The organism is Vescimonas coprocola (assembly GCF_018408575.1).
Classification (GTDB): domain Bacteria; phylum Bacillota; class Clostridia; order Oscillospirales; family Oscillospiraceae; genus Vescimonas; species Vescimonas coprocola.
Genome location: NZ_AP023418.1, coordinates 1,026,736 through 1,084,406, shown reverse-complemented (window position 1 = coordinate 1,084,406; position 57,671 = coordinate 1,026,736). Strand labels below are relative to the sequence as shown.

The following is a 57,671-nucleotide window of genomic DNA, read 5'->3' as shown; positions in this document are numbered from 1 at the left end:
CAAAAAGCAGGAGGGGATGCAGAGCGTCCCCTCCTGCTTTTTGCGGAGAAAGTGGGGCCTGCCGGGATAAAGGCAGGTCCCTTTTTTCATAATATGCAGTAGGAGGTGAGGCGGATGACGGATGCTAAGCGAGGAGCGATGCTACTTCTTTTGGGGCTATTCACGGCGGTTCTCCTGTACCCGGCGCTCCATGAGGGCGGACACATTCTGGTGACGCTGCTGCTGGGCGGCCGGATAAGGGAGGTACGGCTGGGAGCCGCCGCCAGCGTCCTTTGCGGCGGACTGCGCCATGGGGAGCTGGCGGCCGTGGCCTTTGGCGGGGTAGGGCTGCCGCTGGCGCTGGCGATGCTGCTTCGACCGAAGCACTTTCCGCTGTGGTATGTGGTGCAGTTGGTGAAGGGAATCTCGGTGCTGGCAATACTGCTGTCCCTTATTTCGCTTATAGGATGCAAATATGGCGTTATCGTGGAAAATGATGATATAATGAACGCAGTACGGCTGTGGCCGGAGGGGAGAGGGGTTTGTCTTGTTCTTCTGTGTGCCGGACTTTTGCTGTCAGTGGGCAGCATCTGCGCCGCAAGGCCGGTGCAGCGGGTGGGAGAATACTTCGGCATAGCAAAAAAATAGGAGCACAATGGCCCCTTGAACCCTCATCTTGCGTAGAACGGTTGGTTCTTAACATCGACGAGATTTTGCTTTCTTCTACATTATAGCGATGAGCGAGTGTCTTGTCAATGAAAAACGTTCACGGATCGTTAATAAAATTGTCATTTTTCTGACTTACAGAACGGGCAGAAGCGTTCACATTTCCGGCATTTGCCAAAAATGCCAAAATATGGAAATCTCTACCAGAGAAAAGGGGCTGCATCATGTCGAAAAAGAGAGCGTACATACGCAAACGAAGAAACGTTCATCTTCGCTGCCGGCAAAAGGCGGAGAACGCCCGAAAGGTACGAAGTCGGCAGAAGCTTGTCCAGTCCCCGGAGCCTGCGTCTGTGACCTTTCAGGCGGCGGCAACCCTGTGGCACCGGACAAATGTGGCCCGTTACAAGGGTGCCACCGCTGTAAAATATGAAAATCTGCTGCGGAGCCACATCCTGCCGGAGTTGGGGGCTCGGCAGCTGGAGGAGATAAACACGCTGCTGCTGGCGGATTTTATGAATGCCAAGCTGCACTGCGGGCGACTGGACCATAGCGGCGGCCTGTCGTCCTCCTATGTCCGCAGCATGATGCTGCTGGTGCTGGACATTATGGAATTTGCCGCCGCGGAGGGCCTGTGTCCGCCCGTGAAAACCACGCTCCAGACACCGGCGGCGAATCGACAGGAGGTGGTGATCCTGGACACCGATGCCCTCCGGAGGCTGGAGACGTACCTTCTGGCTAAGCCGGACATCACCGGCACAGGGATCCTCATTTCACTGCATACGGGCCTTCGCATTAGTGAGGTCTGCGCCCTGCGGTGGGAGGATATCGACTTTCGGAAGGCCGTTCTTCATGTCCGCTCCACCGTGGCCCGTGTCAGGGGAACCGATGGCGGAACCGCCACCAGACTCATCATCGACACCCCGAAAACCAAGTCGTCCCTACGGGATATCCCCCTGTCCCGACAACTGATGGCGGTGCTCCTGCCCCTGTATGAAAAACGCCGTTCGGAGTACGTCATCTCCGACAAGAGCGGGTTTGTGAGCCCACGGACCTACGAATATCGGTTTCATCGGGTACTGGATCAGTGTGGCCTGCCGTCCATCAACTACCATGCTCTGCGCCATACCTTTGCCACCCGTTGCATTGAACTGGGAGTGGACGTCAAGACACTGAGCGAGATTTTAGGCCATGCCAACGTTTCTACCACGCTGAACACCTACGTCCACTCCTCCGTGGAGCGGAAACGGGAACAGCTGGAAAAGCTTTTTGTAGAATCATACTGACTGCATAACAAACGGCCAAAGGACGGTTTCAAGCCCATCTTTTGGCCGTTTTGCGTTAAGAACCAACCGTTCTACGCAAGATGAGGGTTTATTTTTGCCCTCTCACTAAACGTTCGTTTGATTGCGTGGACAAGGACTCCGGAAACAGGAAAAGGAATGTAAACGATGGAAAACGCCCAGCGGAAACGGGAGATCCTTGACGTCTGCCTTGCGACATTCATCCGTCGGGGGCTGTATGAGACCAGTGTGAGAGACCTGAGCAGAGCACTGGCTCTGCAATCAGGAGGGATCTACTATTGGTTCAAGGACAAGGACGATGTGGTGGTGACCTGTGCCGAGGAGGCGGCTCTGCGGCTGGAGGAGCATTTGATCGCCCCGGCCCTGCAGGATATCCGGGAGCCGGATCGGATGATGGAACGGCTGCGGCTGCGGGCAGATGAGCTGCGGCCGATGATGAAGTTCTTTGCCAGCGTGTGCGCCTGCAGCCGGTACGAAGAACGGCTGCGCCCGGTGCTGGGACGCCTTGCAGAGAGATATGAAAAATATGCCGCACGCTTTGCGTCGGAGCTTCACTGCGAGCTTCAGGAGATTGCTCCCTATGTGTATTTTGCCATCACCACGGTGACGGACTACATGATCTTCGGGGAGGCAAGCTATATCGAACCCCAGATCCGGCTGATCAAGTCGGCTATCAGGAGTATTTTGGAAAAAGACGATACGGAGAGGACAATATGAAGATCAAATTAGCGCTATTGGACAGTGACCAGAATTATTTGAATCGGATTGTGACGGCGTTCAACATCAAGTACGCCGACAAACTGGAGATATACTCCTTCACCAAGCTGGAGAGCGCCATGGCGGCGCTGGAGCCGTCCCGCATCGATGTGCTGGTGGCCAGCGATACCTTTGTCGTGGAGAGCAGTGCGCTGCCGAAGCGGTGTCAGCTGGCCTATTTTGTGGAGTCGGCGGACGTGGACTCGGTCAACGACCAGCGGGCCATCTGCAAATTCCAGAAGGCGGACCTGATCTACCGGCAGATCCTCAGCATCTATTCCGAGTACGCCGGGAGCGCCTCCGGGCTGAAGCTGGGGGATGATTCCTGCAAGGTCATCGCTTTCACGTCTCCCTGCGGAGGTGTTGGCAGCTCCACCATGGCGGCGGCCTGCGCCCTGCACTATGCCGCCCGTGGAAAGCGGACGCTGTATCTGAATTTTGAGCGCTTCGGCTCGTCGGATGCCTTCTTCGCTGCGGAGGGGCAGTTTGACATGAGCGGCATTATTTTTGCGCTGAAGAGTAAAAAAACAAACCTCTCCATGAAAATGGAGAGCTGTGTCAAGCAAGACCCAAGAGGTGTGTATTTCTATTCCCAGTCCAAGGTGGCGCTGGATATGCTGGAGCTGGGAGCCGACGAGATCGGACGGCTGATTTCCGAGGCCAGACTGTCCGGGAACTACGAGTATGTCATCGCTGATCTGGAATTTGGCATGGATCGGGCGTCACTTCAAATTTTGCGGCAGGCCGGTGCCATCGTCTGGACCGGCGATGGCTCGGAGATATCCAACCGGAAGCTGGCACGGGCCTATCAGGCGTTGGCAATCTTAGAGCAGAACGCAGAGGTGCCGCTGACGGCACGGATCGCATTGATCTACAATAAATTCAGCAACAAGTCCGGCACGGCCGTGACCGGCACGGAGCTTCGGAGCATCGGCGGTGCGCCACGGTATGAGCACGCATCCACGGCGCAGGTTCTGGAGCAGCTGGCTCCCAAGGAACTGTTTGATAAGATCCAGTAAGGCGGTATAGACGATGAACTATGAGCAGGAACAGCAATTTGCGGCCGAGGTAAAACGGTATGTGACGGAGCAGCTGCCTCTCAGCCAGATCAGCGACAGCGAGCTGCAGCAGCAGATCGAGGATATCGTGGAGCAGCGTATCGGAGCGGGGTACTGCTCCATCGAGCAGCGGGTCTCCATCGTGGAGCAGGTGTATAGCTCCATCCGTGGCTTTGGCCTGCTGGACTCCATCATCAAGGATGACACCATCACGGAAGTGATGATCAACGGGCCTGAAAACGTATTCATCGAGCAGAATGGACGGCTGTTCAAGCTGGACAAGCAGTTCGAGAGCCAGCGGAAGCTGGAGGATATCATCCAGAGGATCGTGGGCCTTGCGGGCCGTGAGGTCAATCAGGCCAACCCTATCTGCGACACCCGGCTTCCCGACGGCTCCCGTGTCAATGTGGTGCTGCCGCCCATTGCCCTGTGCGGCCCCACGGTCACCATCCGAAAGTTCTCCAAGACCCCTATGACCATTGCCAAGCTCATTGAGTACGGGTCGCTGACGCAGGAGATCACAGACAAGCTGCAAATGCTGGTGGAGGCCAAGTATAACATCTTCATCAGCGGAGGTACCGGCTCCGGCAAGACCACCTTTCTGAATGCGCTGTCGAACTATATCCCCAAGGATGAGCGTGTCATCACCATCGAGGACTCGGCGGAGCTGCAGATCGAGGGCATCGAGAATCTGGTCAGTCTGGAGACTCGCAACGCCAATGCCTCTGGTGCAGGACAGATCACCATTCGGGACCTGATCAAATCGTCGCTGCGTATGCGCCCGGAGCGCATCATCGTGGGTGAGGTCCGTGGCGGCGAGGCGCTGGATATGCTGCAGGCCATGAACACCGGCCACGACGGCTCACTCTCCACCGGCCATGCAAACTCCACCGAGGATATGCTGAGCCGCTTGGAGACCATGGTCCTTCAGGGTGCGGCAGGCCTTCCGCTGGAGGCCATCCGCCAGCAGATCGCATCGGCGGTAGATATCATTATACATCTTTCCAGGCTGCGTGACAAATCCAGAAAAACCATGGAGATCACCGAGGTGGTGGGCTATGAGGACGGCCGGATCGTGCTCAACCCGCTCTATGTGTTTGAGGAGGATGAGAACAGCACCCTGACGAAGGTGTCCGGTCGGCTGAAACGGACGGAATATGCAATGAAGAACGACCACAAGCTGCGGCTGGCCGGATTTCAGGAAACGATATAGGTGATTTTATGGGGAAGAGCAAGAAAAAAGAAAAGTATGTCCCGCTGACCGGCCTGACCGGTATCGGAGAGGACTATAACATCTACATCATGGATCCACGGGAGAAGATCATCGGGTATCTGATCGGCTTCGCGGCGGGATTTCTGGCGGCGCAGATCATGTTTGGCGTTGTCATTGCCAGCATTGTGATCGGTGCGGCGGTGGGCTTCTACGCCATCCCCGTGTACCGGCGGTACCTGCAGGAAAGGCGCCGGAAGGCGATCCTGCTGCAATTCCGGGATATGCTGGACTCGCTGAGCAACTCCTTCTCTGCCGGTAAAAACACCCCGGATGCCTTCACGGATGCTTACAGCGACCTGAAGCTGGCCTACGGTGAGCAGGCTCCCATCGTGAAGGAGATGGCCATCATCGTCAGCGGACTGCACAATAACTTCGTCATCGAGGATCTGCTGCGGGATATGTCCGCCCGCTGCGGCATCGACGATATCAACAGCTTTGCCGAGACCTTCGCCGTCTGCAACCGGCTGGGCGGCAACCTGAAGAAGGTGGTGGTGGACAGCCGGGATATCATCAGCGATAAGATCGAGATCGAGATGGAGATCCAGACCACCGTGGCTGCCAACAAGAATGAGATCAACATCATGTGCGTCATGCCCTTTGTCATCATCGCCATGATGGGGACGCTGGGACAGGCATCCATCACGGCCAATACGCCGCTGAACGTTCTGGTGAAGCTGATCGCCATCTTCATGTTTGTCATTGCGTATAAGCTGGGCCGGAAGATCACGGATATCAAGGTGTAAAGGGGTGGAGAAATGAGCTTTGTTGTTGCCTACGCTTTGGCAGGAGCGGGAACGCTGCTGGTGGTGCTATGGGTCATGCTGTACCTCCGGTACAGCAGCCAGTACGACGTCATGATCGCCGCCATCGATAAAAAGCAGTTTTTCCTCCCGGAGATCTTCTTCATCGGCTTCGGGTTCATGGATATGTTCAAGGTGAACCTAAAAACGGAGGCCGGGCGAAAAAAGGAAAAGAAGATCGCTGAGATCTACGGCGAGAAGTACGCCGAGTACTACCACAACTGCATCGTCGGCGGACAGATCACCTATGCGCTGACGGTTGCGCCGTTAGGTCTGTTCATCGGGGCCATGACCAACGACATGACCTTTGCCATTCTGGCGGTGGCTGCGGCTGCGGCGCTGATCGTCTATCTGGATATGGAGGTCAGCGGCGCCGTGGAGAGGAAGCACGACGAGATACTCTCCGACTATCCGGAGATCCTCTCCAAGCTGACGCTGCTGGTGAATGCGGGCATGGTGATCCGTGAGGCGTGGATCAAGGTAGCCTATACCTGCGACCGGGCCATGTATAAGGAGATGCAGCTGACCAGCGAGGAGATGAACAACGGCGTCTCGGAGCTGGACGCTCTGCACAACTTTGCCCAGCGCTGCTCCGTGAAGGAGATCCGGAAGTTCGCCTCCATCCTGTCACAGAACATCCAAAAGGGCGGCTCGGAGCTGACCATGAGCCTGCGCTATATGAATGAGGAGAGCTGGGAGGAGAAGAAGCACCGGGCCAAGCGCAAGGGCGAGACGGCCGGAACGAAGCTGATGATTCCCCTGATGATCATGTTTGTGGGCATCCTGTTTATGATCATCGTACCGATTTTTTCCAATATGCTGTGATGTTCCGCAGAGGGTGCTCTGTTGAATATAAATAGAAAATACATAAGGAGGAACGACTTAATGAAAATGAAGTTGTTGCGGGGTTATTTCCGTGCAAAGGGTCTGCTGGAGGACTTTGCCAAGGAGGAGAGAGGTGCGGCCGACATCATCGCCATCATTCTGATCATTGCTGTGGTCGTGACGCTGGCTGGAATTTTTAGAAAGCAAATAACAGAAATTGTTGAGAGCCTTATGGATCGAATCAAAGGAGAAACGTTGAACTCCTAAGTCGATGTATATCTATCCGTACACCGCAGAAATGCGGTGTACGGATAGCGCCCCGAAGAAGCGGAAGGAGTGGAGAAATGAAAGGCATTTTGCGGGAAAAGTGGAATAGTGAGAGCGGCTCGGCGCAGATCATCGAAATGACTCTGATTTTTCCAATCGTTCTGTTTGTGCTGGGCTTTCTGATCTATGTGGGCAGCTATGTGCTGCAAAGCACCGCCATGTATACCGAGGCGCAGAAGATCGCCGTGATAGCGGCCAGAGAGGGGCAGATGCCCGGCTATGAGAACTTCTTCGCCGGCACGGGGATCACCACAAAGACGGATTTTGACTGGAGCGACGGCTATATGCCCGGCAAGGATATCATCAATGAGGTCATGAAGGTACATGACCCGTATCGGTACTGGGGAAAGGGCTTTTTGAAGAGCGAGAATAAAACGACGATGGAAAAGGCCCTGCGGCAGCTCATTGCCGAGAACTCATTTCTGGCTGGGACCAATGTGGACTGCACCATCAGCGCCTCCGCCGACCCACTGGCGCCAGCCATCAAGGTGAACGTGGTGAAGCACCTGAGCGCACCGGGCTTCCTCCGGCAGCTGGGGCTGACGTCGTCGCTGGATATCAGTGTTACGGCGGTGGCGGTGGTCAACGACACGTCGGAGTTTATCCGCAATACGGATATGGTCTATGATCTGGGGACCTATCTCTGGGAGAATCTGAAGTTCGGCGACAGCAACCAGACCATGAGTCAGCGGGTGGCGATCTTCAAGCAGAAATTCACGGATGCACGGGCGAAGTGGGGGTTATGACAGCATGATCGACTTTTTTGAAAAAACCAAGGGCAGTATCAGCCTGTTTCTGGCGCTGATCATGCTGCCCATGATGACGGTGGCGGGCCTGATCGTGGACGGAGCCAGGATCTCTGCGGCCAAGGCATCCCTGTCCGGCGCCGGTGATCTGGCTATGAATGCCGCTCTGTCGGAGTATGACCAGATCTTGTACGATGTGTACGGCATCTTCGCCGTCTCGGAGAACATGGAGGAGCTGCAGAACAACGTCTCCCGATATTTTGCCAACTCCATCGACAACACCGGGATCCTCAACGACAGCGACTCCTATACACGAGAGTTTATCAACAGCATCTTCTCCTCCTTTTCCGGGGATGAAATGGAGTTCAACAACATCGTTGACTTGAAAGCGGACCGGTTCACGCTGCAGGGCGTGGAGTCGTCAGCCATCGGCAATCCCAAGGTTCTGGAGCGCCAGATCGTCGATTATATGAAGTATCGGGGCCCCATCAACATCGGCAAGGGCCTGTTGACCAAGCTGGGATGCATCGGTGAGACCTCTAAGCAGACAAAGGCCATCGAAGCCAAGGTGAATTACGATCAGAAGCTGGACACAGTCCAGGATGCCTGCAAGAAGGCCTATGAGGCCATCAACGAATACAATGATCTGATCGGCGGTAATTCGAAGTTTGCCTCCAACGAGTATCTCAATCAGCTTTCGCAGGATATCGACAGTGCGAAAAAAGATGTGGCGGACATGGTGAAGTATCTGGTGGCCTACAACAGCTCGGAGCTGAACGTACCGCCGCTTATCAATGAAAGGCCCAGCAGCCTTGATTCCCTGAAAGTCATTATTTTGAAGGACCAATGGGCAATCTTCAAGGTGGATTCCGCAACACGCAAGGAGGTGGAGTCCTACTATGAAAAGTCGAAAGCAGCAAATAGAGAGCTGGATACCATGGCCTATATTGAAGGGAAGCTGGCAGAGAGAGGCATCAAGGTCGTGCCGGTGGAAAATGGAGACTATGGGATTGACTTTGGAATAAACTATGACGAAAAGATGCTCAAGCTGGAGATCACACAGTCCACAGACTTGGGCAAAGAGATCGGCTATGTAAAAATCTACAAGGAGCTCCCAAATGTAAAGAGCAGCTTTACATATGCGCTGATGTACGGAATGTATGCCGAGAAGCTTCCCGATGAAATGAAGGTGCCTGATAAAAAAACGGAGGCATACACAGAACTCGCTATGTTCCTTGGCGAGGGAGGAAGCTGGGCAGAGCTGTGGGGTGAAAACGCCACAGAGAAGGGCCGGTCGGCTGCATCCAAGCTGTACGCTTGGGACAAGGACATCAGTGCCATAACCGGTGCGCTGGAAAAGGCGGACACGGCGCTGGCGGCGGTGCTGAAGAATGTAGATGAGTTGGACGAGGCCCGGACCAACTGGGCCAATAAGGTGGATAACCTTTCGGAGGGCGACGTCAAGACCTCCATGCAGGGCGAATATGAGAATGCCGCCAAGGACATCAATAAGGATGCCATCAACAGCCTGCGGGCGCTGGTGGATACCTACAAGAAACATTTTGACTCCGTCAAGTCTGTCGTCGAGGGCATCAAGCTGTACGACAAGCCCATCTGCCGGGAGGACTATGGCTCAGTAGATTATAAGGACGAGTTCAGTTCCTCCATCGGCAAGAATGATTTCACGGAGCTGGGGCAGATCGAGTCCCAGGCGACGCAGATCATGAACAGCAAATATACCGGCCAGAGCGTCAGCAGCGTGACACCCGGAAACGCCAAGAAGGTCACGGAGGAGGAGCAGTTCTACGCCTACCTGTGCCGGGTCTGCGCCTCTGCCAATGCAAAGAAGAATAAGACCAGCAAGGATAGTGCAGAGAGCCTGAAAAAGAACCTGATCTCTGCCGGCAATTCCGGGGCCAATTCGACGCAGTCTACGGCCGGCCTGCCGGCGGACATCCCCGGCACCATCAGCGCCTCTGTGGACGAGAGCGTGCGCAAGGCCATCGACCAGCTGTGCTCCGACGAAGGCGGTGAAGAGGGCAAGAGTACCTTCCATGCAGAAAAGGTAGACTCCGGCAGTGACAAAGAGGCCGCCAAAAACAACAAGAACAATCTCACCAAGATATCCGAGCTGCTGAAGCTGCTGGGACAGGTTGCTGAGGCCGGGCGAGACAAGCTGTACCTTCAGGAGTACATGACGGAGATGTTCAGCTGCTACACCGACACCTTGAAAAAGGATGGTGACGGCAATCTGGTAGCCAAGGCCATGAACGGCAAGGATATGACCAACAACCCCTACTTTGGGGCTGAGGCGGAATATATCCTCTGGGGCAACGACAGCGTGACGAAGAACCTGCAGAGCACCCGTGCCATGATCTTCGGCATCCGCTTTGCCCTGAACGCCGTGTACGCCTTCACCAGCACCGATACCACCGTGCCGGCGCTGACGGCGGCCACAGCCATCGCAGGCTGGACGGGCTTCGGCGTGCCCATCGTAAAGACGGTGATCCTGCTGGCGTGGGCCATGGCGGAGTCCTTCGTGGACGTCAAGGCCCTCTGCGACGAGGGAAAGGACGTGGCACTGTATAAAACTTCCAACACATGGGCTTTGGGCTATGATGGATTGAAAAATAAAATTAAAGAAGGAGCAACCAATCTCATCCAAAATGTTGCCAATGCAGTAGTGTATGACATCTTTGACAGATTGGAAAATGCCGCTGTGGATGCGAGTGGGAAGCTTGTGGACTTTGGGGTGGATGAAACTGAACGATACGTAGATGACACACTCGACGGTGTTTATGAGAAAGTTCAGAGTGCAATCGCCGGTCCTATCTCACAGTTGGCTCTGCAGATCACGGGAGCCTCGCAGACCTTAAGTCAGGCGGATATCATAAACAAGGTGGAGGAGACCTTGAAGGGATTGAAGAACAGTGGTTCAGGGCTGGTAAACGAGTGCATGGATCTGGCCATTGATAAGTTGCTATCTGATGAGGTGGGGAATATCGCTGAGCAGCTATATGAGATGTATAATGCTGCAAAGAATGGGAATGCCATTGAAGAAATCAATAAAATGCTATATGGAACGGATAATACCGGTGGGTTAATTGGAGGACTCAAAACGAAGATTAGCGAAGCTATTCGGAGTAAAATCAACGCATATGGTGATAAATTTAAAGTATCGCTGGAGGAGAAAATCACCGAGGGCGGCAATCAGGCAAAAGAGAAGATCAAGGATGAGATCAGCAGCTTTACGGCGGGGATCGCCGGGGATTCCGCTGGTTCCTCCGGCAGTACGGCGGCGGCCAGCGGCCTCACCATGAACTACAAGGAGTACGTCAAGACCTTTATCATGATCCACCTGCTGATGGGAGACGGCAGCAAGAACGCCATGCTGACCCGGACGGCCCAGTTGATTCAGGCCAATGTCCAGCAGCAGAGCAGGGGCTTTGATGTCACCAAGGCCTTTACCGTGGTCACGGCTACGGCGGAGGTATCCGTTCGCACCACCTTTTTCCAGGTCCCGGTGACTACCGTGAATGTAGACGACGAGACGTCCTATGAGCTGGATTTCAGCAGGATCGGCACCGGATATCAGAAGCTCAAGTATTCCAGTGTATTAGGCTATTAAACAGGAGGAATTTATGAAAAGATTTTTAGCTTTTATTTTGGCGGCCCTGATGCTGCTGACCTTGGCGGCCTGCGGCTCCAATGGAGGGAACACGGATCCCCAGCCGGACAATGATCAGAATCAGACGGATGAACCGTCTAAGGATGATCCCGCAAAGGATATGGAGCACCGAGTAGAGGAAGTGCTTGGCTATAGCTTTACCTTTGATGGAGATGTAGATGAAAGAACGGTTACTGACGGCCTTATTGCTGAAACGGAAGAGTACTCCCTTGTTATTTACTGTTTTGATGATATTGATTTTGATACTTGGGATAATGTGACAGATTCAGCGTTTAAACACGTAAGAAGTACGATGCGTGCGGCATTTAGATTTCAACCTAGCGAGCAAACCAACAGCACCAGTAGCAAAATCGAGAACGATTATGGCGAGACCATCCTGAAGGTCAGCGGCACCATGGAGGGTGACCAGACTGGTGAAGGAACAATGAATCGCCAGTTCATCGCATTCTATTATGTGACCGATGAAAATGTTGTCCGTTTCTGTGTTGGCGTTCCCAAGGACGATTCCTCTGCCAGCTATGCTGCACTGGATGCTGCCATGGACACGCTGATCGAGAATCTCAAAAAGGCGGCGTAATTAAGAAACCATGAGAGGGTGAGACTGTGAAAGACAAAGGGGAAAAGGGCTCGTTTACCGTAGAGGCCATCCTGTCGCTGTCGATCTTCATGTTTGCCTTTGTGACCATCGTTTCGCTGGCCACCGTTGCAAAGATCGAGAGTACCACCCAGTATGCCATCGACCAGGCGGCCAAGGAGATCTCCAAGTATACATACATCGCCAGCCGGGCCAACCTGCTGGTGCATCCCAAGGACTCCGCCGAGGCCACGGTGGACAGCATCGACGAGGCGGTGCAGTCCATGTACGACTTCTCCGACGTGCTCAGCAGCTCCACCGGCGGCAACGGCGTGCCCCTGAACTCCGAGGGCCTGAGCGATATGCTCAGCGGCATGAGCGGCGATGATTTCAAATCCATCACCGCTTCGGCACAGAATGTGTACAACAGCTTTGCCCCGCTGATGAGCGACCCCAAGGGTGCCATCACGGCGCTGGCACAGGTGGTGGCGCAGAAGGGCGGCTCCGCTCTGGTGAGCCGGGTCATCGCCCAGCCGCTGTGCAAGGCGCTCCTGCCCAAGTACATCACCCAGCAGGATGACGCTTCGGCGGTGCTGGAGAAAATGGGCGTGGTCAACGGATTGGACGGACTGGACTTCAGCCTGTCCACATTCCTGATGGACCAGCGGACCATCAATGTGGTGCTGGTGTACGAGATCGACGTGAAGGGCTTCGGCATCTTCGACCAGAAGCTGATCGTCAAGCAGACGGCCAGCACGGCGGCATGGCTGGCGGACACCGAGGGCGTGAAGCTCAGCGACGTGGCTTCGAAAACGTCGGCGTGGCAGAAGAGCGACATGGAGCGTGGCAAGGACTACGTCAGTGAGCTGCAGGGGGAGAACCCCCATCAGGGTGTAAAGAACGGCGTGGGCGTGGATCTCTATGATCAGGACAGCAACACCTTTACGGCGGTCCACTCCATGAACGTGTTTGCCGCCTCCTACTCGGATTATGTGCGCTCCGGCGACGGCACCAAGGCCAGCGACTACATCCTGAAGCGGGAGAAGATCAAGGCGGCGCTGAAGGCCTACGCCAATGCACTGAACCGTGCGGTGGACAGCATCAGCGAGAGCATCGAGATGTCGGACGGCACGGACTGCCAGACGGCGCTGGAAAAGACCATGCACCGGGAGAAGGTCCTGATTATAGTGGTGCCGGAGGAGGCGACGGAGTTTGCCTCGCTGCTGCAGGAGATCGCCAATGAGATCGAGCAGGAGACCGGTGTCAAGGTCAATATCACATACAGAGACGAGGCATTGGGAGGTTAAGCATGGTCTGCGGCATCATCATAACGATTTATACGCTTTTGCTGCTCGTTGCCTCACTCCTGTATGTGAAGAAGCGTTACAGCATTGAAAAAGGGGCGCTGACCCGGACGGCGTTCAAGGCGCATTGGGTGCTTCTGGCCATTACCGCAGCGGTCCTGCTGCTGTTTGTGACGCTGAGTATCCAATACTCCCTGCGAAATGAGCTGCTGAAGCTTCCGGTGCTGATGCGGTGGACGACCCTTCTGTGGGGCCTGTATCTCTTGGCCTATATCGACTACCGGGAACGGCTGATCCCCAATTTCCTGATTTGCGTCCTGCTGATCGCCAGAGTGGCCTTTCTGGGCTGCAATCTGATCTCCGATCCGGAGTACTGGCGCAGCATCCTGCTCTATCCGCTGATTGGCGCCGGCATCGGCGGCGTGATCTTGGCGGTGGCGATGCTCCTCTCCCGGAAGGGTGTGGGCATGGGCGATGTGAAGCTGTTCATCACCATCGGTGCATATGTGGGCAGTATGGAGATTATTGCGACACTGTTCTATACGTTTGTGGTGTCAGCCGTTGTCGGGATCGTTTTGCTGCTGATGAAAAAGGTCAAGCTGCGGGACTCGGTCCCCATGGCGCCCTTTGCGTTCGCCGGAGTGGCGATAGAATATGCGTTTATGCTGATAGGAGGATAACGGCGGATGAAGAAGGGAACTGCAAAGCTGGTACTGATCGGCCTGCTCGCATTCACGGCACTGGCGTGGCTGGGGCTTCTGAAAAATCAGATCGATAGCAGCAGTGCATATAGAAAATATCTGGAGCAGGGGCAAAGGTACGAGGAGAAGGGCATCTACATCGATGCGCTGGAGAGCTACGAAAAGGCTCTGGAGCTGAATAGCGGCAGCTACGATATCACCATGAAGCTGGCGGATATGTACTATCAGGTGGGGGATTATAAGGGCTTTCTTGCTTGCTGCGACAAGGCCATTGAGCTGGCTCCCAAGGATCCGCAGGCCTATCTGAAAAAAGCAGATTATTACATGGAGAAGGCGGATTACAGCGAGGCCATGGAGGTGGTAAAGAGCGCCGCTAAGGTCAAGGACAACGAGGATATTCAGGCGCTTTCCAAGAAGCTGTCTACCACGTGCATCGAGAAGTACTCCTCCTACGAGACGGTAGGAGACTGGCACGTCCAGCCGGACCGCAACTATGTGACGGTGTCCGAGGAGGGCCGGTACGGGATGGCCGCCAAGGACGGGACCAGAAAGATCAAGTGTACCTATGAGTACCTGGGGGCCTATGACAAGGATACCGGCGTGATCCCCTGCTGTCTGGAGGGATCGTACTACTATATCGACGTCAAGGGCAACAAGAAGCTGGTAGGCGACAATACCTATCAGTATTTGGGTTCCTTTGGCGACGGTTTGGCTCCGGCTCAGCGGGACGGCAAGTACGGCTACATCGACACGGAATTTCATGAGCAGATGTTTGAACTTGACTACGCCGGCGCCTTTGCCAATGGTGTAGCGGCGGTGAAAAAGGGCGATAAATGGGCCCTGATAAACTGCAAGCTGAAAAACATCACGGATTTTACCTATGATGAGATCCTGGTGGACTCCTACGGCTACTGCTCCATGTTTGACCGTATTACGGTCCGTACCGGAGATAAGTACTTCTTCGTGGATCACGACGGCAAGCAGATCGGTGCCGCCTATGACGGTGCGGCAATGGTCGCAGCCAACGACGGCTATGCGGCGGTGAAGGTGGGTTCGCAATGGGGCTTTGCGGATGCCAAGGGCGAGTTGGTCATCCAGCCGCAATATGAAAACGCCAGATCCTTCTCGCTGGGCTTAGCCCCGGTAGAGGAAAATGATCGGTGGGGCTATATCAACACCGACGGTGAGCTGGTGGTAGAGGAGAAGTATTTTGACGCAGGCGTTTTCTCCCCGGACGGAGCAGCCTGTGTGAAGAGCGTTGCCGCATGGAGCTTTCTGGTCCTGTGCGAATACGACAGTTGAGGTGGATCATCATGGATTTTTCTTACGAAAATCAAGGGGCAAATACCTATCTTGTCTATGAGATAAAAGAGGGGGACTCCATCGACACGTTGAGCCTGGGGATGCTCACCAATAACAGCATACCGGGACTCACCAGAGCCCTGTTTACGCAGATGGATGAGAAGAGGTATATTAAGTACAATGTTTCCTCCAAGGTGTCCATGCAGCAGTTTTTCGGCGGCGTTGTGAACCGTAAGCGGCTGCTGGGCGTTTTCAACGGGATCACGGAGGGCTTTCTGTCGGCGGAGGATTATATGATCGACACGTCCAGCATCGTGCTGGACCCGGAGTACATCTTTGCAGATGTCACGACCTGTGCCGCTGCACTGATCTGCCTGCCCATCGCCAGTGCAGAGGGGAAGGAGCCGGATCTGGGTGCCTTCTTCAAAAGTGTCGTGGTCAATGCGCAGACGGACCCCGCGGAGGACTCGGACCATGTGGCGAAGATCCTGAACTTCCTGAACAGCTCGTCGGTATTCTCTCTGCCGGGCTTCAAAAAGCTGCTGGATGATTTGCGCAATGAGCCTTCGGCGCCCACAGTGACGGTGGAGGTGAAGAAGATACCCAATGGGCAGCCCTCTGTAGGTGCGCCTGCGGTCCCTCCTGTACAAAAGACTGCTCCCGTCCATGTACCGCCCGCACAGCCGATCATCACACCGGCCGTACCGCCCGCTGTACCTCAGCCGCCGCAGCAGCAGACGCAGGAGTCCCCGAAGGAGGAAATGTCGCTGCTGCACCTGCTGACCCATTACAGTAAGGAGAATAAGGCCCTGTACGATCAGCAGAAGGCGGCGCAGAAGGGTAAGCCCAAGCAGGCGGTCTCTAAACCAAGCAAGCCCGCAAAGACCGAAAGGCCCGCCAATCAGTCGGCAAAAAGCCAGAGCTTTGCGGTTCCGGGTGTGGAGCAAAAAGGCAGCGCACCGAGCTTTGCGATCCCCGGACAGTCGGCCCCGGCCGTGCAGCCGGTGATACAGACACCTCCGCAGCCCAAGCCACAGATACCTGTGACCCCGGTCGTGCAGCAGCCTGCTGCAGTCCAGCCGGTGCAGATACCGGTCCAGCCGCCGGTTCAGACGATCCCGATGGTGCAGACCGGTGAAAAAATGGATTTCGGCAATACAACGATCCTCAACGGCGGCGGCCGGGTCGGGGAGACCACGGTGCTCAACAATGCCTCCCAGCAGTCCCGGCGCATTGCGCCATACCTGATCCGCAGCAGAAACCACGAGGAGATCGCCGTCAATAAGCCCCAGTTCCGCATCGGGAAGGAGCGGAGCTATGTGGACTACTTCATTGGGGACAATCCGGCCATCAGCAGAAGCCACGCCACCATCATCACCCGTGAGAATACATACTTCATCGTGGATACCAATTCCACCAATCACACCTACGTGGACGGCAAAATGATCCAGCCCAACACGGAGGTGCCAATCCAGCAGGGAACCAAGATCCGTCTCGGCAACGAGGACTTTGAATTTAAGCTTCGCTGAGATGCGCTATTTTTGCCAAGAGAGGATGTATAGCAATGAATTTCATCATCTCCACAGCCACAGATATCGGGACCACCAAGGCTACCAATCAGGATAGCTTTAACGCCCGTGTGGTGACGACGCCGCTGGGCCGGATGGCCTTTGCCGTGGTCTGCGACGGAATGGGTGGTCTGGACAAGGGCGAGGTAGCCAGTGCATCCGTGGTCAATGCATTCTGCAAGTGGGCGGAGCAGCGGCTTCCCGATCTGTGCGAAAGCGGCTTGACCGATTCGGCCATCCGGGCGGACTGGGTGGGCATCGCCACCGAGTACAACGAGAAGATCAAGCTGTACGGAAAGCGGTGCGGCCTTGCCAGTGGCCTTGGCACCACGGTGACGGCACTGCTCCTGACGGAGCAGCGGTACTATATCATCAACGTCGGTGATACCCGTGCCTACGAGATAGGCGACCATGTGGTCCTTTTGACCAAGGACCAGACCGTGGTGGCCAGAGAGGTGGAGCTGGGGAACCTGACGCAGGTCGAGGCGGAGACCGATCCCCGGCGCAGTGTGCTGCTGCAATGCGTGGGTGCATCCGACGAGGTCTATCCGGATATGTTTTTTGGTGATACGGCGCTGAATGCCACCTATATGCTGTGCAGCGACGGATTCCGCCACGAGATCACGGAGGGGGAGATATATGCCTATCTGAACCCGACGGTGATGACCGATGCCGATGGGATGCAGCGCAATATGGAGGCGCTGATCGAGCTGAACAAGCAGCGCCGGGAGCGTGACAACATTTCGGTGGTGACCATCAGAACATTTTGAAATATGGAGGGAACGGGATGCTGGAGATAGGATCCCTCATTGACGGAAAATATAAGATCCTCAACAAGGTCGGACAAGGGTCAATGGGCGTCGTATATATGGCCATCAATGAGAAGGCGAACAAGACCTGGGCAGTGAAGGAGGTCCGCAAGGACGGTGTACTGAATTTTGAAGCCGTGAAGCAGGGTCTGGTGGCGGAGACGAGTATCCTCAAGAAGCTGAGCCACCCGAGTCTGCCGAGTATCATCGACGTGATTGATACGGAGGATACGTTCCTCATCATCATGGACTACGTGCAGGGCAATTCCCTGAACAAGGCACTGGAGGAGTACGGCGCCCAGCCGCAGGAGTACGTCATTGAGTGGGCCAAGCAGTTGTGCGATGTGTTGGGGTACCTCCACTCCCGGCAGCCGCCCATCATTTACCGGGACATGAAGCCCGCCAATATCATGCTCAAGCCGGATGGCAACGTGACCCTCATCGACTTCGGCACGGCCAGAGAGTTCAAGGAGAAGAATCTTGCGGATACCACCTGTCTCGGCACTGTGGGCTATGCGGCCCCGGAGCAGTTCGGTGGCATGGGTCAGACGGATGCCCGCACGGATATCTACTGTCTGGGTGCTACGCTGTACCATTTGGTCACCGGCTGCAACCCCAGCGAACCGCCCTATGAGATGAAGCCCATCCGGGAGATCAACCCCAGTCTCTCCGGCGGTCTGGAGCGCATCATCCTGAAGTGTACCCAGCGCAACCCGGAGGACCGCTACCAGTCAGCGGCGGAGCTGATGTATGCGCTGGACCACTACAAGGAGATCGACGAGGACTACAAGAAGAAGCAGAAGCGCAAGCTGGCAAAATTCATTGTCCCGACGGCCCTTGCAGTGGTATTCGCCGTGGCGGGCTTTGCACTGAGCCATGTGGCGGCCCAACAGGCCACGGATACCTATCGGGATATCCTGTATGAGGCGTCCAAGACGGCGGATTACGGGGAGAAGGTGGCACTCTATGGCGAGGCCATCGCCGTTCCCGATAAGGCCGGGGAAAAGGATGCCTATCTGGCGCTGATCCAGACCTACAAGAATAACGACTCCCGGTTCTCCGTGGAGGAGGCCAATCAGCTGACCAAGTACATCAAGAGCAACAAAGCGGCGCTGCAGGCGGATCCCGCCAACTATACGGAGATCTGCTTCGAGACCGGAAAGCTCTACTGGTATTATTACGATTACGGCGACGGGACTGACAATCAGGTCACACGGGCCAAGAGCGCCGTGGAGTGGTTCCAGGACGTGCTGGACAACGCCCCGGAGGGCTATGCAAACCTGAATATGGCGAGGGTCTATGTGAACATCGGCTCGTTCTACCGGGATATCACCACCGATATCACCGAGGCCAGCGATAAGGGAAAGTATAAGCCCTTCTTTGACAACATTCGTGAGCTGCTGGATACGGTGGCCACCGATGAAAATGAGAGCGAGATCGTGCGGCTGGAGCTGCTGGAGCTCTCCCGCAGTGCGCTCCAGCAGTATGCCACCAAGTTTAAGGGTGACGGCATCAGCCAGGCGGATATGATGCAGATGTATGATCAGGTGGAGCGAACGGTGACAGGCATCTCTGCCACTGCCGACACCACGGAGCATAAGAAGGAGGCCACCGTTTCGCTGCTGGCGGATACGAAAAAGGCCGTTGAGACGGCATATGCCACGAAGGGAGGGGAGCAGGCATGACGGTTGAAACGCTGCAAATGCTCTCGACGGTGGCCTATGTGTTGGCGGGTATTTTCCTACTGGCGGCCATTGCGATTTTCTTCCTGCTGGATATCCGCAGCGTCATCGGTGACGTAACAGGAGCTACGGCCCGCAAGGCCATCCGGGATATCCGGGCCCAGAACGAGGCCAGCGGCAATAAGGCATATAAGCCCAGCCCCGTAAATGCTGCCCGTGGCAAGCTCACGGCGAAGATATCGCCCTCCGGCAGACTGGAGCCACAAATGGCGGGAATGGGCGGCTCTCCGGGTACGGAGAAACTCTCCACCATGGAGCTGACAGCGGCGGCAGAGGCTACCACCGTGCTCACCGAGACTGCGGCGGAGACGACGGTTCTGCAGCAGCCGGAGGAGGTGGGCGCCACAACGGTCCTGTCGGAAGCGGAGCGAGAGCCTGCCGCCCCGAAGTCGGAGGAGAAGCGCGCATTCCATACGGATGTGGAGATGGGCTTTAGCGCCAGCTCTGAGATCATCGAGTAGTTTTTATCATCCGTCTAGCGGATGACAAAATAAGACACCAAGAAACACCTCAACAGTAAGGAGCAGTGAGAGATGAACGAAGTTAGAATGAAAAAACGCATTCTGTCTGCCGTCCTTGCCTTCCTCATGACCGTCAGTCTTGTGCCGGTCTCTGCGTTTGCAAGCACGGCGACCCATGCGGATGCCTTTACCATCTGCGTGACAGGCGGCGACGAGGATGCCAAGCTGGACGGCGCATCGGTGGATTATACCATCGAGGTGGATGGCACGGAAGGTGCCAGGAACACCGTGACCACCACCGACGGCGAGGCGGTCATTCAGGAGATGACCGACTATGCACAGGACATCGCAGACGGCAAGGCGGTCACATTGGCCTATACCGTATCGGCGGAGGGTTATGACACCGTTTTCGACCGTGTCGCTGTCACGGATGTGACCGGCAATGTGGATGTGAAGCTGACGGTCAAGACCCCTGATACCGTGAATGTGACGGTCACCAAGACCGGCAACGGATTAGTCCGGATCAACGATCAGGAGACGGAGACGTCCACCGTGGAGAAGGGCGGCGATGTGAAGCTGGAGCTGATCCCGGCCAAGGGCGCCTATATTCAGGAGCTTACGGTGAAGGGTGAGCCCCGGACAGTGAAGAAGGGCGAGACGTTTCAGGAGACGCTGACCGCCGACGAGGATATCACCGTCAGCGTGACCTTCGTGCAGGAGTACACCGTCACTGTCACCGCCGACAAGGGCGGCAATGTGCTGCTGGACGGCGAAGCGGTCACGGAAAAGACCTACAAAGAGGGGACTGAGGTCGAGCTGTCTGTTGCGGCGGACGATGACTATCAGATCGAATCCATCGCCATCGACGGTACGCAGGAGGATATTGCAGATACTGCCAGCTTTACAAAGAAGCTGACGGTGGATAAGGACACGACGATCGCCGTGAAGTTCATAAGAGTGTACACCGTTACCGTCACCTACGACAGCCAGCACGGAACGGTGGAAACCGACCCCGCAGCGCAGGGCGGCGAGGTGGAAGCAGTCCTCGTGAAGCAGGGCGGCACCCTGACGATAAAGGCCACTCCCAACGAAAACTACCGTGTCAGCGAGGTGGAGATCGACGGCAAAGCGGAAAGCTTTGATGACAATCGATATGTAAAGGATACTCCCTTCACACGGGATATCAAGAACATTACTGCGCCCCACACCATCAAGATCACCTTTGCTCCCACGCTGCAGACCATCACGGTGATCTCCGGCGAGCAAGGCGAGGTGAAGGTGGAGGGTCCGGAGAAGGTGAACTATAACGGCAGCGTCGACCTCACCATCACGCCGAAGGACGGCTATATCATCGACACCATCACGGTAGACGAAGCCGATGTGAAGGCCAACGTGAGAAGAGCGGCGGAGAAGTCGTATAAGCTACTTCTGACGGAAGTCCAACGGGATACGAAGGTGACCGTCACCTTTACGGCGTGCCCCCAGATCAACACCAGTGACCTCACTGCGCTGGATGGCATCACTTGGAACTCCGACAATGCCATCCGCCGGGATGGCGCCACCTTCGTCTTTGCAAACAATGCAGCGGTCCAGTTTTCTGCTGCCGCCGATGAGACTGGCAGCGAGACCGGGATCAAGGGCATCCAGCTGATTTTTGCCGACGGAACGACCTCCGGCGGCTACGATGCGAAGACCGCCTCCTTTACGCAGCCGGCGGCCATTCAGGAAACCAAGACCATTCAGGCCATCCGGGTGTTCTACGGCGAGACGGAGATCCGTGTGGCACAGCTGGCAGACAAGAAGCTGGAGGGCCTGAAGATCGTCGTGGATAAGAAGGCCCCCAAGCTGGGGCTGGCGCTCGAGGCGGCCAACACCAACGGCTACTACAACAAGAACTTCACCGCCACGGTGAATGGCATCAACGACCCGGACGACTACTCCGGCATCCAGTCCGTGGAGTATTGGGTGGTAAAGGACCGCACCGAGACGGAGCAGGGGGACCGAGACCCAGCGGGAGATGCTCTATACCTACACGAAGGGCGGCGATATCCTGCAGGAGCTGAAGGAGCTCTCCTTCACCGTGGATGCCGGGAAGAACAACAGCGACAACGTTGTGATCTATGTGCAGGTCACTGACCGGGCCGGCAATGTGTCCAAGCCAGAGGAGAAGGCAGTGAAGATCAACTCTACGTCTCCTACCATCGAGATCGAGTTCGGAAAGGGAAAACCTGTCAAGGAAAAACCTGTCAATGTGGTGGAGGAGAACGGCACTGAGCGTGGCTACTACAAAGCTGCCCGCACCGCCACTGTGACCATCACCGACAGAGCCAGCACACTGGATCTCGATGCGGTCACGTTCGATATCAAGGATACAGTGGGCAACGACGTGCGCAGCAAGGTCAAGATTACCGATTGGAGTAATGCTGTTGACCCGGAGACGAAGCTTCCTGACCCGGATAAAGCTTTCTGTGAAGTGACCTTCTCTGAGGATGCCAATTACATCTGGTCCATCTCCTACACCAACAAGGCCGGTCTGTCCGCCCTTGCTGACAAGGACCAGAAGAAGAGCGTAAACGCCACCACCATTGGTGAGACCCCCTACTGCTTCACCGTGGATACGAAAGCCCCCACCGGTACCATCACCGCCAACACCTATGTGGTGGGAGGAAAGGACCCCACTTCTTCCCCTGTATGGACAGCGCTGATCGGCAGCGAGAACCTGACCTTTGGCGTTTGGGCCAATGATAAGATCGTCATTACCCATAACGAATGGGACGAGACCTCTCCCATCAAGAGCAAGGAATACTTTGTCCAGAAATTCCAGACCGACAGTGAAGGGAAGAAGGCGCTGACAGTCAAGGAGCTGGCGCAGCAGAAGTGGACCGATATAGGCAAAACCACGGAATTTACACCCAACCAGCAGCTTGTGGTCTATCTGAAGATCACGGATATGGCCGGCCATGTCACCTACCTCAGCACCAACGGTCTGGTGGTGGACAACGAGAGACCTCACGAGGAGTTTACGGCCCCGGAAATCGTAAAGGAGTCCGGCCTGACCAACAACAAGATTTATAACGGCGATGTGCCGGTGGTGGTGTCGGCAAACGATCCCGTGGAAAACGGCGTGTATTCCGGCCTGAAGCAGGTGACCTATACGGTCTATAACGGGACGGTCTATAACGAGGAAGATGTGACCCAGCGGGGCGTGCTCTATAGCTGGGACGGCAAAGTCCCCCCCTGCCAGTCCAAGGAGAAAATGCGCTTTACTGTGGATGCAAAGAAGAACAACAGCAACGATGTCCACATCCTGCTGACCGCCGAGGACAACGCAGGCAATGTCACGTCCATGGAGTATTCCATCAAGATCGATATCACGAAGCCTATCATCAATATCGAATATGACAACAATGCGGCGGACAGCGGCACCTTCTTCCGGGAGAGCCGCCGGGCCAACGTCACGGTGAAAGAGCGCAACTTCGACGACAGCCTGGTGAACATCACCCTCCGGGCCACCAATGACGGCGCAGATATTGCGTTGCCCACGGTCAGCGGCTGGACCTCCAGCGGCGACCTCCATACGGCCACCATCGAATACACCGCCGAGGGGGACTACACCTTCGACATCGACGTGACGGATAAGGCGGGCAACCCCAACGAGCCGGTGCACTATGCCGACGGTACCGTCGCTCCGACGGCCTTCACCATCGATAAGACCCGCCCCACCATCAGCGTCACCTATGACAACAACTCCGCCTTGAACGGAAACTACTACAACGCAAACCGCACGGCCACCGTTGTTGTCACGGAGCACAACTTCGACGCCAGCCGGGTGAACATCACCCTCCGGGCCACCGACGACGGCGCAGATATCGCCCTGCCCACGGTCAGCGGCTGGACCTCCAGCGGCGACCGCCATACGGCCACCATCGCCTATCAGCGTGACGGCCTGTACACCTTCGACATCGACGTGACGGATAAGGCGGGCAACACCTCCGCCGACTTCACGGAGCAGACCTTCTATGTGGATACGACGGCTCCCACGCTGGAGATCACCGGCGTAGCCGACCGCTCCGCCAACAACGGCGACATCATCCCGGTAGTGTCCTATTCCGATACCAACTACGATGATGCACAGGTGAGCATCACCCTCACCGGCGCCATGCGCAAGGGCGTTGCGCTGGACGGCTCCTATGCCGACCAGCACAACGGCAAGGTCTTTACCTTCAAGAATTTCGCCAAGGAGAAGGAAGTAGACGATATCTACACGCTGGCGGCCACCCTGACGGATAAGGCGGGCAACACCACGGAAAAGACCATTTTGTTCTCCGTCAACCGCTTCGGCTCCACCTATGCCCTCAGCGCCGCCACGGAGCAGCTCAACGGCTCCTACGTCCAGACGCCGCAGGATGTGGTGGTGACGGAGACCAACCCCGACGCCCTCCAGAACATCCGCATCACGCTCTTCAAGAACAATCAGACCATCATCCTGCAGGAGGGTACGGACTACCGCATCGAGGTGCGGGGCGGCAATGGTCAGTGGTATGAGTACATCTACACCGTGCTGGCCAAGAACTTTGCCGATGACGGCGTCTATCGCCTGACCTTCTACTCCGAGGATGCTGCGGGCAACATAGCGGAAAACACGCTGGACACCAAGAAGCAGGAGATCGGCTTCGGCGTGGATAAGACCAAGCCCAACATGGTCGTGACCAATCTGGAGAGCGATACCACCTATCCTCTGGAGAACCTCACGGTGAGCCTGTCCGCCGGAGATAACCTGCTGCTTCAGTCCGTGGTGGTGTATCTGGACGATTACAGCAAGGCCTACAAGACGTGGACAGCAGAAGAGATCGCCGCCATCGTGGCGGACCAGGGCGAGTTCACCTTCGATATTCCGGGCGATTCCACCGGAGCGCATCAGGTGAAGATCGTCTGCACCGACGCCGCCGGCAACGAGCAGACGGAGGAGATCACCAACTTCTACGTCACCACGAACCTGTTCGTGCGCTACTACAACAATAAGCCGCTGTTCTTCGGCTCCATTGCCGCTGTGGTAGTGATCGCCGGTGTGGTGATCGCTCTGGCCGCCGGCAAGAAAAAGAAGAACGACAAAGAGAAGTAAGACCTGACCCGGCATAAGCCGACATCAAAGCCTCCGGCCCCAGCCGGAGGCTTTGATGGTTTCGGATGATAAGGAGGAAGAAAAATGCCAGAGAATTTGATCGAGCACTTTGAGGACACGCTGCGCCGCTGCGAAAGCGGAGCACTGCGGGACGCTACCCGTCAGGCCATGGAGGGAACCAAGGTCTACCGTGAGGATTTCAGGGCCCAACAGCCGCTCATGCCCCGGTATGAGCGGCGCATCACGGTGGAGGATACCACCACCTTTGCGGCGGCTGCCCGCTTCGGGAATCAATACGGCGTGGCTGTGCTGAACTTTGCCAATCCGGAGGTCCCCGGCGGTGGCGTGAAAAACGGTGCCACGGCGCAGGAGGAGTGCCTCTGCCGCTGCAGCAATCTCTATCCGTGTCTGGCCAATACACCCGGCGTATATGATGACTTCTATCAGTATCACTATGAGCACGGCCGGTATCTCTACTCCGACCGCCTGATCTACACCAAGGGTGTGACCGTATTCAAAAACGAGGATCTGAGCCTGAAGGAGCGGAACCAGTGGTTTCGTGTGGATGTGATCACCTGCGCTGCACCCATCCTATTCATGCTGCCGCATACGAATTCCGCCGTGCTGGGGGATCTGTTCCGTTCCCGTATCCGCAACATCTTCAATGCCGCCATAGATAACGACATTCGGGTGCTGATCTTAGGTGCCTTCGGCTGCGGAGCCTTCAAGAATCCGCCGGAGATCGTGGCGCAGGCCTTTCGGGATGTTCTGCTGGAGGAGCACTACGATACCTGCTTCACAGATATCGTCTTTGCCATCAAAAGCAGCAACGGCAACGATCCCTTTAAGCCGTGTCCGAACCTGATGGCCTTCCAGCTCGCCTTTGACGGTCTCTCTACCGAGGCTGCCAAGCTCCGCTTTTCCGGCCCCATGTGGCTGGTGGACGATGCGCCTACCCCGGAGAAAATACGGCAGGAGGAGCTTTCCCAGTGGAAAACGACAAACCTCTATCGAGGCAAACAATTTTCCGTCTTGGGAGACTCTGTCAGCACACTGGAAAACTATAATCCGCCGGATCACAGCGTCTTCTACAAAGGCGACGTCTGCAGCCAGACGGGGGTCTATACCATGGCGGATACATGGTGGGGGCAGGTCATCGACTTCTTCGGCGGTGAACTGCTGGTCAATGACTCCTGGTCCGGCAGTCGGGTGACAAAGCTGCCGGGGCAGCATGAGCTGTTCCCCTCCGGGTGCAGCGATCAGCGGACCAGCCATCTGCATATGCGGGGTGTCCGGCCGGATGTGATTTTGGTCTATCTCGGCACCAATGACTGGGCGAACGCCGTCCGGCCCATGGAGGACAGCGGAGTGTCCGACGAGTGGTATTCTGTGTTCGAGACGGCCTACCGGCGAATGCTGCAAAAGCTGCGGGTCAATTATCCGGATGCCGAGCTCTGGTGCTGCACACTCTGCTCCACTTATATGAGTACCGATCCGGCCTTTGCGTTTCCGGAGAGCGTAGGCGGTATCTCCATCGAGGTATATAACGATATCATCCGCCGCACGGCAGTGCTGGAGGGCGGCAGGCTCATCGATCTGTATGCCTATCACCTGCCCTATGATGCCATCGACGGCTCTCATCCCACCAGGACCGGCATGGAGCGGCTCGCAAAGCTTGTCTTGCGTGAGATGCTGGGCAAAGAGGCCGATGCAATTCTCGATTGCAGGGATGGACAGCATGAATACATGGCTTTTGAAGAAGGTACCGATGAAACCAGATACGTATGCAGATGCTGCGGAAAGTTGCTGACCGTAAAAAACTGGAAGCTGTTGACGCAGAAGGAGCGCCGACCCATACTGGATGACTCGGAATATGTGATGCTGCCGCCGGATACCACGGTGGTCCTGTATTCCGATGTACTCCCCCTTACGATCCCAAGCACTGGTGAAAAGCTGCGGATCAAAAAGCCGATGGTAACGGTAGGCAGAGCGCCTGACAGTGACGTCCGCCTGAGCGCACGGACCGTGGCACGGAGGCAGGCGGCCTTTTTCTATGAGCAGGAAATTTGGTTTGTGCGAGACAATTTTTCTACCAATGGTACGTGGATAAACGGACGTAAGCTCATACCGGGAAAGAAGTATCAGCTTGCGGCCTATGATGAGATCGCTTTTGCAAGGACTGAGAAGGTCATATTTGACCTGCGGAATGAGTCGTACACACCTCCCCGGCAGGAAACGCCGCCGAGTCCAATGGGCGATTTTGCAGGGGAAAAGCGGATAGGGGAGTATGAGATCATCCGGACACTTGCCCCGTTGAGCGTAAAGGACGTTTATTTGGCGAAAAGCTCCCGTACGGATAAGCTTGTGGTGCTGAAGCCTTGCCGAAAGGATGATCGTCCCGCCCAAAAGGCCATCCGTGAGCTGCTCCTGAAGGAAGCTGACCTCCTCCGGCAGCTGGATCACCCGGCCATTCCAAAGCTGGTAGAGGTTCTGGAGGATGAGGAGACCCTCTGCGTGGTCCGGGAATATTTTGATGGCGAGACACTAGAGAGCGTCATGGCCAGAGAAGGGACTCAGGATCTGATCCAAGTGGTGGATTGGGCATGGCAGCTATGCGATGTGCTGCGCTATCTGCATGAGAGAAATTATGTCTACCGTGACATGAAGCCGGGAAATATCCTGCTGCGGCCCGATGGCCGTCTTGCACTGATCGATTTCGGCACGATGCGTGTCTATAAACCCGGCAAAGCGGGGGATACCGTCTGTCTGGGTACATGGGGCTATGCCGCCCCGGAGCAGTTCGGCGGTATGGGACAGACCGATGCCCGGACAGATATCTACGGTCTGGGGGCCACGCTCTATTATTTGGCGACCGGCTGTAACCCCGGCGTGCCGCCCTATGAGATAGGCTGCATCCATGCAATGCATATCGACGGCTTCCCGCATCAGTTGGGTGACTTGATCCAAAAGTGTGTGCAGCCCGACCCGGTGAGGCGCTTCCAATCCTGCCGGGAGCTGATGGAGGCACTGGAGGATGCCTCCTTCGACGTTACCACCAATCAGGAGAAGTTGGCTCAGTGGAAGCGGATCCTGCGCCGGGAGGAGCAGAGCTGAAGCTCCCGCTCCCTGTAAAGTAAATCCCTGTTCCTTATCCCCCTCCGGCCCCGGCCGGAGGGGGCTTTTTTTCCCGTCAATCCCGCCGATTCGTGAAAATGTCAGACACGCCCCTACGTTTTTATTGCAATTCTCCGAAAATAATTATATAATGTGAAATACCTATTGGTATGCGAATGGGAAAGGTCTGCAATATGGAAAAGATCCTGTCTGTATTGGAAAATATCAAAGGATACCTGCCTCTGATCCGTCTGGCGGACCTGCTGGACGTGGCCATCGTGGCGTATCTGGTATATAAGCTGCTGTCGCTGGTGAAGAGTACACGGGCCGCCAACATCCTGAAGGGTGTGGCCATCTTTCTGGCGGCGCTGTGGCTGTCCTCGAAGCTGAACCTGCGGGTGGTGAATTACATCCTCAGCCACATGGTGGAGTGGGGCGTGCTGGCCCTGATCATCGTGTTCCAGCCGGAGATTCGCCGGATCTTGGAGCAGCTGGGCAGCAAGAACATCCGTCTGCTGCGGACGCTGGCACCGGAGAAGGAGCTGCCGGAGCTGGAGCGGGCCATCGACCAGACGGTGCTGGCTTGCACGGAGATGTCCCGCACCCGCACGGGTGTGCTGATCGTCTTCGAGCGGAAGATCTTGCTGGACGACGTGGTGCGCTCCGGTACCACGCTGGATGCCTCCGTCTCCAGTGAACTGCTGAAGAACATCTTTTTTGTCAAGGCGCCCATGCACGACGGCGCCGTCATCATCCGCAACGGGCGGATCCTGGGGGCGGGCTGTATGCTGCCCCTGTCTAAGAATGTGAACCTCAGCCGGGATCTGGGGATGCGCCACCGGGCGGGCATCGGCATGAGCGAGAATTCCGATGCCGTGGTGGTCATCGTCTCAGAGGAGACGGGATCTATCTCCGTGGCTATCGGCGGGATGCTGAAGCGCCATCTGCAGGCGGAGACCCTGTCCCAGCTGCTGCATAACGAGCTGATGCCCCAGCAGGAGGAGACGGACAAGGCCCGCTTCCCGCTGCGGGAACTGCTTCGGACCCGGAGAAAGGGGGCGCAGAACGATGAAGAAGAATGATGCCAGCCGTAAGGCGCTGCGGATCATCGGTTCCATTCTGGTGGCGATCGCTCTGTGGATCTATGTGGATACCGTCACCTCGCCGGAGGTGACGCTGAAGGTGAAAAATGTGCCGGTGGAATTCTCCGGCGAGGATACCACACTGGCAGATCGTGGCCTGATGCTGCTGTCGGGCTATGATACCACCGTGGATCTGGTCATCAAGGGTCCCCGGAACGAGCTGCGTAAGCTGGACCGCAGCAAGATTCGGATCGTGGCCAATACCAGCAATATCAAGGAGGCCGGCAGCCAGACCCTGACCTACGAGGTGGTGTTTCCGGATAACATCCGCAGAGGGAAGCTGACGGTGGATTCTGCCAGCATTTACAGCATCACCGTTACCGTGGGCGAGTTGGACAGCAAGGAAGTACCCATTCAGTGCGAAATTGTGGGCAGCGTGGCTGACGGCTTTATGGCCGGGGAGCTGACGCTGGATCCGGAGGTGCTGCTGCTGCGTGGCCAGCGGGACGACCTGCTGAATGTCAGCTACGCCAAGGTGCGGCTGGATATCACCGGAGCTGACAAGACGGTGGTGCAGGCGCTGGAATTTGAGCTGTACGACCACAACGATGTGAAGATCGAGAACAGCGCCATCCGCAGCAGTGAAAAGCTCATCGGCGCCACCATGCCGGTGTCGACGGTGAAGGAGGTGCCTCTGCGGGTGAACTTTGTGGAGGCCGTGGGGGCCACCATGGAGACAGTGGACTACACCATCTCTCCCGCCACGGTGAAGCTGGTGGGCGAGAAGGCCCGACTGGATGAGATCGACAGCATCGTGCTGGATACCCTGTATGTGCAGGATCTGGAGGATTCCCAGAGCCTGACCTATACCATCCCCGTGCCGGAGGATGTGACCATTGCCGACGGCGTGGACACCGCCACCGTGACGGTGGTGGTCCGTGGCGTCACGGAGCGGACGCTGACCGTTTCCCGGTTCACCTTTGAGAATGTGCCGGAGGGCATGACCGCCACGGCAGAGACGGAGTCGCTGAACGTGCGGCTGCGGGGCCTGACAGCGGAGGTGAACGCCCTGACGGCGGAGAACGTCCACATCGTGGCAGACCTGTCCGGACTCACCGGCGCAGGGGTCCATACGGTGCCGGTGACCATCCGCATCGAGGGCTACGAGAATATCGGTATCAAGGGCTCGTATCAGATGGTGGTGGATCTGTCGGTGACTCCGGATGAACCGGGGCAGCCGTAGACATAGCAAGAGAGGTGTAAGCGACCATGACACAGATCGCAACGGTTGAAAAGATATTGCCCGGCGGCTTCGTGGAGATATCCGTCCCCCGAAAGTCTGCCTGCGGCCACGACTGTGAGGAATGCGCCGGCTGCGGCATGACCGGTGCCGCCATCCACGCACGGGCCAAGGACCCTGTGGGGGTCCGGCCGGGGCAGAAGGTGGTGGTGGAGAGCGCTACCCGGAAGATATTGGGCGTAGTAGCCCTGGTGTATCTGCTGCCGGTGGTGGGCTTCCTGCTGGGCTACTTCCTGTCGGAGGGACTGGCGGAGGGCGTCCGCTACGCCATCGCCATCGGCGCAGCGGCGCTGGCCTTCCTGCCCAGCGTGGCCTATGACCGCCACGCCAAAAAGACGGAGGCCCTGACCTACACGGTGGTGCGGGAGTTCTGATGTTCGGCTATGTGCGTCCTGCGGCGGATCGGCTGACTCAGGAGCAGACAGACCTGTTCCGCAGCGCCTACTGCGGCCTGTGCCGCACGCTGGGACGGCGGTACGGCCTGCCGGCCCGGATGATTTTGAACTACGATCTGGCCTTTCTGGCCATTCTGCTGGCCGGCGGCAGCGGCTTTTCCTGCGCTCGCCATCGCTGCCCGGTGCATCCCATCCGGGGCTGCCCCTGCGGGGAAGAAAACCCGGCGCTGGATGCGGCGGCGGATCTCAGCGTCATCCTGACCTGGTGGCAGCTGCGTGACGGCGTGACGGATCACGGCTTCTTCGGGGGCCTGAAATACCGGCTGGCCGCCCTGTTTGTCCGCCGCAGCTATCGCAAGGCCGCCCGCCTGCGGCCGGATTTTGACCGGCTGGTGCAGGGCTGCCTGGGAGAACTGACGGCGCTGGAGCGGGAGAACTGTCCCTCCATTGACCGTCCGGCGGATACCTTCGCCCGGCTGCTGGCCGGTGCGGCAGAGGAGGAGCCGGATCCTGTCCGGCGGCGGGTGCTGGCGCAGCTGCTGTACCATCTGGGCCGCTGGATATACCTGACGGACGCAGCGGACGATCTGGCCAAGGACCAGCGCAGCGGCAGCTACAATCCGCTGCCCCTGCGATTTTCGGTGCAGGAGGGCAAGCTGACGGAGGAGAGCCGTCAGGAGCTGGCCCAGACCATGGATCGGTCCGTGGAGCGGATGGCGGCGGCCTTCGAGCTGTTGGAGTGCGGCGTATGGCAGCCGGTCATTGAAAGTGTGGTATATGCGGGGCTGTATCAGGTGGGAAACGCCGTTTTGAACGGCACCTTCCATCAGCGGCCCCGGAGAGAGAAATACCCTGAACGAAAGGCAGGACACGGCGATGCGTGATCCCTATCAGGTGCTGGGTGTCCCCAGCACCGCCACAGACGAGGAAGTCAAAAAAGCCTATCGGAATCTGGCCAAAAAGTACCATCCCGATAACTATCACGACGATCCCCTGGCCGATCTGGCACAGGAGAAGATGAAGGAGATCAACGAGGCCTACGAGGAGATCCAGAACCAGCGCAAGCGCGGCGCCTCCGGCAATGGCTACGGAGCCTACGGCGGCAGCTATGGTGGCTCCTACGGCGGCTACGGTGCCGGCGGCTACGGCGGCAGCTATGACCCCGCCATCCAGCGCATCCGTCTGGCCATCCGTCAGGGGAACCTGAATCTGGCGGAGGAGCTGCTCAACGCCCGCAGCGACCATAACGCCGAGTGGAACTTCCTGAAGGGAGCCATATGCTTCAAACGGGGCTGGCTGGATGAGGCCAAGCGCTATTATGAGACGGCGGTGCAGATGGACCCCGGCAACCCGGAGTACCAGCAGGCACTGGCTATGGCGGAGGGTCGCTCCGCCGGCTACCGCCCCGCCGGATACAGCCGTGTTACCACCGGTGGCTGCGACGATCCCTGCACCCGCCTGTGCGGTACCATGCTGTGCTGCAATCTGCTGGGCGGCGGTGGCTATTTCTGTTGTATATAAACGGGGACCCCCATCCCCTTTGAAGGAGGATAAAGCTGTGGTCAAGAGCATGACCGGCTATGGCCGGGCGAGAGAAACAAGAAACAAGCGGGATATCACCGTGGAGGTGCGTTCCGTCAACAACCGGTATCTGGACTGTACTGTGAAGCTGCCCAGAGCCTATGTATTCGCTGAGGATGCCATCAAGGGCCGTGTCCAGAAGGCGGTGTCACGGGGCAAGGTGGACGTGTTCGTCACCATCGACTCCTCCGCTGCGGACGTGTCCGTGGTGAAGGTGAACGAGCCACTGGCCCGCAGCTACTATGAGGCACTGCTGCGGCTAAAAGAGACCTTCGGCCTGTCGGGGGAGGTCACCCCGGTGGAGCTGTCCCGCTGCCCGGACGTCCTCTCCGTCACCAAGGCGGAGGAGGATCTGGAGACGCTGGCGGAGGACATCTGTCAGGTGACGGATGCGGCGCTGGCGGCCTATAACCGGATGCGAAGTGTGGAGGGCGTGAAGCTGGCAGAGGATATCGCCGGCCGAGCCGATACCATCGAGGACACCGTGGCCCGTGTGGAGGCGCAGTCTCCCCAGACGGTGTCGGCCTACCGGGAGCGGCTGGAGAGCAAGATGCGGGAGGTGCTGGCTTCCACCACCATCGACGAGGCCCGTATCCTGACGGAGACAGCCATCTTTGCCGATAAGATCGCCGTGGACGAGGAGACGGTGCGCCTGCACAGCCACCTGTCCCAGCTGCGGGATATGCTGCGGGGGGATGAACCCGTGGGCCGGAAGCTGGATTTCCTCATTCAGGAGATCAACCGGGAGTGCAATACCATCGGCTCCAAGTGCAGCGACCTGACCATTACGCAGGACGTGGTGAACATGAAGGCCGAGGTGGAGAAGATCCGGGAGCAGGTGCAGAACATCGAGTAAGGGAGCGTTCTATGGAGCTGGTAAACATCGGATTCGGCAACCTCATTGCCGCCGGGCGGCTCATCGCCGTGGTAAGCCCGGATTCGGCCCCCATCAAGCGACTCATTCAGGAGACAAGGGACGGCGGGATGCTCATCGACGCCACCTATGGCCGAAAAACGGCGTCGGTACTTATTATGGACAGTGACCATGTGGTGCTGTCGGCACTGCCGGCGGAGAAGCTGGCGCCCCGTCTGGGCGTCCGGCTGGAGGATCTGACAGAGGAGGAAGCTTAAGTGCAGAGAAGAGGTAAGACATTCATCGTATCTGGTCCCTCCGGTGTAGGAAAAAGCACCGTGCTGAAGGCGCTGTTTGATCAGCGGACGGACCTGTATTTTTCCATTTCCGCCACCACCCGTGACCCCCGTCCTGGGGAGGTGGACGGTGTCCACTACCACTTCATCCCGGCGGAGGAGTTCCACCGGATGGTGGAGGAGGACGAGTTTCTGGAGTATGCCGAGTACGTAGGCAACTTCTACGGTACCCCCAAGAAGTACGTGGACCGTGCCATGGATGACGGTCGGGACGTCATTCTGGACATCGAGATCCAAGGCGCCAACCAGATCTGCGCCAAGCGACCGGAGACGGTGCGAATTTTCATCGCACCCCCTTCATGGGTGGAGCTGGAGCGCCGCCTTACCGCCCGTGGTACCGACAGTCAGGAGGTCATCCAGAGCCGCCTGCTGCGGGCCAAGGTGGAGCTGCAAACCGCCAGCAGCTACGACTATCTGGTCATCAACGATACCGTGGAGCAGGCGGTGGCGGAGATGGCGGCCATTCTGTGCGCCGAGCACTGCCGCCCGGCGGAGCGTCTGGAGCAGCTCCTGCATAAATAAGTCAAATTACAGCCGAAAGGCAGATAAGGAAGGTCGATCATTATGATGCTGTATCCCGCAATGAACAAGCTGACGGAGTATATCCCCAACCGTTATATGATGGTGAATGTGGTGGCCCGCCGGGCCCGCCAGATCGCTGAGGAGGCCGAGGCTACCGGCCAGCATTTGGACGAGAAGCCGGTGACGCTGGCCATCCATGAGGTGGCTGAGGGCAAGTTCGACGCCCACACCATCGACACGGAGATCGAGGAAGACTGAGGGAGGGACCGTCAATGACGCAGATCGCCAAGGTCGCTGTGGCGGCGGCTACCTACGCCATTGACAAGCCCTACGACTATCTGGTGCCGTCCGGTATGGAGCTCTCCGTGGGCTGCCGGGTCACGGTACCCTTCGGGCGGGGCAACCGCACCGCCGAGGGCATGGTGCTTCAGCTGCGGCAGGAGGTGCCTGCCAAGCCCCTGAAGGCCATCCGCAATCTACTGGATCAGGAGCCGGTGCTGTCGGAGAAGGAGATACGGCTGGCCCTCTGGATGCGCCAGCGGTACTTCTGCACCTTCTACGATGCCCTGCACACCATCCTCCCGGCGGCGGTGTGGTATCGCTACCGGGAGATCTGGAGCCTCTGCCCCACGGCAGAGGAGGGCCTTACGGAACGGGAGCAGGCGGTGTGCCGGATGCTCTCCGACGGCCCGCAGGAGCGGGAGACCCTCTGCACCGCACTGGGGGAGGATATCCCGCCGGTGCTGTATCAGATGAAAAAGAAGGGACTGGTTTCCGTGGAGACGGAGACCAGCCGCAAGGTAAAGGACCACATGGTGGAGCTGGCGTCCTTAGCCGCCCCGGCGCAGGAGGTGCTGGAGCGTCTGGAGCGCCGCCGCCGGTCCGCCCCCCGGCAGTATGAAGCTGCGGCGTTTCTGGCCAAGTGCGGCGAGACCACGGTTCACGACCTGTGCTATTTCACCGGCGCTACCCGCCAGACCCTCCGCAGTCTGGAGAAGCAGGGCCTCATCGCCCTCCGCAGCCGGGAGGAGTACCGCATCTCCCCACGGGAGTACGGTGTCCCGGCGGAGGAGATCACCCTGAACCAACAGCAGCAGGAGGCCTATGATTCCATTCTCCGCCAGACGGAGACGGGCCGGGCCGGGGTGACGCTTTTACAGGGCGTCACCGGCAGCGGCAAGACGCTGGTGTATATCCGTCTGGCACAGACCCTGCTGGAGCAGGGAAAGTCCGTGATGATCCTGGTGCCGGAGATCGCCCTGACCCCTCAGATGATGGCTCGGTTCACCGCCTACTTCGGCCGAAAGGTGGCGCTGCTGCACAGCGGCCTGCGGCTGACGGAGCGGTGGGATCAGTATAAGCGCATCCGCCGGGGCGAGGCTGCGGTGGTGCTGGGGACCCGCTCGGCGGTGTTCGCCCCGCTGGAACGGCTGGGCCTCATTATACTGGACGAGGAGCAGGAGAGCTCCTACGAATCGGAAAAAGCCCCGTGCTACCACGCACGGGATATTGCCAAATACCGCTGCGTACAGGAGGGAGCCCGTCTGGTGCTGGGCTCCGCCACCCCCACGGTGGAGACGGCCTATTACGCCCGCAAGGGGGATTACGGCCTCTGCCGCCTGACGGAGCGCTTCAATCAGCGCCGTCTGCCGCAGGTCATTCTGGCGGATATGCGCCGGGAGCTGCGGGACGGCAATTTCAGCTGTATCAGCCGCCCTCTTCAGCAGGAGCTGGAGCGGAATCTGGCGGCGGGGGAGCAGAGCATCCTGTTTCTGAACCGCCGGGGCAGCAGCCGCCAGCTGCTGTGTCCCCAGTGCGGCTACGTTCCCCAGTGTCCCCGGTGCAGCGTCTACCTCACCTACCATTCCGCCAACAGGCGGATGATGTGCCACTACTGCGGCCACTCCCAGCCTGCGCCGGATACCTGTCCCGACTGCGGCGGCGCCATGAAGCATATCGGCTTCGGTACACAGAAGGTGGAGGAGGAGCTGACCCGGCTCTTTCCCGGTACGGAGCTTCTGCGGATGGATGCCGATACCGTGGGAGAGGGCCACGAGAAGCTCCTGCGGGAGTTCCAGCGCCGCCGCATCCCCATTCTGCTGGGGACTCAGATGGTGGCCAAGGGACTGGATTTCGCCGGGGTGACGCTGGTGGGCGTGCTGGCGGCGGATCTGTCGCTGTACGTGGATCACTACCGGGCGGCGGAGCGCACCTTCAGCCTGCTGACGCAGGTGGTGGGCCGGGCCGGCCGGGGGGAGAAGGAGGGCCGTGCGGTGATCCAGACCTACACCCCCCGCAACGACGTGATCCTGGCGGCGGCGGAGCAGGACTATGACCGCTTCTACGACGATGAGATCCGTCTGCGGCGTCTGCGGCGTGACCCGCCCTTTGCCGACCACTTTACCCTCACCGTCACCGGCCCGGAGGAGGAGCCGGTGCGCCGGGCCTGCGCCCAGCTGTGCGCTGCTCTGCGGCAGGCGCTGTCGCAGGAGCCGTACCGGGCCATGGAGCCGGAGGTGCTGGGGCCTGCCCCGGCCCCGGTGGTGAAGCTGAACAACCGCTACCGCTACCGGATCACGGTGGTGGGCCAAAACGAAAAACCGCTCCGCCAGCTGCTGGCGGCCTATATGAAGGCCTTCGCCCGTCGCCCGGAGCATCGCAATATGGCGGTCCACACGGACTGCAATCTGATGGATTAGAGGTACGAAGGATATGGCTTTGAGAAAGATCGTATTGCAGGGCGACGAGTGCCTGACCAAGGTGTGCCGCCCGGTGACGGAGTTCAATCAGCGCCTGCATACGCTGATCGACGACATGAAGGAGACACTGCTGGATTCCGGCGGCGTAGGTCTGGCCGCCCCGCAGGTGGGCGTGCTGCGCCGTGTGTGCGTGGTGATGAACGAGGATGAGGATATCATTGAACTGGTGAACCCGGAGATCATCGCCGCCGAGGGGGAGCAGACGGGTCTGGAGGGCTGCCTCAGCATCCCCGGCAAGTTCGGCATCGTCACCCGCCCCTATACGGTGCGTGTCCGGGCGCAGGACCGGGACGGCAATTTTTTCGAGGTAGAGGACGAGGAGCTGACCGCCCGTTGCTTCTGCCATGAGATCGAGCATCTGGACGGCCATCTGTTCGTGGAGCACACGGACCATCTGATGACCGAGGAGGAGCTGGAGGAGTATATGAACCAGCAGGAGGAAGACGAGGAATGAGGATCCTGTTTATGGGAACGCCGGACTTCGCCGTGGCCTCTCTGCGCCGACTGGTGGAGGACGGCCACGAGATATGCGGCGTGTTTACCCAGCCGGATAAGCCCAAGAACCGGGGCCATAAGCTGGCCTTCTCTCCGGTGAAGGAGTATGCTCTTTCACAGGGCCTGACGGTGTACCAGCCCACCAAGCTGCGGGACGGTACGGCGCTGGAGCTGATCCGTACTCTGGCCCCGGAGCTGACGGTGGTGGCGGCCTATGGCCGCATCCTGCCGGAGGACATTCTGGCGGCCCCCAAGCTGGGCTCCATCAACGTCCATTCCTCGCTGCTGCCCAAATACCGTGGCGCAGCCCCCATCAACTGGGCCGTCCTGAACGGCGACGCCGTCACCGGCGTCACCATCATGTATATGGCCAAGGAGCTGGACGCCGGGGATATCATTTCCGCCGCCGAGACGCCTATCGATCCCGACGAGGACGCTCTGACCCTGACGAACCGTCTGGCGGAGCTGGGAGCCGAGACCCTGTCCCGGACGGTGCAGGCGCTGGCCGCCGGCACCGCCGGCCGCACCAAACAGGATGAGAGCGCCGTGACCTTTGCCCCCATGTTGAGCCGGGAGCTGTCCCCCATGGACTTCACCCGCCCCGCCCGCAGTCTCCACGATCAGGTCCGTGGCCTCCAGCCTTGGCCCTGCGCCGTGACGGAGCTGTCCGGCGCCACGGTGAAGGTGTACCGTACCGCTGTGGGCGGCGCCGTCAAGGCCGCTCCCGGAACGATCGTCCGGGCCGATAAGACCGGCATCGAGATCGCCTGCGGCGACGGCCGGACGCTCCGTATTCTGGAGCTTCAGCCGCAAAACGGCAAGCGCATGGCGGCGGCCAGCTATCTGGCAGGCCACCCGGTGCAGGTGACGGTATGAGCGACGTGAGAAAGCCGGACGCCAGAGAGACCGCTCTGGAGGTCCTGATGCAGGTGGACAGCGCCAACGCATGGTCCGACGGCGGCCTGAAGCGCACCATCGCCAAAAATAAGCTGGACAGCCGGGATGCGGCGCTGGCCACCCGCTTGTGCTACGGGGTGATCCAGAACCGGATGCTGCTGGACTACTATATCGGCTGCTGGTGCAGCCAGCGCCCGGAGCGGCTGGAGTCCGTCATCCGCAACATCCTGCGGCTGGGTGGCTACCAGATCCTGTTTTTGGATAAGGTGCCGCCCCGTGCCGCCGTCAACGAGGCCGTGGAGATGACCAAGCGCCACCGCCGGGAAAAGGCGGCGGGTATGGTCAACGCCATCCTGCGGAAATTTGCCGCCAATCGGGAGGATATGCCGCCCCTGCCCAAGGGCAGCCCGGCGCAGACTCTCTCCCTGCGATACAGCCACCCCCGGTGGCTGGTGGAGCGTCTGCTTTCCCTCATCGGCGAGGAGGAGACGGAGGCGTATCTCCGTATGAACAATCAGGTAGTACCCACTACCATCCAGACAAACCCCCTGAAGGGTACCCCGGAGGAGCTGGAGAAGCTGCTGCGCCAGACCGGCGCACAGGTGGAGCCCCACCCGTGGCTGGCGGGATGCTTTTCCGTCAGCGGCACCGGCGATCTGGAGCAGCTGTCCGCCTTCCGGGAGGGCCGCTTCACCGTGCAGGACGCCGCCGCCCGCCTGGTGGCCACCGTGGCCGCTCCGGCCCCGGAGGATCGGGTGCTGGACGTGTGCGCCGCTCCCGGCGGCAAGTCCTTTGCCATGGCCATGGACCGCCGGGATCGGGGCCAGATCCTCTCCTGCGATGTCCACCCCCACAAGCTGAAGCTCATCGACAGCGGCGCCCAGCGTCTGGGCATCACCAGCATCCGCACGGCGCTGGCCGATGCACGGGAGGAGCACGCCGCATGGCTGGAGCAGGCGGATGTGGTAGTGGCGGACGTCCCCTGTTCGGGCCTCGGCATCATTCGCAAAAAGCCGGATATCCGGTATAAAAACCCCCGTGATCTGGCCCAGCTTCCGGCCATTCAGGGGGATATTCTGGAAAATGCCTGCCGCTATGTGTGTCCCGGCGGCGTGCTGGTGTACTCCACCTGTACGGTGCTGCCGGAGGAAAATCAGGAGATCATCCACGTGTTCCTCTCCCGCCACCCGGAGTTCCGACGGGAGACCTTCACCTTGCCGGGGCCCGTGGGCCTGTGTGACGGGGAGGCGACCCTGTGGCCCCAGCGGCTGGGGACCGACGGCTTTTACATCTGCCGAATGCGGAGGAAAGCATGACTGACATCAAATCCATGACGATGGAGGAGCTGACCCACACCCTGCGGGAGATGGGACAGCCCGCCTTCCGGGGCGGTCAGGTCTTTACCTGGCTGCACCGGGGCGTCACCTCCTTTGAAGAGATGAGCGATCTGCCCCGTGCGCTGCGGGAGCAGCTGGCGCAGACGTTCCATATCACCGCCCCCACCGTGGCCCGCAAGCAGGAGTCCCGTCTGGACGGCACCGTCAAGTACCTGTGGGAGCTGGCGGACGGCAACTGCATCGAGACGGTGCTCATGCAGTATCACCACGGCAACACCGTGTGCATCTCCTCTCAGGTGGGCTGCCGCATGGGCTGCGCCTTCTGCGCCAGCACCATCGCCGGAAAGGTCCGTGACCTGACCCCCTCGGAGATGCTGGATCAGGTGCTGTTCACCCAGCTGGATTCCGGCCGGGAGATCTCCAATATCGTGCTGATGGGCATTGGAGAGCCTCTGGACAACATGGATACCGTGCTGCGGTTTCTGACGCTGGTGAACCACCCCAAGGGGCTGAACATCGGGATGCGGCACATCAGCCTGTCCACCTGCGGCGTGATACCGGGCATCCGGCGTCTGGCGGAGCTTCAGCTCCAGCTGACGCTCTCGGTGTCCCTCCACGCCCCGGACAGCGAGACCCGTTCCCGCATCATGCCCGTGAACCGGGCCTATGACGTGGAGGAGCTGTTCGCCGCCTGCCACGATTACTTCCAAAAGACGGGCCGCCGCATCTCCTTTGAGTACGCCATGATCGACGGCGTCAACGACCACGACTGGCAGGCGGACCTCATCGCCCGGCGCATCGCCGGGATGCCGGGCCATGTGAATCTCATCCCCCTGAACGACGTGGTGGAGAGCCCCTTCAAGCCCAGCCGCCGCACAGCGGCATTTCAAAAGAGATTACAGTCCCATGGCGTCACCGCCACCGTGCGGCGGAGCCTTGGCGGCGATATCGACGCCTCCTGCGGCCAGCTGCGCCGCAAGGCCATGGAGGAAGGGAGAGACCTGCAATGAGAACATGGAGCGTAACGGACCGTGGTCTGGTACGCAGCGAGAATCAGGATGCCTGCGCCGTGCTGACGCCGGACGGCTACACCGTGGCGGTGGTCTGCGACGGCATGGGCGGCACGCAGGGGGGGCGGATGGCAAGCGCCATAGCGGTGGAGACCTTCACCCGTGAGCTGAGCCGGAGCCTGCGCCCCGGCATGAGCGCCGGACAGCTGGAGCAGGCGGCGGGCTACGCCGTGGCTCTCTCCAACGATGCCGTCCGGGAGTACGGGCTGGCCCATCCGGGCTTTGAGCGTATGGGGACGACTCTGGTCTCCGCCGTGGTCCGGGACGATCTGGCGCTGGTGAGCAACGTGGGCGACAGCCGGGCCTACCACATCACCCGTGAGGGCATCCGGCAGGTGAGCCGGGACCACTCCGTGGTGGAGGATATGGTGGAAAAGGGCGACCTGACCCGTGACGAGGCCCGGCACCATCCCCGCCGCAACCTCATCACACGGGCGCTGGGGACGGAGCCCGGTGTGGCGGCGGATGCCTTCCCGCTGAAATGGCAGCAGGGGGACTTCCTGCTGCTGTGCTCCGACGGACTGATAAACACCGTGTCCGATCAGGAGCTTCTCTTCGAGGTGATTCACAGCGAGCCGCTGGACACGTGTCTGGATCGGCTGCTGGCCCTCTCCCGTCAGCGGGGAGCGCCGGATAACGTCACTGCTGTGCTGCTTATGAATATCTGAAGGAGATGACATCTATGGATCAATATATCGGAAAAATGCTGGATAACCGCTATGAGATATTGGAGCTCATCGGCAGCGGCGGCATGGCCAACGTCTACAAGGCCAAGTGCCACCGCCTGAACCGAATGGTGGCGGTGAAGATCCTGAAAAACGATCTGGCGGAGAACGCCGACTTCCGCCGCCGCTTCCGGGACGAGTCTCTGGCGGTGGCCCAGCTGTCCCACGCCAACATCGTGTCGGTGTACGACGTGTCCCGCAGCGGCGACACGGAGTATATCGTCATGGAGCTGGTGGACGGCATCACCCTGAAGCAGTACATGGAGCGCCGTGGCAAGATGGACTGGCGGGAGGCGCTGCACTTCATCACCCAGATCATGCGGGCGCTGAGCCATGCCCACAGCCGGGGCATCATCCACCGGGACATCAAGCCCCAGAACATCATGGTCCTGCGGGACGGCAGCGTCAAGGTGACGGACTTCGGCATCGCCTGTTTGGCCAGCGCCAGCCAGACCCTGACGCAGGAGGCGCTGGGCTCCGTCCACTACATCTCCCCGGAGCAGGCCAGAGGTGACCGCACCGACGCCCGCAGCGATATCTACTCCGCCGGCGTGGTGCTCTATGAGATGCTTACCGGCCGTCTTCCCTTCGAGGGGGAGTCCGCCGTATCCGTGGCCATCCAGCACCTGAGTTCCGTCCCACTGGCCCCCCGTGAGATCGATCCCGATATCCCGGAGGCGCTGGAGCTGATCTGCATGAAGGCCATGTGCGCCAATCTGGAGAAGCGCTACCCCTCGGCGGATGCCATGCTGGAGGATCTGGAGAAGTTCCGCAAGAATAACTCCGTGGACCTTGGCTATATCCGTGCCGATCTGGAGGAGCCGGAGGATCACGAGCCTACGCAGGCCATCCCCACCGCCGCCATTCAGGCCGCCCGCAAGGAGCGCACCCCGGCGGAGGAGAAAAAGCGGGATAAAAAGCTCATCGCCATCGTGGTGGGTGGCTTTGCCGCAGCGCTGCTGGTGGTGTTCCTGCTGTTCAAGTTCGTGTTCAGCGGCATCAACAATAACCCCGCCGCCCAGTCCTATAAGGTCCCCGATGTTCTGGGCAAGACCGTGGAGGAGGCCCAGCAGATGGAGGGCATCAAGGGCGTGTTCCAGATCGAGGTGGCCGGCAGCAAGGCCGACAGCAACTATCAGCCCGGCCAGATCATCGAGCAGGACCCCAAGTCCGGCCATGTCCGCAAGAATAACCTGAAGATCACCGTCTGGATCTGCGCCAAGGAGGAGACCAACCTCATGGTGAACGTTCTGGGCGAGGATGTGCAGGACGCCAAGGTGGAGCTGACGAACCTGAATCTGAACCTGAACGTCCAGATCCGGGAGGTGTATTCCGACGAGTATGCCGCCGGTAAGGTCATCAGCAGTACCCCCGCCGACGGTGAGAGCATCAAGAAGGGCGACAGCATCCTGCTGACCGTCAGCAAGGGGCCGGAGACCAAGCCCGTCACCGTGCAGAATTACGCCGGTCTCAGCGTGGACGATGCCGCCCTGCAAGCCGAGAACGCCGGTCTCACCGTGGGCGCTCACCAGTATGAGTACGATGCCACCGTGCCGGAGGGCAGCGTCATCCGCCAGAGCCTCGCTCCCAAAACGGAGGTAGCCCCCGGCACCGAGATCGTCTTTACCGTCAGCAAGGGCCCCGAGCCGTCTCAGACCACGGAGCAGACGGTGACGTTCGATATCCCCGGCGAGTACCTGAATCCGGAGCTGGGCATCCTGAACGTGGAGATCCGTCAGGATACCACCGTCGTCTACTCCACCACGGTGGATACCACGGACCCCGCCGCCGCCCGTTCCGTCAGCCATACCTTCACCGGTGACAAGGGAACCAGCATCACGGTGTACCTGTATATCAACGGCACCGAGGTGGCCTCTCAGGTGGTCAGCTTTTGAGCCGGGGCCGCATTGAAAAGGCCCTCAGCGGCTTCTACTACGTCCGCACACCGGAGGGGCTGCTGCAATGCCGGGCCAGAGGAAAATTCCGCCGGGAGGGCATCAGTCCGCTGGTGGGGGACTGGGTACAGGTCCGTGAGCTGGGAGGCGGCGAGGGCTTCGTGGAGGCCATCGAGCCCCGGCAGAATCGGTTTGCCCGTCCTGCCGCCGCCAACATCGACCAGCTGGTCATCATCGGCTCACAGGCCATCCCCACCACGGATCCCTACCTCATCGATCGCATTGCCTCCATCGCCGTCCTGAAGGGCTGCCGGGTGCTGCTGTGCCTGAATAAATGCGATCTGGACCCGGCGCAGGAACTATACGACAGCTATGCCGCCTCCGCCATTCCGGTGCTGCGGGTCAGTGCCGCCACCGGAGAGGGCCTGCCGGAGCTGCGCCGTGCCATGAAGGGAAAGCTGAACGCCCTCACCGGCAACTCCGGCGTGGGCAAGTCCAGCATCCTCAACGCCATGGAGCCGGTGTTCGGCCTGCCGGTGGGGGAGGTCAGCAAGGCCCTGGGCCGTGGCCGCCACACCACCCGCCATGTGGAGATGTTCCCGCTGGACGAGGATACCTACGTTATCGACACGCCGGGCTTCTCCTCCTTCGACACGGAGGAGTTGGATCTGGAGCTGAAGGCCCGCCTGCCGGAGACCTTCCCGGAGTTTGCCCCCTATCTGGGCCAGTGCCGGTTCGTGGGGTGCAGCCATGTGAAGGAAAAGGGCTGCGCCGTGCTGCAAGCGGTGAAGGACGGTAAGATCCCCGCCAGCCGCCACCGCAGCTATGTGCGGCTGTATGACGAGCTGAAGGACCTGCGGGACTGGCAGCACAAATAGAGAACGCTCAGAGAGGGCGGAAGCATCGCTTCCGCTCTCTCTTTGTGCGCCGCCGCTGTCACGACTGCCCCTCCCGGCATATACTGCCATAGAAGCGAAACGGAGAGGGAGGGACGTCACATGAGACACGGAGACGGCTGCGGGAGATTTCTTGGCATCTGTGCGCTGGGGCTGGGACTGGGCATCCTCATTGCCGCCATCTTTCCGGTGGGCGTGCTGATGTTTCTGGTGTCGTTCCTGCTGATCGCCTGTGGGATCGTTTGCTTGAAGGATAGGAGGTAGCTGCTGTGAAGATCGTGGTTTGGAAGTCGCCCCGTCTGCTGCGTGGGGTTCTGCGGATGCTCTTCGGCATCCGGGAATAAACGGCGGAAACGGCTCATAGAGTAGTCCAGCGCAGTAAGAAATTACGGGAGGACGAAAACATGGAGCTGGAACTGCAATATACGGAGCTGTCCTGCTGCGAGGCAGGGGAGAGCGTTACCCTGACGCAGGAGGAGACGCTGGAGGCGGCGATCCCGGAGTACTGCCCGGAGGTCACCCGCATCGTGGACGCCGTAGGACAGCTGTGCCTGCGGGAATATACGAGCCGGCAGATCAGCGGCTCGGTGCTGGTCACGGTGCTCTATACCTCGGAGGAGAGCCCTGGCCTGCGGAGCCTGACGCTGCCGGTGCCGTTTCTGACCCAAGCGGACGATAAGCGCCTCATCGGCTGCGACACCGTCTGCATGGCGGGCCGCCTGCTGCTGACGGAGGCCAGAGCCGTCACCGGCCGAAAGCTGTACCTGCGGGTCATGCCGGAGCTGACTCTCACCGGCTACACCTGCCGCCGCCACCGCATCTGCACCGGCGTAGGGGAGGAGCCTACCCTGCGCCTGCACCGTCAGGAGCAGTCCCTTACCCTGCTGACCTCGGTGACGCAGCGGCAGAGCAGCGTGACTCAGGAGCTCCAGCCCCAGGACTGGGGCGAGCCGCCGGAGGAACTGCTGGCCCAGCGCATCTGCCCCCGCATCACCGGCAGCCAGCCGGTGGGGAGCCGCCTGCTGGCAAAGGGCGAGGCCCGCATCTGCCTGCTGTACCGCACGCAGGACGGCTCCCTCCACACATGGGAGGACACCCTGCCCTTTTCCTGCCTTCTGGACGGCCTTACCGTCCCGGAGGAGGCGCAGGTCACGGTCACCGGCTCCTGCGGCACGGCCCGGCTCATCCGCAGCGACGGCGCAGCCGCCATCGGGGTGGAGCTGACCCTGAGCCTACTGGTGCGGACCTATGAGACGGTCACCGTCGCCCCGGTGACGGACCTGTACAGCACCCGCTGGGACACCGCTCTCCAGCGCCAGAGCCTGACCTTGACGGAGACCTGGCCCCCGGAGACGGTACAGCCGGAGGTACATCAGGAGCTGGAGAGCCGCCCCTTCCTGTATGTGACGGCGGCGGACTGCGGCGCCGTCACCACAGGGCAGGAGGGGGATCATACCACACTCCGCACCCCTCTGCGGCTGCGGCTGCTGTATCTGGACGAATCCGGCGCACCGGTCACGGCGGAGCGCACCGACGAGGCCGCCGCCCCCGTGCCTGGGGATGTGACCACCGCCCGTGCCGCCTGCCTGTCTCCCAGCCTGCGCCCCTCCGGCACGGGACTGGAGCTGACGGTCCCGGTGGAGCTGACGGTGGAGCGCAGCCGCCGATGCACATGGGACGCCATTACCGCCGCAGAGCTGACGGAGCCGGAGCCGGGACGGCGTCCCTCTCTGGTGCTGTGCCGGCCGAAGAAAGGGGAGAGCCTGTGGGAGCTGGCCAAGCGCTACCGCACGGATGAGCAGGCCATCTGCGCCGCCAACGGATTGGAGCAGGAGACTCCGCTGCCGTCGGGGCTGCTGCTGATCCCCCGTGTAAGATAGCAGAAAAAGAGCGTAGGCGATGCCTGCGCTCTTTTTTCGTAGAAAGCCTTATCCCTGTGCGTACCGGGCCAGAAACTGCCGGGTGCGCTCCTCCTTGGGGTGATCCATCACCATGCGTGGCTCCCCCTGCTCCACGATGACGCCACCGTCCATGAAGATGACCTGATCCGCCACATCACGGGCAAAGGCCATCTCGTGGGTGACGATGACCATGGTGGTGCGCTGCCGGGCCAGCTGCCGGATGACCTTCAGCACCTCCCCGGTAAGCTCCGGGTCCAGCGCCGAGGTGGGCTCATCGAAGCACAGGATGTCCGGCTTCATGGCCAGCGCACGGGCAATGGCCACCCGCTGCTTCTGTCCGCCGGAGAGCTGGTGGGGATAGTGTCCCATCCGATCTCCCAGACCCATCTGTTCCAGCAGGGCTTCGCCCTCCCGGCGGATGGCCTCCGGGGCCTCCCCGGTTCTCTCGGACTTGGCCAGCAGCCGCCGGGCCAGCGTTACATTCTCCAGCGCCGTATATTGGGGAAACAGATTAAAATCCTGAAACACCAGCCCGAAGTGTAGCCGGTTCCGCCGCCGCTCCTGAGGGGACAGGCTCCCGTCCAGCAGATTCCGTCCCCGGACGGCGATGCGGCCGCTGTCCGGTGTCTCCAAAAAGTTCAGGCACCGCAGCAGCGTGGTCTTTCCGCTGCCGGAGGAGCCGATGATGGACAGAGCCTGTCCCTCCTCCAGCGAAAAGCTGATGTCCCGCAGGACCTTGGTACCGCCGAAGCTTTTCTCCAGCTGTGCCACCTCCAGGATCGCCATAGTACCCCCTCCTTACCGAAAATAGCTGAGCCTGCGCTCGATGTACCGGAACAGCAGTGTCAGCAGCCCCACAAAGGCCAGATAGAATACCCCCGTGTAAAACAGGGGCCATGTGATGCCCTGCGCTTTGATGTAGCTCTCGCCCACCTTGGTCAGCTCCATGATGGAGATGATGCGGGCCAGCGAGGTGTCCTTCACCAGCGTGATGATCTCATTGGACATAGGCGGCACAATGCGCTTCACCATCTGCAGCAGGGTGATCTTAAAGAAGATCTGCCTGCGGGTGAGGCCCAGTACCTCTCCCGCCTCCCGCTGCCCGGCAGGCACGCCCTCAATGCCGCCCCGGTAGATGACGGAGAAGTAGCAGGCGTAGTTCAGCACGAAGGCCACGGTACACGCCAGCATCCGCTGGCTGCCCCAGATGTTGTGGCCCAGCCAGATGCCGGGGCCGTAGAAGATCAGGATCAGCTGCAGCATCAGGGGTGTTCCCCGGACGATCCACACCAGAACGTTAAAAAACCAGCTGACCGGACGGCACTTGCTCATGGAGCCGAAGGTCACCGCCAGCCCCAGCGGCAGAGAGAATACCAGCGTCAGGGCGAACAGCTTCACCACCTCACGCAGCCCCTCCAGCAGGGACAGTGTCACAGACCAGAACATGGGAAGAACTCCTTACACTCAGATTTCACAGGCCGCCCTTTTCACGGGCCGCCATAAAAAATGCCGCTGCGGCGGACAGCCCCCGCAGCGGCATTCTGGCCGTTATTTACTGACCACGCACCACCACGACCTGTGCGTTCTTGCAGTAGGCGTTGGTGCAGGCCATGGCGCTCATAACGCCATCGGTGAGGGTCATGCCGTTCCACACCACGTCGATGGCCTTGCTGTCCAGCTCATTGATCTTCTGACCCCAGTCGATGACCACGAACTGAATTTCCACACCCAGACGCTCCGCCACCAGCTTGGCAAGGTCTGCGTCAAAGCCGATCCACTGGCCATTTTCATCCTTATAGTCCATGGGGGCGAACTCCGTGATGCCCACCACCAGCGTACCCTTCTGCTGGATATAGCTGACGTCACTGTCCTCTCCGGCGGTGAAGGTGCCCTCCTGCTGGGGGACCAGCAGCTCCTCGGTGATGCCGTACTGCTGGGCCAGCTTCTGCATGGTCCCGCTCTGATAGGCATCGCCCAGCACGCAGTTGATGTACTGCGCCAGATCGGAGCCCTTGCGGCAGCCGATGCCGTACTCCTCCTCGGTGAGCCTGTCGGTGTAGGTGAGATCGGGGTAGCTGGTACCCTCACCGATCATGGCCCCGGCCATCAGCAGATCGATGATGGCGGCGTCGGAGGTGCCGGAGGCCACCTCCATCAGGGCGGCGGCCTGATCCTCCAGCGTGGTGACCTTCCAGCCCTTCTCCAGAGCGATCTCCTCGCCGGCGGAGCCGCCCTCCACGGCGTAGGTCAGAACCTTTTCGTCGGAATCCTTGCTTCCGCCGTTGTCCTTTTGGCCGCAGGCGGCCAGCAGGGAGGCGCTGATGGTCAGTGCCAGCGCCAGACACAGAAGCTGCTTGAACTTTTTCATGGGAATATCCTCCTTGATATGGTACACGGATGTGTTGTAACAGATGTATTGTGTTAGATGATGCGCTGTGTGGGGCCACGCTGTATTGTGTGAGGTGGCTCATGCTGCGCCGCATTTACCGGCGCTGTGCGGGGGATGTTCTGCGATGCAAAATGCCGGTTCAGCCTGCTCTCGGTTACTCCGTCTTGATGTCTGATCAGCCGCACCGGAGTAAGGGATGCGCTGCTCGAATGAGGGAGTACCCTGCGCCGTGCCGCATGATATCGATTCAGCCCACACTCCATCAGGCTGTCTCGGCGGAACGTTGTACGGAACGGTGTTGTGACGGACGGCCCAAATCCTGTGCTGGGCATCATGAGTCTTGCACTATTATCGCTTACTTTTCCGGAACTTGCAAGTCCCGCTGCCGATTTCCACCGCCGTTTTCTGCTGCTTTCGACCGTCCTCACCGCAGTCCTATGGGACCTTTCACCGTTGGTTTCCACCGCCGTTTTCCGTGGACCGCAACGTTATCGGGCCTTTTGCCGTTGTTTTTCGTCGGCAGGCTTCCGCAGCCCTCACCGCCGCCCGATTGGGATTTTCGCAGGTTTCCTCTCTGCGGGCCTTTATCAAGAACCGCCGCCGAGATTTTCACCGGTTCCCTTGGGGCAACGAGGGTGCTATGAAAGCTGCCCCGCCGGAGGCTGCCCCACTTTGGGGGCGCCTGTGCTTTCTATCTGTTATCGATGGTGTCGCTCCATACCAAAACCTCATTTCTGACGAAACCGCATGGATCAAAGCTGTCTCTCTCGTCTTTCTACGGTCTATCGCATGGCACCGGGCAGCCGCTCCCGCAGTTTGCGGTTCCGCTTGACCATATGCTCCCGGTCGCTTATTCACAGCGACTGGTTGCCCCGCTGACGATGGATATATTTTAACACTTTAGCGAAGTAGTGTAAAGATGCACATACGTAAAAATAGATTGATAGATGCAGATGAATTTTATGCAGAATAGACATATCCTGCCCATGCGTCCTAAGAAGAGATGTCTGTTCCCAAAGGGAGATGGTACCCCGGAAGCAACCGGGGCGTCCAGAGGAGAAAAACGGACGGAAAACGGCTCCCTTGCAGGTCCATACGATGTCCACAGACTGTCAGGAAAATGGGGGAGGTGTCCAATTTTTACGTATTTTCTCTAAAAGTTCAGAGTTTGTCCATTGATAATCCGGAATCGGAATTGTATAATAAAAGAAACATTCTGGAGAAGCGAGGAGGTCACAATGGCTTTTGTAGAATTTGAAAAGGTCAGCAAGATCTACCACACCGGAACGGTGGAGATCCCGGCGCTGCGGGACGCCACCTTTCAGGTGGAAAAGGGGGAGATCTGCGTCATCGTAGGGGCCTCCGGTGCCGGAAAGACCACGCTGCTGAATATTTTGGGGGGTATGGATACCCTCACCGGCGGCACGGTGAAGTTGGATGGCCGGGATATCTCCCGCTACGACCGGCGGCAGCTGACGGAGTACCGACGCCGCGACGTGGGCTTTGTGTTCCAGTTTTATAACCTCATTCAGAACCTCACGGCGCTGGAGAACGTGGAGATCGCCGCCCAGCTCTGCCCCCATCCGCTGGATGCGGCAGAGGTGCTGCGGGAGGTGGGACTGGGGGAGCGGATGAAGAACTTCCCGGCCCAGCTCTCCGGCGGCGAGCAGCAGCGGGTGGCCATTGCACGGGCGCTGGCCAAGAACCCCAAGCTGCTGCTGTGCGACGAGCCAACCGGTGCGCTGGACTATGTTACCGGCAAGAACATTCTGAAGCTGCTGCAGGACACCTGCCGCCGGACGGGGATGACGGTGGTCATCATCACCCACAACTCCGCTCTGACGGCCATGGCGGATCGGGTCATCTCCATCAAGAGCGGCACCATCCAGTCCGTGCGGAAGAATGAACACGTCACCCCTGTGGAAGAGATCGAGTGGTGAGGATATGCTGCTGAAAACTGCTTTTCGGGAGATCAAAACCAGCTTGGGCCGGTATCTGGCCATTCTGGCCATTATTGCGCTGGGTGTGGGCTTTTTTGCCGGACTGCGGGTGACCCGCACCGCTATGATCTCCACCGCCAATCACTATTTGAAGGATCTGGCCATGTTCGATGACCGGATCCTCTCCACTCTGGGCTGGACGGAGGAGGATGTGGATGCCTTCCGGAAGCTGGATGGCGTATCCGCCGCCGAGGGCGCCCGTTCCGCCGACGTGCTGTGCGTGGGGGAGGACGGCTCCGACATGGTGCTGAAGGCCCACTCCCTGACGCAGCAGGTGAACCGCCTGAGCTTACAGGCGGGACGGCTGCCGGAGAAGGCTGACGAGTGCGTGGTGGACGCATGGCGCTACGATGAGAGCGCACTGGGCAGCGTCATCCGGCTGTCGGACAACAACTCCGCCGATACGATGGATACCTTCGCCAGCCGGGAATATACGGTGGTGGGCGTGGCTGCCAGTCCTATGTACATCAACTATGAGCGGGGCGGCACGGCGCTGGGAAACGGCACCGTGGCGGCGTTTGTCTATCTACTGCCGGAGGGCTTTGCGATGGACTACTACACGGAGATCGACGTGACCCTCACCGGGGCAGATGGCCGCATCTATACGGCGGCCTATGACGATGCCGTGGAGGCCATGGAGCAGCCCCTGAAGGATCTGGCAGCCCAGCGGGCGCAGCTGCGGTACGACTCTCTCCGCAGTGAGGCGCAGGAAAAGCTGGCGGATGCCCAGCAGCAGCTGGACGACGCCCGGAAGCAGCTGGAAACGGGCTGGGCGGAATACTACGACGGCCTTGCCCAGTACAAGGACGGACATGCATCCTATATAGAGGGCGCCGGCCAGTACCGGGATGGGCTGGCAGAATACGACAGTGGCCGGGCGGCCTATGAGACGGCCCGGAAGGACTATGAAAACGGCGTGAGCCAATACAATCAGGGGAAGGCCGGCTATGAGGAGGGCCAGCGGCAGTATCAGGCGGCACAGCAGCAGTATCAGGAGGCGCTGGCGCAGTATCAGCTGCTGGAGCAGCAGGCGGCGGCCCTGCCGGAGGATAGCCCGGAGCTGCCGGTCCTGCAGGCCAAGCTGGCGGCCATGAAGGAGCAGCTGGACGCCACAGCGGCGCAGCTTTCTCAGAATCAGGCTCAGCTGGAGGCAACGGCGGCGCAGCTGGCTCAGAGCAAGGCCCAGCTGGATGCGGCGGGTGCGGCGCTGGATACCACGGAGCGGCAGCTGACACAGGCGCAGGAGAAGCTGGAGGAGTCGGCCCGGCAGCTGGCGGCGGCCAAGGCCCAGCTGGAGGAGACAGGTCCCAAGCTGGAGAGCGCCCGGCAGGAGCTGGAGGACGGCGAAAGGGAATTGTCCGACCATGAGGGGGAACTGGACGATGCCCGGCAGAAGCTGGAGGATCTGAAAGAGCCGGACACCTATGTGCTGGGCCGGGACACCAACGTGGGCTATGTATGCTTCGAGAGCGACACCAACATTGTGGCGGGAGTTTCCCGTGTGTTCCCGCTGTTCTTCTTCCTGCTGGCGGCGCTGGTGTGCATCACCACCATGACCCGCATGGTGGAGGAGCAGCGCACCCAACTGGGCGTACTGATGGCCATGGGCTATGGCCGGGGGGCCATCCTGTTCAAGTACTTCTTTTACTCCGGCAGCGCTTCGCTGCTGGGGTGCGCCATCGGCTTTGTGGGAGGCTCCTACATCTTTCCCAAGATCCTCTGGCACGCCTATAACATCATGTACGGCTTCGGGATCCCCATTGAATTTGTGCTGGATGGGAAGCTGGCGGCCATCTCCGTAGCCACCTATCTGCTGTGCGCTCTGGGGGCCACCTATCTGGTGTGCCGTGGCTTCTTGCGAGAGGTGCCGGCGGAACTGATCCGGCCCAAGGCCCCCAAGGAGGGCAAGCGGGTGCTGCTGGAGCGCATCACCTTCCTGTGGAAGCGGCTGGGCTTTTTGACCAAGGTATCCCTGCGGAACGTGCTGCGGTACAAGCAGCGGTTCTTCATGATGGTGCTGGGCATCGGCGGCTGCACAGCGCTGCTGCTGACGGGCTTCGGCATCAAGGACTCCATCGCCAATGTGGTGGACTATCAGTTCGAGGAAATTACCCTGTACGATGCGGCGGTGTCCTTCACAGAGGAGATGGATGCGCAGACGCAGCAGGCGTTTTCCCGGCAGGCCGCCGATGTGTCGGCGGTGGTGTTCCTCCACGACGGCTCCGTGACGGTGGAGGCAGGCGGCGGGGCCAAGACGGTGAATCTGCTGGTGCCTCAGAGCAGTCTGGAGGGCATGATGGACCTCCACCGGGGCGGCGAGAAGCTGTCCATGCCCGGAACGGGGGAGACGCTGCTCAACGACGCTCTGGCGGAGGCGCTGGGCGTGTCCGTGGGGGATACCGTGACCCTGCGGGACAGCGACATGAACACCCTGACGGTGACGGTCAGCGGCATCTTTGACAACTACGTGTCCAACTACGCCATCGTGTCAGCGGACACCTGCCGGGATCAGTGGGGCAGCGTGCCGCCGGTGAAAACCGCCTTCATCCGGGTGACGGACAACTCCGACGCAGGTGTCCACGCCGCCTCGGCCCGGATTTTGGATCTGGAGAACGTCTCGGCGGTATCGGTGAATCTGGATACCCGCCAGCGGGTGGGAACCATGATGTCGGTGCTGGATTACATCGTGTGGATGGTGACGGTGTGCGCCGGGGCGCTGGCCTTTATTGTGCTGTATAACCTCACCAACATCAATATCAACGAGCGCATCCGGGAGATCGCCACCATCAAGGTGCTTGGCTTCTATCCCGGAGAGACGTCGGCCTATGTGTTCCGGGAGAACAACACCCTGACGTTTTTGGGGATGCTGGTGGGTCTGCCGCTGGGCAAGTGGCTCCACGCCTATGTGATGAGCCAGATCCGCATTGACACCATCGCCTTCGACGTGCGGATCGCATGGCAGAGCGTGATGTTCTCCATACTGCTGACGGCGGTGTTTGCCGCCATCGTGAACGTGGTGATGTACTTCAAGCTGCGGCGCATCAGCATGGCGGAGTCGCTGAAATCCATCGAATAAGGGAAAAACGTGAAAAAAGCATCCCTGCTTCCTGTGAAGCAGGGATGCTTTACATATCCGGCTATCAGGGGGCTATCAGGGGAGCAGCAGCTGGGCGATCTGCACGGCATTGGTGGCAGCCCCCTTGCGAACCTGATCGCCGCAGCACCAGATATTCAGACCGTTGTCACAGGTCAGATCCTCCCGGATGCGGCCCACGAACACGGTGTCCTGATCGCTGGTGTCCAGCGGCATGGGGTACCGGCGGCTGGACAGATCGTCCACCAGACGGCAGCCGGGGGCGGCGGCGATGAGCTCTCTGGCCCGCTGGACGGAGATCTTCTCACGGGTGCGGACCACCAGCGAGACGCTGTGGCTCCGCACCACAGGTACCCGGACGCAGGTGCAGCTGACTTGCAGGTCCGGCAGATGCATGATCTTGCGGCCCTCGTTCTGCATCTTCATCTCCTCAGAGGTGTAGCCCTCATAGGCCTCACCGCCGATCTGGGGGATGACGTTGTAGGCGATCTGGTACTGGAACACCTGCGGGTGGACGGGCTTGCCCTCCCGCAGCAGCTCCACCTCCTCCATAAGCTCACGGGGACCGCCGGCTCCGGCACCGGACACCGCCTGATAGGAGGAGGCGATGATGCTCTGGATGGGGCTGTCCTGGTTCAGGGCATTGATGGCCACCAACGAGACGATGGTGGTGCAGTTGGGATTGGCGATGATGCCCTTGTGGCGGCGGACGTCCTCCGGGTTGATCTCCGGGATCACCAGCGGCACATTGGGGTCCATGCGGAAGGCACTGGAGTTATCCACGAACACGGCACCCGCCTTAACGATGGCCGGGGCGAAGCGCTTGGCGATGTCGTTCTCCGCAGCGCCCAGCACGATGTCCATACCCTCGAAGGCACTGTCCTCAGCGGGCTGTACCGTCAGCTCCCGGCCCTGCCAGAGCAGCTTTTGCCCGGCGGAGCGGGGGGAGGCCAGCAGCCGCAGTTCCTCCACGGGAAAGCTGCGCTCGGCCAGTATTTTCATCATTTCACGGCCCACCGCACCGGTGGCCCCCAGAATGGCAACGTTCATAGTTTGGTTCCTCCTTATTTTACAAAGCTGTCGTACAGGACGCGGATGGCACGCTCAAAGTCGCTGCCGTCCACGCCCACGATGATATTCAGTTCCTCCGGTCCTTGGGTGATCATGCGGATGTTGATGCCGTTTTCACCCAGCTTGGCGAAAATGCGACCGGAGGTGCCGGGCTTATAGGCCATTTTCCGGCCCACGGCGGCCACGATGGCCATGTTGTCCGTCACATGGATACTGTCGGGCTTCAACTCCTTTTGCAGATCACCCAGCATGGGATACAGGCACGGGGTCACCTTCTGGGCCGACACCACCAGCGATACCGTGTCGATGCCGGAGGGCAGGTAGTCCACGTTGATGCCGTAGCGCTCCAGCACCTCCAGGATCTGCCGCAGGACACCGGCCTGTGAGGACATTCCGTTTTTGGTGATGGTGATGACGGAGAAATCCTTGCGGCCGGCGATGCCGGTGATGAGGTTCTCGTCTGCCAGCTCCGGCTCGTCGAAGCGCTCCCGGATCATGGTGCCAGGGTGGTCGGGCTGGTTGGTGTTGCGGATGTTCAGGGGGATGTTCTTCTCCCGCACCGGGGAGACGGTCCCTTCGTGGAGCACCTGCGCCCCGATATAGCTGAGCTCCCGCAGCTCGGCGTAGGTGATGCGCTCGATGGGACGGGGGTCCTGCACGATCTTGGGGTCGGCCATAAGGAAGCCGGAGACGTCGGTCCAGTTTTCATAGACGTCGGCGTCCAGCGCCGCCGCTGCCAGAGCGCCGGTGATGTCGCTGCCGCCGCGGGTGAAGGTCTTGACGCTGCCGTCGGGCATGGCCCCGTAGAAGCCGGGGATCACCACCCGGCGGCCGGAGGCGGTGCGGCGCAGGGCCTCGTAGCTGGCGGGCTGGTCCACGGTGCCGTCCAGCCGGAAGCGGAGCCAGCAGATGCTGTCCAGAAAATCGTAGCCCAGATAGTCCGCCATGAGGCGGGCGGCGAAGTATTCGCCACGGCTCACCAGCTCGTCCTGACTGATGCCACGGTCCATCTTTTCCCGCAAGGCGGCGAACTCCGCTTCCAGCGGTGTGGACAGGTGCAGCTCGTCCCGGATGGAGAGATAGCGGCTGCGGATCATGTCGAACACGGCGTCGCAGCTGACGCCGTATTGCAGGTGGGCGTAGCACAGATACAGCAGGTCCGTCAGCTTGTGGTCGTCCCGACTGCGCTTTCCGGCGGCGCTGACCACCACCACACGGCGGCTGGGGTCAGAGTCCACGATGGCCTTCACCTTGGCAAACTGATGGGCGTCGGCCATAGAGGAGCCGCCGAATTTCAATACCTTTAACATAGGAGGATCGCCTTTCTTTCATGGATACAGTGCCGTTTGTTCCGCAGCGGACAGAGAGTATTTATGTCCTCGGAATAAAAACACTTGCTTTTTTCTTGGAGACAGTGTATCATACTGTTTCAGAAAAAGCAAGTGGCAAAAGGAGCGTTTTTTATGATCTACCACAGCACGAGGGATGAAAAACTGACGGCGGCCCCGGCCAGAGCCGTTTTAGAGGGCATCGCACCGGACGGAGGACTGTATGTCTGCGATCCGGGGAAGCTGGATTTTGACTGGCAGGGGACCTTGCAGAAGGATACCATGTCCATGGCGGCGGACATTCTGGGTGTACTGCTGCCGGACTTTCAGGATATGAACGGACTGGTGCGGGCCAGCTATGCCGGAAAATTCGCCAGCGATGACCTGACGCCGCTGGTGCCGGTGGGGGAGCGGTATGTGCTGGAGCTGTACCACGGGCCCACCAGCGCCTTCAAGGACGTGGCCCTGTCGGTGCTGCCCCGGCTGGTGAGCGCCGCCGCCAAGCAGGAGGGGGCCGGGGATGTGGTAATCCTTACCGCCACCTCCGGCGACACCGGTAAGGCGGCGCTGGAGGGCTTTCACGACGTACCCGGCACCCGGATCATGGTGTTCTATCCCGCCGGGGGCGTGTCGCCGGTGCAGGAGGCCCAGATGGTGACGCAGGAGGGCGGCAACGTCCGGGTGTGCGCCATCCGGGGGAACTTCGATGATGCGCAAACCGGCGTGAAGAATGTCTTTGCAGCCTGTAAAGGGAAAGAACTTCACGGTGCGGTGCTATCCTCCGCCAACTCCATCAACATCGGGCGGCTGGCCCCACAGGTGGTGTACTACTTCCGGGCCTATGCCGATCTGGTGCAGACGGGGCGCATCCGGGTGGGGGAGAAGGTCCACTTTGTGGTGCCTACCGGCAACTTCGGAGATATTCTGGCAGGGTATTTCGCCAAGCGCATGGGTCTGCCGGTGGGGCGGCTGGTGTGCGCCAGCAACGCCAACGATGTACTGACGGAGTTCATCTCCACCGGTGTATACGACCGGCGGCGGCCCTTCTATAAGACCACGTCGCCCTCCATGGACATTCTGGTGTCCAGCAATCTGGAGCGGCTGCTGTACCTGCTGTCGGAGGGGGACTGCGGCTATGTGGCGGGGCTGATGGAGCAGCTGAACCGGGAGGGACACTATCAGGTGTCGCCCCGGCTGTTGGAACGCTTGCAGGCGGAGTTCGACTGTGCCTGCTGCGACGATGCCGGGGCGGCAGAGGTCATCCGTCGGCTGTGGCAGGAGCAGCACTATCTCTGCGACCCCCACACGGCGGTGGCGTGGTCGGCGGCAGAGCAGGTGCGGCTGGAGGACGGGGCTCCGGTGGTGGTGCTCTCCACGGCATCACCCTACAAGTTCCCGGCGGCGGTGCTGGGGGCGCTGGAGGGCGGCTGCGACGGCGACGAGTTCGCCATGATGGAGCGGCTGCACCGGCTCACCGGCACAGAGGTGCCGAGGAATCTCGCCGGTTTGCAGGGCCGGACGGTGCGCCATCGGGACGTCATCGACAAGGAGCAGATGCTGGACTATGTGCTGGCAGAGGTCATGAGGAGCTGAAAGGAGCGGACTATGA

49 protein-coding genes (1 of these 49 running past the window's edge) are annotated in these 57,671 nt (G+C 59.5%); 44 read left to right on the top strand and 5 right to left on the bottom strand.

What is annotated here, in order from left to right:
• Positions 1-114 precede the first annotated feature (114 nt).
• The 40 genes from KJS28_RS05340 (at position 115) to KJS28_RS05145 (ending at position 46,159) form a co-directional block, all read left to right on the top strand.
• On the top strand, positions 115-627 hold the full coding sequence (locus tag KJS28_RS05340) for a hypothetical protein (protein WP_213542040.1): 513 nt from the start codon (positions 115-117) through the stop codon (positions 625-627).
• Between the two features lie 368 nt (positions 628-995).
• The gene (locus KJS28_RS05335; RefSeq protein ID WP_213542039.1) at positions 996-1,928 is read left to right on the top strand and encodes a tyrosine-type recombinase/integrase; all 933 of its coding nucleotides are present in this window, start codon (positions 996-998) and stop codon (positions 1,926-1,928) included.
• A gap of 165 nt (positions 1,929-2,093) precedes the next feature.
• Complete coding sequence (locus KJS28_RS05330; RefSeq protein WP_213542038.1) at positions 2,094-2,663, top strand: TetR/AcrR family transcriptional regulator; 570 nt, start codon at positions 2,094-2,096, stop codon at positions 2,661-2,663.
• Positions 2,660-3,721, top strand: a complete 1,062-nt coding sequence (locus KJS28_RS05325) for a P-loop NTPase family protein (protein WP_213542037.1) — start codon at positions 2,660-2,662, stop codon at positions 3,719-3,721. Before KJS28_RS05330 ends, KJS28_RS05325 begins: the two co-directional genes overlap by 4 nt.
• 13 nt (positions 3,722-3,734) lie before the next feature.
• Positions 3,735-4,973: a TadA family conjugal transfer-associated ATPase gene (locus tag KJS28_RS05320; protein WP_213542036.1), complete on the top strand. Its 1,239-nt coding sequence runs from the start codon at positions 3,735-3,737 to the stop codon at positions 4,971-4,973.
• A gap of 8 nt (positions 4,974-4,981) precedes the next feature.
• Entirely contained in the window at positions 4,982-5,776 is a 795-nt protein-coding gene (locus KJS28_RS05315; protein WP_213542035.1) for a type II secretion system F family protein, read from the top strand.
• Positions 5,777-5,788: 12 nt separating this feature from the next.
• On the top strand, positions 5,789-6,658 hold the full coding sequence (locus KJS28_RS05310) for a type II secretion system F family protein (RefSeq protein ID WP_213542034.1): 870 nt from the start codon (positions 5,789-5,791) through the stop codon (positions 6,656-6,658).
• A 60-nt stretch (positions 6,659-6,718) separates the two neighbouring features.
• Positions 6,719-6,925: a Flp1 family type IVb pilin gene (locus KJS28_RS05305; RefSeq protein WP_213542033.1), complete on the top strand. Its 207-nt coding sequence runs from the start codon at positions 6,719-6,721 to the stop codon at positions 6,923-6,925.
• 77 nt (positions 6,926-7,002) lie between these two features.
• Entirely contained in the window at positions 7,003-7,731 is a 729-nt protein-coding gene (locus tag KJS28_RS05300; protein WP_213542032.1) for a TadE/TadG family type IV pilus assembly protein, read from the top strand.
• A gap of 4 nt (positions 7,732-7,735) precedes the next feature.
• Entirely contained in the window at positions 7,736-11,359 is a 3,624-nt protein-coding gene (locus KJS28_RS05295) for a DUF5702 domain-containing protein (protein WP_213542031.1), read from the top strand.
• 13 nt (positions 11,360-11,372) lie between these two features.
• The gene (locus KJS28_RS05290) at positions 11,373-11,996 is read left to right on the top strand and encodes a hypothetical protein (RefSeq protein WP_213542030.1); all 624 of its coding nucleotides are present in this window, start codon (positions 11,373-11,375) and stop codon (positions 11,994-11,996) included.
• A 26-nt stretch (positions 11,997-12,022) separates the two neighbouring features.
• A complete protein-coding gene (locus KJS28_RS05285; RefSeq protein ID WP_213542029.1) occupies positions 12,023-13,300 on the top strand; it encodes a TadE/TadG family type IV pilus assembly protein in 1,278 nt (425 codons plus the stop codon).
• Positions 13,301-13,302: 2 nt separating this feature from the next.
• A complete protein-coding gene (locus KJS28_RS05280) occupies positions 13,303-13,977 on the top strand; it encodes a prepilin peptidase (RefSeq protein ID WP_213542028.1) in 675 nt (224 codons plus the stop codon).
• A gap of 6 nt (positions 13,978-13,983) precedes the next feature.
• A complete protein-coding gene (locus KJS28_RS05275) occupies positions 13,984-15,300 on the top strand; it encodes a WG repeat-containing protein (RefSeq protein WP_213542027.1) in 1,317 nt (438 codons plus the stop codon).
• A gap of 11 nt (positions 15,301-15,311) precedes the next feature.
• Positions 15,312-16,829 (top strand): DUF6382 domain-containing protein, encoded by a 1,518-nt coding sequence (locus KJS28_RS05270; protein ID WP_213542026.1) that lies wholly within the window; start codon positions 15,312-15,314, stop codon positions 16,827-16,829.
• Positions 16,830-16,864: 35 nt separating this feature from the next.
• On the top strand, positions 16,865-17,638 hold the full coding sequence (locus KJS28_RS05265) for a PP2C family protein-serine/threonine phosphatase (protein ID WP_213542025.1): 774 nt from the start codon (positions 16,865-16,867) through the stop codon (positions 17,636-17,638).
• 17 nt (positions 17,639-17,655) lie between these two features.
• On the top strand, positions 17,656-19,362 hold the full coding sequence (locus KJS28_RS05260; protein ID WP_213542024.1) for a serine/threonine protein kinase: 1,707 nt from the start codon (positions 17,656-17,658) through the stop codon (positions 19,360-19,362).
• Complete coding sequence (locus KJS28_RS05255; RefSeq protein WP_213542023.1) at positions 19,359-19,880, top strand: hypothetical protein; 522 nt, start codon at positions 19,359-19,361, stop codon at positions 19,878-19,880. Before KJS28_RS05260 ends, KJS28_RS05255 begins: the two co-directional genes overlap by 4 nt.
• 72 nt (positions 19,881-19,952) lie before the next feature.
• A complete protein-coding gene (locus KJS28_RS05250) occupies positions 19,953-22,016 on the top strand; it encodes an InlB B-repeat-containing protein (protein WP_213542022.1) in 2,064 nt (687 codons plus the stop codon).
• Positions 21,898-25,002 carry an Ig-like domain repeat protein gene (locus KJS28_RS05245; protein ID WP_213542021.1) on the top strand — a complete coding sequence of 1,035 codons (3,105 nt, stop codon included), beginning with the start codon at positions 21,898-21,900 and terminating at the stop codon, positions 25,000-25,002. Before KJS28_RS05250 ends, KJS28_RS05245 begins: the two co-directional genes overlap by 119 nt.
• Positions 25,003-25,086: 84 nt before the next feature.
• Positions 25,087-28,116, top strand: coding sequence for a TIGR02452 family protein (locus KJS28_RS05240; protein WP_213542020.1), 3,030 nt, complete (start codon positions 25,087-25,089; stop codon positions 28,114-28,116).
• Positions 28,117-28,310: 194 nt separating this feature from the next.
• Entirely contained in the window at positions 28,311-29,198 is an 888-nt protein-coding gene (gene cdaA / locus KJS28_RS05235; protein ID WP_213542019.1) for a diadenylate cyclase CdaA, read from the top strand.
• Positions 29,185-30,441: a CdaR family protein gene (locus KJS28_RS05230; protein ID WP_213542018.1), complete on the top strand. Its 1,257-nt coding sequence runs from the start codon at positions 29,185-29,187 to the stop codon at positions 30,439-30,441. The genes cdaA and KJS28_RS05230 overlap by 14 nt, the downstream gene beginning before the upstream one ends.
• Positions 30,442-30,467: 26 nt before the next feature.
• On the top strand, positions 30,468-30,872 hold the full coding sequence (locus KJS28_RS05225; protein ID WP_021858907.1) for a SoxR reducing system RseC family protein: 405 nt from the start codon (positions 30,468-30,470) through the stop codon (positions 30,870-30,872).
• The gene (locus tag KJS28_RS05220) at positions 30,872-31,777 is read left to right on the top strand and encodes a DUF5685 family protein (protein ID WP_213542017.1); all 906 of its coding nucleotides are present in this window, start codon (positions 30,872-30,874) and stop codon (positions 31,775-31,777) included. Before KJS28_RS05225 ends, KJS28_RS05220 begins: the two co-directional genes overlap by 1 nt.
• Positions 31,770-32,414 (top strand): DnaJ domain-containing protein, encoded by a 645-nt coding sequence (locus KJS28_RS05215; protein WP_213542016.1) that lies wholly within the window; start codon positions 31,770-31,772, stop codon positions 32,412-32,414. Before KJS28_RS05220 ends, KJS28_RS05215 begins: the two co-directional genes overlap by 8 nt.
• Before the next feature lie 37 nt (positions 32,415-32,451).
• Positions 32,452-33,330 (top strand): YicC/YloC family endoribonuclease, encoded by an 879-nt coding sequence (locus KJS28_RS05210; RefSeq protein WP_213542015.1) that lies wholly within the window; start codon positions 32,452-32,454, stop codon positions 33,328-33,330.
• 11 nt (positions 33,331-33,341) lie between these two features.
• Complete coding sequence (locus KJS28_RS05205) at positions 33,342-33,605, top strand: DUF370 domain-containing protein (protein ID WP_213542014.1); 264 nt, start codon at positions 33,342-33,344, stop codon at positions 33,603-33,605.
• Entirely contained in the window at positions 33,606-34,205 is a 600-nt protein-coding gene (gmk, locus tag KJS28_RS05200) for a guanylate kinase (protein ID WP_213542013.1), read from the top strand.
• A 42-nt stretch (positions 34,206-34,247) separates the two neighbouring features.
• Positions 34,248-34,463, top strand: a complete 216-nt coding sequence (rpoZ, locus tag KJS28_RS05195; protein ID WP_021858913.1) for a DNA-directed RNA polymerase subunit omega — start codon at positions 34,248-34,250, stop codon at positions 34,461-34,463.
• Between the two features lie 14 nt (positions 34,464-34,477).
• A complete protein-coding gene (priA, locus tag KJS28_RS05190) occupies positions 34,478-36,904 on the top strand; it encodes a replication restart helicase PriA (RefSeq protein ID WP_213542012.1) in 2,427 nt (808 codons plus the stop codon).
• A gap of 13 nt (positions 36,905-36,917) precedes the next feature.
• A complete protein-coding gene (def, locus tag KJS28_RS05185; RefSeq protein ID WP_213542011.1) occupies positions 36,918-37,418 on the top strand; it encodes a peptide deformylase in 501 nt (166 codons plus the stop codon).
• Positions 37,415-38,335 (top strand): methionyl-tRNA formyltransferase, encoded by a 921-nt coding sequence (fmt, locus tag KJS28_RS05180; RefSeq protein ID WP_213542010.1) that lies wholly within the window; start codon positions 37,415-37,417, stop codon positions 38,333-38,335. Before def ends, fmt begins: the two co-directional genes overlap by 4 nt.
• A complete protein-coding gene (gene rsmB, locus KJS28_RS05175; protein ID WP_213542009.1) occupies positions 38,332-39,672 on the top strand; it encodes a 16S rRNA (cytosine(967)-C(5))-methyltransferase RsmB in 1,341 nt (446 codons plus the stop codon). Before fmt ends, rsmB begins: the two co-directional genes overlap by 4 nt.
• Positions 39,669-40,703: a dual-specificity RNA methyltransferase RlmN gene (gene rlmN / locus KJS28_RS05170; RefSeq protein ID WP_213542008.1), complete on the top strand. Its 1,035-nt coding sequence runs from the start codon at positions 39,669-39,671 to the stop codon at positions 40,701-40,703. The genes rsmB and rlmN overlap by 4 nt, the downstream gene beginning before the upstream one ends.
• On the top strand, positions 40,700-41,431 hold the full coding sequence (locus tag KJS28_RS05165) for a Stp1/IreP family PP2C-type Ser/Thr phosphatase (protein ID WP_213542007.1): 732 nt from the start codon (positions 40,700-40,702) through the stop codon (positions 41,429-41,431). The genes rlmN and KJS28_RS05165 overlap by 4 nt, the downstream gene beginning before the upstream one ends.
• Before the next feature lie 14 nt (positions 41,432-41,445).
• Positions 41,446-43,383, top strand: coding sequence for a Stk1 family PASTA domain-containing Ser/Thr kinase (pknB, locus tag KJS28_RS05160; protein ID WP_213542006.1), 1,938 nt, complete (start codon positions 41,446-41,448; stop codon positions 43,381-43,383).
• Positions 43,380-44,261: a ribosome small subunit-dependent GTPase A gene (rsgA, locus tag KJS28_RS05155; protein ID WP_213542005.1), complete on the top strand. Its 882-nt coding sequence runs from the start codon at positions 43,380-43,382 to the stop codon at positions 44,259-44,261. The genes pknB and rsgA overlap by 4 nt, the downstream gene beginning before the upstream one ends.
• 120 nt (positions 44,262-44,381) lie before the next feature.
• On the top strand, positions 44,382-44,543 hold the full coding sequence (locus KJS28_RS05150; RefSeq protein ID WP_021858923.1) for a hypothetical protein: 162 nt from the start codon (positions 44,382-44,384) through the stop codon (positions 44,541-44,543).
• 140 nt (positions 44,544-44,683) lie between these two features.
• Positions 44,684-46,159: a DUF3794 and LysM peptidoglycan-binding domain-containing protein gene (locus KJS28_RS05145; RefSeq protein ID WP_213542004.1), complete on the top strand. Its 1,476-nt coding sequence runs from the start codon at positions 44,684-44,686 to the stop codon at positions 46,157-46,159.
• 48 nt (positions 46,160-46,207) lie between these two features.
• Here the strand turns inward: KJS28_RS05145 and KJS28_RS05140 are convergent, their stop codons facing one another.
• The 3 genes from KJS28_RS05140 to KJS28_RS05130 form a co-directional block, all read right to left on the bottom strand.
• Complete coding sequence (locus KJS28_RS05140) at positions 46,208-46,966, bottom strand: amino acid ABC transporter ATP-binding protein (protein WP_021858925.1); 759 nt, start codon at positions 46,964-46,966, stop codon at positions 46,208-46,210.
• A 12-nt stretch (positions 46,967-46,978) separates the two neighbouring features.
• Positions 46,979-47,626: an amino acid ABC transporter permease gene (locus tag KJS28_RS05135; protein WP_021858926.1), complete on the bottom strand. Its 648-nt coding sequence runs from the start codon at positions 47,624-47,626 to the stop codon at positions 46,979-46,981.
• Between the two features lie 106 nt (positions 47,627-47,732).
• Positions 47,733-48,548 (bottom strand): transporter substrate-binding domain-containing protein, encoded by an 816-nt coding sequence (locus KJS28_RS05130; protein WP_213542003.1) that lies wholly within the window; start codon positions 48,546-48,548, stop codon positions 47,733-47,735.
• A 1,259-nt stretch (positions 48,549-49,807) separates the two neighbouring features.
• Between KJS28_RS05130 and KJS28_RS05125 the strand changes: the two genes are divergently transcribed.
• On the top strand, positions 49,808-50,509 hold the full coding sequence (locus tag KJS28_RS05125; RefSeq protein ID WP_021858929.1) for an ABC transporter ATP-binding protein: 702 nt from the start codon (positions 49,808-49,810) through the stop codon (positions 50,507-50,509).
• Positions 50,510-50,513: 4 nt separating this feature from the next.
• Entirely contained in the window at positions 50,514-53,645 is a 3,132-nt protein-coding gene (locus KJS28_RS12640) for an ABC transporter permease (RefSeq protein WP_213542002.1), read from the top strand.
• A gap of 75 nt (positions 53,646-53,720) precedes the next feature.
• Here KJS28_RS12640 and KJS28_RS05115 read toward each other — a convergent pair whose 3' ends face one another.
• Positions 53,721-54,713, bottom strand: coding sequence for an aspartate-semialdehyde dehydrogenase (locus KJS28_RS05115; RefSeq protein WP_213542001.1), 993 nt, complete (start codon positions 54,711-54,713; stop codon positions 53,721-53,723).
• A gap of 14 nt (positions 54,714-54,727) precedes the next feature.
• Positions 54,728-56,044, bottom strand: a complete 1,317-nt coding sequence (locus KJS28_RS05110) for an aspartate kinase (protein WP_213542000.1) — start codon at positions 56,042-56,044, stop codon at positions 54,728-54,730.
• A gap of 153 nt (positions 56,045-56,197) precedes the next feature.
• On the opposite strand from KJS28_RS05110, the gene thrC reads away from it, so the two are divergent.
• Together thrC and thrH are read left to right on the top strand one after the other, a co-directional pair.
• A complete protein-coding gene (gene thrC / locus KJS28_RS05105) occupies positions 56,198-57,655 on the top strand; it encodes a threonine synthase (protein ID WP_213541999.1) in 1,458 nt (485 codons plus the stop codon).
• Positions 57,656-57,667: 12 nt separating this feature from the next.
• Positions 57,668-57,671, top strand: partial view of a bifunctional phosphoserine phosphatase/homoserine phosphotransferase ThrH gene (thrH, locus tag KJS28_RS05100; protein ID WP_213541998.1) — the 5' end (the start) only. Its footprint extends 596 nt past the window's final position; only the first 4 of its 600 coding nucleotides appear in the window; its start codon is at positions 57,668-57,670; its stop codon lies off the right edge, out of view.

Bases quoted from the DNA above. Each gene is read 5' to 3' on its own strand.
- KJS28_RS05300 (WP_213542032.1), top strand. From the start codon at position 7,003: ATGAAAGGCATTTTGCGGGAAAAGTGGAATAGTGAGAGCGGCTCGGCG.
- KJS28_RS05140 (WP_021858925.1), bottom strand. From the start codon at position 46,966: ATGGCGATCCTGGAGGTGGCACAGCTGGAGAAAAGCTTCGGCGGTACC.
- KJS28_RS05135 (WP_021858926.1), bottom strand. From the start codon at position 47,626: ATGTTCTGGTCTGTGACACTGTCCCTGCTGGAGGGGCTGCGTGAGGTG.
- KJS28_RS05150 (WP_021858923.1), top strand. From the start codon at position 44,382: ATGAGACACGGAGACGGCTGCGGGAGATTTCTTGGCATCTGTGCGCTG.
- KJS28_RS05125 (WP_021858929.1), top strand. From the start codon at position 49,808: ATGGCTTTTGTAGAATTTGAAAAGGTCAGCAAGATCTACCACACCGGA.
- rsmB (WP_213542009.1), top strand. From the start codon at position 38,332: ATGAGCGACGTGAGAAAGCCGGACGCCAGAGAGACCGCTCTGGAGGTC.
- KJS28_RS05260 (WP_213542024.1), top strand. From the start codon at position 17,656: ATGCTGGAGATAGGATCCCTCATTGACGGAAAATATAAGATCCTCAAC.
- thrC (WP_213541999.1), top strand. From the start codon at position 56,198: ATGATCTACCACAGCACGAGGGATGAAAAACTGACGGCGGCCCCGGCC.
- KJS28_RS05340 (WP_213542040.1), top strand. From the start codon at position 115: ATGACGGATGCTAAGCGAGGAGCGATGCTACTTCTTTTGGGGCTATTC.
- KJS28_RS05215 (WP_213542016.1), top strand. From the start codon at position 31,770: ATGCGTGATCCCTATCAGGTGCTGGGTGTCCCCAGCACCGCCACAGAC.
- KJS28_RS05275 (WP_213542027.1), top strand. From the start codon at position 13,984: ATGAAGAAGGGAACTGCAAAGCTGGTACTGATCGGCCTGCTCGCATTC.
- KJS28_RS05130 (WP_213542003.1), bottom strand. From the start codon at position 48,548: ATGAAAAAGTTCAAGCAGCTTCTGTGTCTGGCGCTGGCACTGACCATC.
- KJS28_RS05110 (WP_213542000.1), bottom strand. From the start codon at position 56,044: ATGTTAAAGGTATTGAAATTCGGCGGCTCCTCTATGGCCGACGCCCAT.
- priA (WP_213542012.1), top strand. From the start codon at position 34,478: ATGACGCAGATCGCCAAGGTCGCTGTGGCGGCGGCTACCTACGCCATT.
- KJS28_RS05305 (WP_213542033.1), top strand. From the start codon at position 6,719: ATGAAAATGAAGTTGTTGCGGGGTTATTTCCGTGCAAAGGGTCTGCTG.
- rlmN (WP_213542008.1), top strand. From the start codon at position 39,669: ATGACTGACATCAAATCCATGACGATGGAGGAGCTGACCCACACCCTG.
- KJS28_RS05280 (WP_213542028.1), top strand. From the start codon at position 13,303: ATGGTCTGCGGCATCATCATAACGATTTATACGCTTTTGCTGCTCGTT.
- KJS28_RS05230 (WP_213542018.1), top strand. From the start codon at position 29,185: ATGAAGAAGAATGATGCCAGCCGTAAGGCGCTGCGGATCATCGGTTCC.
- KJS28_RS05225 (WP_021858907.1), top strand. From the start codon at position 30,468: ATGACACAGATCGCAACGGTTGAAAAGATATTGCCCGGCGGCTTCGTG.
- pknB (WP_213542006.1), top strand. From the start codon at position 41,446: ATGGATCAATATATCGGAAAAATGCTGGATAACCGCTATGAGATATTG.
- KJS28_RS12640 (WP_213542002.1), top strand. From the start codon at position 50,514: ATGCTGCTGAAAACTGCTTTTCGGGAGATCAAAACCAGCTTGGGCCGG.
- KJS28_RS05310 (WP_213542034.1), top strand. From the start codon at position 5,789: ATGAGCTTTGTTGTTGCCTACGCTTTGGCAGGAGCGGGAACGCTGCTG.
- KJS28_RS05255 (WP_213542023.1), top strand. From the start codon at position 19,359: ATGACGGTTGAAACGCTGCAAATGCTCTCGACGGTGGCCTATGTGTTG.
- KJS28_RS05320 (WP_213542036.1), top strand. From the start codon at position 3,735: ATGAACTATGAGCAGGAACAGCAATTTGCGGCCGAGGTAAAACGGTAT.
- KJS28_RS05330 (WP_213542038.1), top strand. From the start codon at position 2,094: ATGGAAAACGCCCAGCGGAAACGGGAGATCCTTGACGTCTGCCTTGCG.
- KJS28_RS05205 (WP_213542014.1), top strand. From the start codon at position 33,342: ATGGAGCTGGTAAACATCGGATTCGGCAACCTCATTGCCGCCGGGCGG.
- KJS28_RS05145 (WP_213542004.1), top strand. From the start codon at position 44,684: ATGGAGCTGGAACTGCAATATACGGAGCTGTCCTGCTGCGAGGCAGGG.
- KJS28_RS05240 (WP_213542020.1), top strand. From the start codon at position 25,087: ATGCCAGAGAATTTGATCGAGCACTTTGAGGACACGCTGCGCCGCTGC.
- KJS28_RS05250 (WP_213542022.1), top strand. From the start codon at position 19,953: ATGAACGAAGTTAGAATGAAAAAACGCATTCTGTCTGCCGTCCTTGCC.
- KJS28_RS05245 (WP_213542021.1), top strand. From the start codon at position 21,898: ATGCTCTATACCTACACGAAGGGCGGCGATATCCTGCAGGAGCTGAAG.
- KJS28_RS05115 (WP_213542001.1), bottom strand. From the start codon at position 54,713: ATGAACGTTGCCATTCTGGGGGCCACCGGTGCGGTGGGCCGTGAAATG.
- rpoZ (WP_021858913.1), top strand. From the start codon at position 34,248: ATGATGCTGTATCCCGCAATGAACAAGCTGACGGAGTATATCCCCAAC.
- KJS28_RS05265 (WP_213542025.1), top strand. From the start codon at position 16,865: ATGAATTTCATCATCTCCACAGCCACAGATATCGGGACCACCAAGGCT.
- KJS28_RS05325 (WP_213542037.1), top strand. From the start codon at position 2,660: ATGAAGATCAAATTAGCGCTATTGGACAGTGACCAGAATTATTTGAAT.
- KJS28_RS05295 (WP_213542031.1), top strand. From the start codon at position 7,736: ATGATCGACTTTTTTGAAAAAACCAAGGGCAGTATCAGCCTGTTTCTG.
- fmt (WP_213542010.1), top strand. From the start codon at position 37,415: ATGAGGATCCTGTTTATGGGAACGCCGGACTTCGCCGTGGCCTCTCTG.
- KJS28_RS05165 (WP_213542007.1), top strand. From the start codon at position 40,700: ATGAGAACATGGAGCGTAACGGACCGTGGTCTGGTACGCAGCGAGAAT.
- def (WP_213542011.1), top strand. From the start codon at position 36,918: ATGGCTTTGAGAAAGATCGTATTGCAGGGCGACGAGTGCCTGACCAAG.
- KJS28_RS05220 (WP_213542017.1), top strand. From the start codon at position 30,872: ATGTTCGGCTATGTGCGTCCTGCGGCGGATCGGCTGACTCAGGAGCAG.
- KJS28_RS05315 (WP_213542035.1), top strand. From the start codon at position 4,982: ATGGGGAAGAGCAAGAAAAAAGAAAAGTATGTCCCGCTGACCGGCCTG.
- KJS28_RS05270 (WP_213542026.1), top strand. From the start codon at position 15,312: ATGGATTTTTCTTACGAAAATCAAGGGGCAAATACCTATCTTGTCTAT.
- cdaA (WP_213542019.1), top strand. From the start codon at position 28,311: ATGGAAAAGATCCTGTCTGTATTGGAAAATATCAAAGGATACCTGCCT.
- KJS28_RS05290 (WP_213542030.1), top strand. From the start codon at position 11,373: ATGAAAAGATTTTTAGCTTTTATTTTGGCGGCCCTGATGCTGCTGACC.